The organism is Rhodoblastus sphagnicola (assembly GCF_002937075.1).
In the GTDB taxonomy this organism is placed as follows: Bacteria; Pseudomonadota; Alphaproteobacteria; order Rhizobiales; family Beijerinckiaceae; genus Rhodoblastus; species Rhodoblastus sphagnicola.
In genome coordinates this window covers 1-49,793 of record NZ_NHSJ01000089.1, presented here as the reverse complement: position 1 = coordinate 49,793, position 49,793 = coordinate 1, and the positions used below count along the sequence as shown (strand labels likewise).

45 protein-coding genes and 1 pseudogene are annotated in these 49,793 nt (G+C 64.5%); 17 read left to right on the top strand and 29 right to left on the bottom strand.

Annotated features, from left to right (window positions below; translation table 11 throughout):
- The 4 genes and pseudogenes from CCR94_RS15070 to recN all read left to right on the top strand — a co-directional run.
- Positions 1-540, top strand: a pseudogene (locus CCR94_RS15070) (cell division protein FtsZ); the annotation flags it as partial.
- Positions 541-1,073: 533 nt separating this feature from the next.
- The gene (gene lpxC / locus CCR94_RS15065; protein WP_104508675.1) at positions 1,074-2,039 is read left to right on the top strand and encodes a UDP-3-O-acyl-N-acetylglucosamine deacetylase; all 966 of its coding nucleotides are present in this window, start codon (positions 1,074-1,076) and stop codon (positions 2,037-2,039) included.
- Between the two features lie 223 nt (positions 2,040-2,262).
- Positions 2,263-3,147 carry an outer membrane protein assembly factor BamD gene (locus CCR94_RS15060; protein WP_104508674.1) on the top strand — a complete coding sequence of 295 codons (885 nt, stop codon included), beginning with the start codon at positions 2,263-2,265 and terminating at the stop codon, positions 3,145-3,147.
- A gap of 143 nt (positions 3,148-3,290) precedes the next feature.
- Entirely contained in the window at positions 3,291-4,961 is a 1,671-nt protein-coding gene (gene recN, locus CCR94_RS15055; RefSeq protein ID WP_104508673.1) for a DNA repair protein RecN, read from the top strand.
- Positions 4,962-5,006: 45 nt separating this feature from the next.
- On the opposite strand, the gene CCR94_RS15050 is transcribed toward recN, so the two are convergent.
- A complete protein-coding gene (locus CCR94_RS15050) occupies positions 5,007-5,321 on the bottom strand; it encodes a HigA family addiction module antitoxin (RefSeq protein WP_104508672.1) in 315 nt (104 codons plus the stop codon).
- Positions 5,293-5,577: a type II toxin-antitoxin system RelE/ParE family toxin gene (locus CCR94_RS15045; RefSeq protein ID WP_104508678.1), complete on the bottom strand. Its 285-nt coding sequence runs from the start codon at positions 5,575-5,577 to the stop codon at positions 5,293-5,295. The genes CCR94_RS15050 and CCR94_RS15045 overlap by 29 nt, the downstream gene beginning before the upstream one ends.
- Before the next feature lie 90 nt (positions 5,578-5,667).
- Between CCR94_RS15045 and CCR94_RS15040 the strand changes: the two genes are divergently transcribed.
- From CCR94_RS15040 to CCR94_RS15030, 3 genes are read left to right on the top strand one after another with little or no spacing between them, the layout of a single operon-like run.
- Complete coding sequence (locus tag CCR94_RS15040) at positions 5,668-7,542, top strand: ABC-F family ATP-binding cassette domain-containing protein (protein WP_104508671.1); 1,875 nt, start codon at positions 5,668-5,670, stop codon at positions 7,540-7,542.
- 12 nt (positions 7,543-7,554) lie between these two features.
- A complete protein-coding gene (locus CCR94_RS15035; RefSeq protein ID WP_104508670.1) occupies positions 7,555-8,277 on the top strand; it encodes a cation efflux transmembrane domain-containing protein in 723 nt (240 codons plus the stop codon).
- A 40-nt stretch (positions 8,278-8,317) separates the two neighbouring features.
- Positions 8,318-8,953 (top strand): phosphatase PAP2 family protein, encoded by a 636-nt coding sequence (locus tag CCR94_RS15030; protein WP_104508669.1) that lies wholly within the window; start codon positions 8,318-8,320, stop codon positions 8,951-8,953.
- 37 nt (positions 8,954-8,990) lie between these two features.
- On the opposite strand, the gene hflX is transcribed toward CCR94_RS15030, so the two are convergent.
- The 4 genes from hflX to CCR94_RS15010 form a co-directional block, all read right to left on the bottom strand.
- On the bottom strand, positions 8,991-10,352 hold the full coding sequence (gene hflX / locus CCR94_RS15025) for a GTPase HflX (RefSeq protein WP_104508668.1): 1,362 nt from the start codon (positions 10,350-10,352) through the stop codon (positions 8,991-8,993).
- A 13-nt stretch (positions 10,353-10,365) separates the two neighbouring features.
- On the bottom strand, positions 10,366-10,617 hold the full coding sequence (gene hfq / locus CCR94_RS15020; RefSeq protein WP_104508677.1) for an RNA chaperone Hfq: 252 nt from the start codon (positions 10,615-10,617) through the stop codon (positions 10,366-10,368).
- A gap of 187 nt (positions 10,618-10,804) precedes the next feature.
- Complete coding sequence (locus CCR94_RS15015; protein WP_104508676.1) at positions 10,805-11,665, bottom strand: D-amino-acid transaminase; 861 nt, start codon at positions 11,663-11,665, stop codon at positions 10,805-10,807.
- A gap of 188 nt (positions 11,666-11,853) precedes the next feature.
- Entirely contained in the window at positions 11,854-12,717 is an 864-nt protein-coding gene (locus CCR94_RS15010; protein WP_170068952.1) for a LysR substrate-binding domain-containing protein, read from the bottom strand.
- A gap of 324 nt (positions 12,718-13,041) precedes the next feature.
- Here CCR94_RS15010 and CCR94_RS15005 point away from each other — a divergent pair, with 324 nt between their 5' ends.
- Positions 13,042-13,950, top strand: coding sequence for a DMT family transporter (locus tag CCR94_RS15005; protein WP_104508666.1), 909 nt, complete (start codon positions 13,042-13,044; stop codon positions 13,948-13,950).
- A 165-nt stretch (positions 13,951-14,115) separates the two neighbouring features.
- Here CCR94_RS15005 and CCR94_RS15000 read toward each other — a convergent pair whose 3' ends face one another.
- The 6 genes from CCR94_RS15000 to CCR94_RS14975 all read right to left on the bottom strand — a co-directional run bounded on the left by CCR94_RS15000 (position 14,116) and on the right by CCR94_RS14975 (position 20,681).
- On the bottom strand, positions 14,116-14,928 hold the full coding sequence (locus tag CCR94_RS15000; protein ID WP_104508665.1) for a bestrophin-like domain: 813 nt from the start codon (positions 14,926-14,928) through the stop codon (positions 14,116-14,118).
- Positions 14,929-15,155: 227 nt separating this feature from the next.
- A complete protein-coding gene (ntrX, locus tag CCR94_RS14995; protein WP_104508664.1) occupies positions 15,156-16,523 on the bottom strand; it encodes a nitrogen assimilation response regulator NtrX in 1,368 nt (455 codons plus the stop codon).
- Between the two features lie 7 nt (positions 16,524-16,530).
- Complete coding sequence (locus CCR94_RS14990; protein ID WP_104508663.1) at positions 16,531-18,732, bottom strand: sensor histidine kinase NtrY-like; 2,202 nt, start codon at positions 18,730-18,732, stop codon at positions 16,531-16,533.
- A gap of 111 nt (positions 18,733-18,843) precedes the next feature.
- Positions 18,844-20,052, bottom strand: a complete 1,209-nt coding sequence (locus CCR94_RS14985) for an NAD(P)/FAD-dependent oxidoreductase (RefSeq protein WP_104508662.1) — start codon at positions 20,050-20,052, stop codon at positions 18,844-18,846.
- A gap of 66 nt (positions 20,053-20,118) precedes the next feature.
- Complete coding sequence (locus CCR94_RS14980; RefSeq protein WP_104508661.1) at positions 20,119-20,445, bottom strand: type II toxin-antitoxin system PemK/MazF family toxin; 327 nt, start codon at positions 20,443-20,445, stop codon at positions 20,119-20,121.
- The gene (locus tag CCR94_RS14975; protein WP_104508660.1) at positions 20,442-20,681 is read right to left on the bottom strand and encodes an antitoxin MazE family protein; all 240 of its coding nucleotides are present in this window, start codon (positions 20,679-20,681) and stop codon (positions 20,442-20,444) included. The genes CCR94_RS14980 and CCR94_RS14975 overlap by 4 nt, the downstream gene beginning before the upstream one ends.
- 79 nt (positions 20,682-20,760) lie before the next feature.
- On the opposite strand from CCR94_RS14975, the gene CCR94_RS14970 reads away from it, so the two are divergent.
- The gene (locus CCR94_RS14970; protein WP_104508659.1) at positions 20,761-21,714 is read left to right on the top strand and encodes a D-2-hydroxyacid dehydrogenase; all 954 of its coding nucleotides are present in this window, start codon (positions 20,761-20,763) and stop codon (positions 21,712-21,714) included.
- 93 nt (positions 21,715-21,807) lie between these two features.
- Here CCR94_RS14970 and CCR94_RS14965 read toward each other — a convergent pair whose 3' ends face one another.
- Together CCR94_RS14965 and CCR94_RS14960 are read right to left on the bottom strand one after the other, a co-directional pair.
- Complete coding sequence (locus tag CCR94_RS14965; RefSeq protein WP_104508658.1) at positions 21,808-22,593, bottom strand: hypothetical protein; 786 nt, start codon at positions 22,591-22,593, stop codon at positions 21,808-21,810.
- Positions 22,594-22,675: 82 nt separating this feature from the next.
- Positions 22,676-23,233, bottom strand: a complete 558-nt coding sequence (locus CCR94_RS14960) for an invasion associated locus B family protein (RefSeq protein WP_104508657.1) — start codon at positions 23,231-23,233, stop codon at positions 22,676-22,678.
- Between the two features lie 401 nt (positions 23,234-23,634).
- Here CCR94_RS14960 and CCR94_RS14955 point away from each other — a divergent pair, with 401 nt between their 5' ends.
- Together CCR94_RS14955 and CCR94_RS14950 are read left to right on the top strand one after the other, a co-directional pair.
- Positions 23,635-24,528, top strand: coding sequence for a transporter substrate-binding domain-containing protein (locus CCR94_RS14955; RefSeq protein WP_104508656.1), 894 nt, complete (start codon positions 23,635-23,637; stop codon positions 24,526-24,528).
- A 5-nt stretch (positions 24,529-24,533) separates the two neighbouring features.
- Positions 24,534-27,341, top strand: a complete 2,808-nt coding sequence (locus CCR94_RS14950) for a putative bifunctional diguanylate cyclase/phosphodiesterase (protein ID WP_104508655.1) — start codon at positions 24,534-24,536, stop codon at positions 27,339-27,341.
- A gap of 92 nt (positions 27,342-27,433) precedes the next feature.
- Here the strand turns inward: CCR94_RS14950 and hpnJ are convergent, their stop codons facing one another.
- The 3 genes from hpnJ to recF form a co-directional block, all read right to left on the bottom strand.
- A complete protein-coding gene (hpnJ, locus tag CCR94_RS14945) occupies positions 27,434-28,867 on the bottom strand; it encodes a hopanoid biosynthesis associated radical SAM protein HpnJ (RefSeq protein ID WP_104508654.1) in 1,434 nt (477 codons plus the stop codon).
- A gap of 204 nt (positions 28,868-29,071) precedes the next feature.
- On the bottom strand, positions 29,072-30,892 hold the full coding sequence (gene recQ / locus CCR94_RS14940; RefSeq protein WP_104508653.1) for a DNA helicase RecQ: 1,821 nt from the start codon (positions 30,890-30,892) through the stop codon (positions 29,072-29,074).
- On the bottom strand, positions 30,889-32,070 hold the full coding sequence (gene recF / locus CCR94_RS14935) for a DNA replication/repair protein RecF (protein ID WP_104508652.1): 1,182 nt from the start codon (positions 32,068-32,070) through the stop codon (positions 30,889-30,891). Before recF ends, recQ begins: the two co-directional genes overlap by 4 nt.
- 159 nt (positions 32,071-32,229) lie before the next feature.
- Between recF and CCR94_RS14930 the strand changes: the two genes are divergently transcribed.
- Positions 32,230-32,409: a hypothetical protein gene (locus tag CCR94_RS14930; RefSeq protein WP_104508651.1), complete on the top strand. Its 180-nt coding sequence runs from the start codon at positions 32,230-32,232 to the stop codon at positions 32,407-32,409.
- 81 nt (positions 32,410-32,490) lie between these two features.
- On the opposite strand, the gene CCR94_RS14925 is transcribed toward CCR94_RS14930, so the two are convergent.
- The gene (locus CCR94_RS14925) at positions 32,491-32,871 is read right to left on the bottom strand and encodes a GIY-YIG nuclease family protein (RefSeq protein ID WP_338052994.1); all 381 of its coding nucleotides are present in this window, start codon (positions 32,869-32,871) and stop codon (positions 32,491-32,493) included.
- 6 nt (positions 32,872-32,877) lie between these two features.
- Positions 32,878-33,975 carry a redox-regulated ATPase YchF gene (gene ychF / locus CCR94_RS14920; RefSeq protein WP_104508649.1) on the bottom strand — a complete coding sequence of 366 codons (1,098 nt, stop codon included), beginning with the start codon at positions 33,973-33,975 and terminating at the stop codon, positions 32,878-32,880.
- A 114-nt stretch (positions 33,976-34,089) separates the two neighbouring features.
- Between ychF and CCR94_RS14915 the strand changes: the two genes are divergently transcribed.
- Positions 34,090-34,596, top strand: coding sequence for a hypothetical protein (locus CCR94_RS14915; protein ID WP_158254774.1), 507 nt, complete (start codon positions 34,090-34,092; stop codon positions 34,594-34,596).
- Positions 34,597-34,641: 45 nt separating this feature from the next.
- Entirely contained in the window at positions 34,642-35,148 is a 507-nt protein-coding gene (locus tag CCR94_RS14910; RefSeq protein ID WP_104508647.1) for a YchJ family protein, read from the top strand.
- A gap of 87 nt (positions 35,149-35,235) precedes the next feature.
- On the opposite strand, the gene CCR94_RS14905 is transcribed toward CCR94_RS14910, so the two are convergent.
- The 5 genes from CCR94_RS14905 to CCR94_RS14885 all read right to left on the bottom strand — a co-directional run bounded on the left by CCR94_RS14905 (position 35,236) and on the right by CCR94_RS14885 (position 39,276).
- The gene (locus CCR94_RS14905; RefSeq protein WP_104508646.1) at positions 35,236-36,483 is read right to left on the bottom strand and encodes a response regulator; all 1,248 of its coding nucleotides are present in this window, start codon (positions 36,481-36,483) and stop codon (positions 35,236-35,238) included.
- Between the two features lie 75 nt (positions 36,484-36,558).
- Positions 36,559-37,539 carry an NUDIX hydrolase gene (locus CCR94_RS14900; RefSeq protein WP_104508645.1) on the bottom strand — a complete coding sequence of 327 codons (981 nt, stop codon included), beginning with the start codon at positions 37,537-37,539 and terminating at the stop codon, positions 36,559-36,561.
- Complete coding sequence (locus tag CCR94_RS14895) at positions 37,536-38,045, bottom strand: tyrosine phosphatase family protein (RefSeq protein ID WP_104508644.1); 510 nt, start codon at positions 38,043-38,045, stop codon at positions 37,536-37,538. The genes CCR94_RS14900 and CCR94_RS14895 overlap by 4 nt, the downstream gene beginning before the upstream one ends.
- Positions 38,045-38,611, bottom strand: coding sequence for a YfbR-like 5'-deoxynucleotidase (locus CCR94_RS14890; RefSeq protein ID WP_104508643.1), 567 nt, complete (start codon positions 38,609-38,611; stop codon positions 38,045-38,047). The genes CCR94_RS14895 and CCR94_RS14890 overlap by 1 nt, the downstream gene beginning before the upstream one ends.
- A gap of 35 nt (positions 38,612-38,646) precedes the next feature.
- Positions 38,647-39,276 (bottom strand): DNA-3-methyladenine glycosylase I, encoded by a 630-nt coding sequence (locus tag CCR94_RS14885; protein WP_104508642.1) that lies wholly within the window; start codon positions 39,274-39,276, stop codon positions 38,647-38,649.
- Between the two features lie 136 nt (positions 39,277-39,412).
- Between CCR94_RS14885 and CCR94_RS14880 the strand changes: the two genes are divergently transcribed.
- Together CCR94_RS14880 and CCR94_RS14875 are read left to right on the top strand one after the other, a co-directional pair.
- Entirely contained in the window at positions 39,413-39,835 is a 423-nt protein-coding gene (locus CCR94_RS14880; RefSeq protein ID WP_104508641.1) for a hypothetical protein, read from the top strand.
- A gap of 49 nt (positions 39,836-39,884) precedes the next feature.
- Positions 39,885-40,244: a carboxymuconolactone decarboxylase family protein gene (locus CCR94_RS14875; protein WP_104508640.1), complete on the top strand. Its 360-nt coding sequence runs from the start codon at positions 39,885-39,887 to the stop codon at positions 40,242-40,244.
- Positions 40,245-40,535: 291 nt separating this feature from the next.
- On the opposite strand, the gene CCR94_RS14870 is transcribed toward CCR94_RS14875, so the two are convergent.
- From CCR94_RS14870 to ygfZ, 3 genes are all read right to left on the bottom strand, one after another.
- Entirely contained in the window at positions 40,536-42,230 is a 1,695-nt protein-coding gene (locus tag CCR94_RS14870; protein ID WP_104508639.1) for a methyl-accepting chemotaxis protein, read from the bottom strand.
- Between the two features lie 332 nt (positions 42,231-42,562).
- Complete coding sequence (locus tag CCR94_RS14865; RefSeq protein ID WP_158254773.1) at positions 42,563-43,819, bottom strand: carbohydrate porin; 1,257 nt, start codon at positions 43,817-43,819, stop codon at positions 42,563-42,565.
- A 416-nt stretch (positions 43,820-44,235) separates the two neighbouring features.
- Positions 44,236-45,078 (bottom strand): CAF17-like 4Fe-4S cluster assembly/insertion protein YgfZ, encoded by an 843-nt coding sequence (gene ygfZ, locus CCR94_RS14860; protein WP_104508637.1) that lies wholly within the window; start codon positions 45,076-45,078, stop codon positions 44,236-44,238.
- A 126-nt stretch (positions 45,079-45,204) separates the two neighbouring features.
- Between ygfZ and CCR94_RS14855 the strand changes: the two genes are divergently transcribed.
- On the top strand, positions 45,205-46,527 hold the full coding sequence (locus CCR94_RS14855) for a dihydroorotase (RefSeq protein ID WP_425332337.1): 1,323 nt from the start codon (positions 45,205-45,207) through the stop codon (positions 46,525-46,527).
- A gap of 31 nt (positions 46,528-46,558) precedes the next feature.
- Here CCR94_RS14855 and CCR94_RS14850 read toward each other — a convergent pair whose 3' ends face one another.
- The gene (locus CCR94_RS14850; RefSeq protein WP_244594094.1) at positions 46,559-47,263 is read right to left on the bottom strand and encodes an isochorismatase family protein; all 705 of its coding nucleotides are present in this window, start codon (positions 47,261-47,263) and stop codon (positions 46,559-46,561) included.
- A 144-nt stretch (positions 47,264-47,407) separates the two neighbouring features.
- Entirely contained in the window at positions 47,408-49,669 is a 2,262-nt protein-coding gene (locus CCR94_RS14845; protein WP_104508634.1) for a transglycosylase domain-containing protein, read from the bottom strand.
- Between the last annotated feature and the right edge of the window lie 124 nt (positions 49,670-49,793).

Here is a 49,793-nt window from a genome sequence, read left to right as displayed (position 1 = left end):
GCCTACGCCCCCTCGGCCGAACCGCAGGGCTACGCCCCGCAACACGCCGACGTGCAGATCACGCGCGTGGCGCCGCAGCCCTATCGGGAGCCCGTCGCCGCCCCCCAGCAGCGCCGTGACGCGCAGCCGCAGGCGCCTCAGGTTTACATTCCCCCGGCGGCGGAACAGCCGCAGCAGGCCCGCCGCATGCCCAGCATCGACGACCTGCCGCTGCCCGGCCAGAGCCTTTTGCGCGCGCAAACCCCCAACGAGGGCGAGCCGGAATCGCGCCGCCGCACCCTGCTGGAGCGTCTCGCCAATTTCGGCATGAGCCGCGCCGACGAGTTGCGCGCCCACCAGTCCGAGACCGCGCAGCAGCCGCGGATCGCGTCGCCCTCGAACTATCAGCAGCAGCAGCCCTCCCCCGTTCACGCCGAATACGCCAAGCGCCCGCCGCAGCAGCGGCCCGCCGGCGCCCTCGACGCCCAGGGCCGCCCCTTGCAGCGCTCCGAGGAGGACCAACTGGAGATTCCGGCCTTCCTGCGCCGCCAGAACCGCTGATCGCGCCCCGATCCGGGCAAAGAACGATTCATTCGGAAACCCGCCGCGAGGCGGGTTTTTTCGTGTCGCAGACTTGTCGCAGAGCAAAACGGCGGGCGATCCGATCGGCGCGGCGCCGCCACAATTGATTCGTCCCGGCCGAGGGTTGAATTATGAAGAAATCCTTAATACCAAAGGCTTCTGCTTGCGAATCACTGTCAATATGCTGACGCAAGGTCGTGGCGAAAACACGGTTAAATTTGTAACAGAGCCGTAAGAAAGTTTGATTTGGATTGACCGGCGCTCAAAGTTACCTTCTAGCCGTGGAGCAGCACATCGCGGTTGCGCCGTTGGCGATTCCCTTCTGAAACTCAAGCGTTTCCGAAGGTTTGTCGCGGCCGGCTCCACAACAGGCGCGCCGCGCCCGAGACTTTCGGTTCCCGAGGCTTTCGGTTCAAAGGGAAATTCGGGGTTTTGGGCGAAATGTGGCGAAAGCCGGTCAGAAACGAAACGTTCCCGCGGATGTGGCGGGGCGAGAAAAGATCGGGATGCGAATGAAGTCGACCCAACAGACCACGCTGCGGACTCGCGTCGTCGTCTCCGGAGGCATTGGTGTTCACTCGGGCAAGCCCGTCCGCCTCGTCCTCAATCCCGCCGAAGCTGGAACCGGCCTGGTGTTCCAGCGCACCGGCCTCGCCAATGGGGCCAGCCGCCGCATCGAAGCCCGCCATTCCAAGGTCACCATGACCGACCTGTGCACGGTGATCGGCGAGGACGGCAAGAATCTCGTCGCCACCATCGAGCATCTGGTCGCCGCCCTGCGCGGCCTCAATATCGACAATTGCCTGATCGAGGTCGACGGGCCGGAAACCCCGATCATGGACGGCTCCGCCGCCGCCTTCGTCGAGGCCATCGACCGCGCCGGCGTGAGCCATCTCGACGCGCCGCGCCGCTTCATCAAGATTCTCAAGACGGTGCGCATCGAGCACGGCCGCGGCTATTCCGAACTGCGCCCCGCCGACCGCAACGCCCGGCCCGATTCCTTCCGCCTCGATGTCGAGATCGATTTCGACAATGCGGCGATCGGTCGCCAGCGTAAAATCCTCGACCTTGATCCGCTCGCCTTCCGCCGCGAACTCGCCCGCGCCCGCACCTTCGGCTTCCTGTCCGATGTCGAGAAGCTGACGAAAATGGGTTTCGCGCTCGGCGCGTCGCTGGAAAACTCCGTCGGCATCGACGGCGACCGCATCCTCAATCCCGAGGGCCTGCGCTTTTCCGACGAATTCGTCCGCCACAAGATGCTCGACGCCGTCGGCGATCTGGCGCTGGCCGGCGCGCCGCTGATCGGCGCCTACCAGTCCTATTGCGGCGGCCACAAGATGAATGTCGCCGTGCTCGACGCTTTGTTCGCCGACAAGAAAGCCTGGCGCTTCGTCGAGGCCCCGGTTCCCCATCGCGCCGGCGCGCGCGCCGATCTCGGCCTCGCCGTTAGCCCCGCCTTCATGCCCGAGCGCGGCTGAGTCGCCTTGTTTGCCTGAACCGGCAGGGCGCCGCCGCGAGGCCGGCGCCCTTTGCTTGAGGCAATTGCGCTTATGACTTAAATTCGCCGCAAAAGCTCGGCTTCTGTGAGCGAGCGCCGCGCTAGCGCCGCGACGCGACATCCGTTAAACAAGCGTGGAGACGCGCTCCCGCGCGGTGCGACGCGCAACTTGGCCGTCGCGCAAACCTGTCCAGAGAGCCTTGATGAATCCGAAACGCGAATCTGGCCTGAAACTGCTTGTTGCGCTGGCGGCGCTCGCCCTGCCCGGCGCGCCCATGTCCGTTTCCTCCGCCTGGGCCTTTTCGCTGGACGATCTCAATCCGTTCGGCCCCTCGAAATATGAGCAAAAGGTCGATCCGCAGGTGCCGGCCGACCACTTCTACAATGAGGGCCTGACCAAGCTCGAAAAGGGCGATTACGAGGGGGCGGCGAAGAAATTCGGCGACATGCAGAAGAAGTATCCCTTCTCGCAATGGGCGCGCAAGGCGCTGTTGATGGAGGTTTACGCCAATTACCGCGACGGCAAGGCCACCGACGCCACCACCGCCGCCGACCGCTATCTCTCGCTCTATCCCACCACGCCCGAGGCGGCCTACGCCACCTATCTCGCCGGACAGGCCCTGTTCGAGAACATGCCCGACATCCATCGCGATCAGGCCGGCATGGCCAAGGCGATGCGCTATTTCCAGACCGTTGTGGATAAATATCCCAAGTCGGACTATGCCGCCGACGCCCGCTACAAGCTGCAAGTGGCGCGCGACCAGCTCGCCGCCTATGAGCTGAATGTCGGGCGCTATTACATGAAGAAGGAAAATTACGCGGCGGCGATCAATCGCTTCCGCGAGGTTCTCTTCAAGTACCAGACCACCCGCGAGGCCGAGGAGGCGCTGGAGCGCCTGACCGAATGCTACCTCGCCATCGGCGTGACGCCGGAGGCGCAGACGGCCGCGGCCGTGCTCGGCGCCAATTTCCCCAACTCGCCGTTCTACCAGGACGCCTTCGACCGGCTCAAGGGCCAGGGCCTGGCGCCCAAGGAAAGCCAGGATTCCTGGATCTCCAAGATTTTTCGCAAGGTCGGAATGAGCTGAGCGGCGTGTTGCGTTCGGGCGGCGTTTTTGCGAAAAACCAGGGACAACTTTTTTCGTAGACGCCGCATTGCTTGTCTTGAAGCGGCGTATTTGCGAAAAACAGGGAACCACTTTTTCGTACGCCGCTCGGCGGGAAAGCGTGAATGCTCGTCCAGCTCGCCATCCGCGACATCGTGCTGATTGATCGGCTGGAGCTGGAGTTTTCCGGCGGCATGACCGTGCTCACCGGCGAAACCGGCGCCGGCAAGAGCATTCTGCTCGACGCCTTCTCGCTGGCGCTCGGCGGGCGCGGCGACGGCTCCCTGGTGCGCGCCGGCCAGTCCCAGGGGCAGGTGATCGCGGCTTTCGATGCGCCGCTCGACCATCCGGCGCGGCAGATCGCCGCCGATCAGGAAATTCCCGTCGATGGCGACCTGATCCTGCGCCGCGTGCAAATGGCCGACGGCCGCAGCCGCGGCTATATCAACGACCAGCCCGTCAGCATCCAGATTTTGCGCGCCATCGGCCGGGAGCTTGTGGAAATTCATGGCCAGCACGACGACCGGGCTTTGGCCGATCCCGCTCTGCACCGTACGCTGGTGGACGCCTTCGGCGGGTTGGAGCCGTTGAGCGAAGCGACGCGCTCGGCCCATGTGCGCTGGCGCCATGCGGAACGGTTGCTGCGCGACGAGCAGGAAAAAATCGAACTGGCGCGCAAGGAGGCCGATTATCTCCGGCACTCTTTTGAAGATCTGTCCAAGCTGCGGCCCGAACCGGGCGAGGAGGAGCGCTTGGCCTCCGAGCGCTCCGCCATGCAGCAGGCCGAAAAGGTGTTTGGCGATCTGCGCGACGCCCAGGACTCCGTGTCCGGCGACGGCTCGCCGCTGGCGCTGCTGTCGGGCGTGCTGCGGCGGCTCGACCGCCGCCAGTCGCAGGCGCCCGACCTGATCGACCCCTGCCTGCAAGCGCTTGACGCCGCGCTGAACGCGCTCGACGCCGCGCAGGCCACGCTGGACCAGGCGCTGAAGGACGCGCGCTTCGATCCGCGCGATCTGGAGCGGGTGGAGGAGCGGCTGTTTTCTCTGCGCGCCGCCGCGCGAAAATATGGCGCGCCGGTGGAAAGCCTGTCCGCCCTGGCGCAAAAGATCGCCGGCGAACTCGCCGCGCTCGACGCGAGCGAGAGCCGGCTGAAGGAACTGGAAGCCGAGCGGGCTGCCGCCGAGGCGGAGTTTCGCGCCTGCTGCGCCACCTTGAGCAAGGCGCGAACAAAGGCCGCTGGCGATCTCGACAGCGCCGTCAACGCCGAATTGGCGCCGCTGAAACTGGAGCGGGCGCGGTTCTCGACGCGGATCACGCCCGACGAGGCCGGGGCCAACGCCGATGGCGCGGAAAGAATCGAGTTCTGGGTGCAGACCAACCCCGGCGCCCGGCCCGGTCCGATGATGAAAGTGGCCTCGGGGGGCGAACTGTCGCGCTTCATGCTGGCGCTGAAAGTGGTTTTGGCCGATCGCGGCTCGGCGCCGACGCTGGTGTTCGACGAGATCGATTCGGGCGCGGGCGGCGCGGTCGCCGACGCCATCGGCCAGCGTTTGGCGCGGCTGGCGGAAAAGGTGCAGGTTCTCACCGTGACCCATGCGCCGCAGGTGGCGGCGCGGGCGGAAAAGCATCTGCGTATTTCCAAGGATCTGGCCGACAAGGGGGCGCGGGCCGCGACCAGCGTGGCGCCGCTGGAGGACCGCCACCGGCTCGAGGAAATCGCGCGGATGCTGTCGGGGGCGACCATCACCGACGAGGCGCGCGCGGCGGCGGCGAAGCTGATGGATGGGGCGGAGTAGCGGGGATGGCGCCCATCCGTCTCGCGCCTCAACCCGTCTCCCTTCTCACGCCGCGCGCGGGTTGATTCTCCGCAAATCATCGCCGATCTGGCGGCGGCGCCGCATGAGGTCGTGGTCGGCTTGGAGACCAAGGAAAAAACCTTCCGACAGGCCAAAATAGCGCGCCAGCCGCAAGTCCGTGTCGGCGGTGATGGCGCGTTTGCCAAGCACGATTTCATTGATGCGGCGCGGCGGCACGTTGAGCGCGCGCGCGAGCGCGTTCTGGCTCAGGCCCATCGGCGCCAGAAATTCTTCCAGCAAAATTTCGCCCGGCGTGGGATTGGGCAGAAGCTCATCGGCGGTAATCGACGATTTCGACATTGAAAGCTCCTCCCTCGCTCCAGACAAAACACAAGCGCCACTGATCGTTGATCCGGATGCTGTGCTGGCCGCTTCGGTCGCCCTTCAACGCGTCCAAGCGATTGCCGGGTGGAATGCGCAAATCCTCCAGGACGCGCGCCTGATTCAGCAGACGCAACTTGCGCAGCGCCACCGCTTGCATATCCGCCGGAAGCTTCCGGCTGCGGCGCCCAAGCCAAATCGTTTCCGTTTGGTCGCAGGCAAAGCTTCGGATCATGAACAATCATATCGCATGACGTTATGCGGTACAAGCATGGGCGTCACACGCCCACTCGTCGGCGGCGGCACAACAGTATAAGAAGCCGCTATGCTGCAAATCACCGATCTCACCTATCGCCTCGGTCCCCGCGTTCTGTTCGACTCCGCCAGCGCGGTGCTGCCCGAGCGCGGCAAGGTCGGCTTCGTCGGACGCAACGGCGCCGGCAAGACCACCCTGTTTCGCCTGATTCGCGGCGAGATCGCCGCCGAAGGCGGGACCATGCAGATCCCGCGCGGGGCGCGAATCGGGAGCGTCGAGCAGGAGGCGCCCGGCGGCGAGGGCAAGCTGATCGATTTCGTGCTCGCCGCCGACGTCGAACGCGCCAGTCTGCTGGAGGAGGCGGAGGTTGCGCACGATCCGCACCGGATCGCCGAAATCCATGTGCGGCTCGCCGATATCGAGGCCCATGCGGCCCCGGCGCGGGCGGCGGAAATTCTCGCCGGCCTGGGCTTCGATGAAGAGGCGCAAAATCGGGCGCTGAAAGAGTATTCCGGCGGGTGGCGGATGCGCGTGGCGCTGGCCGCCGTGCTGTTCGCGCGGCCCGACCTGCTGCTGCTCGACGAGCCGACCAATTATCTCGATCTCGAAGGCGCGCTCTGGCTGATCGACTATTTGAAGACCTATCCCGCGACCACCGTGATCATCAGCCATGATCGCGACCTGCTCAACGAGGTCTGCGACCATATCGTCCATCTCGAACAGGCAAAACTCACCGTCTATCGCGGCAATTACGATTCGTTTGCGCGCCAGCGCGCGGAAGCGCGGATGTTGCAGGCGAAATTCTTGAAAAAGCAAGAAGACAAGCGCGCCCATCTCCAGGCTTTCGTCGATCGCTTCCGCGCCAAGGCCACCAAGGCGCGGCAGGCGCAGAGCCGGCTGAAGATGCTGGAGAAGATGGAGGAGGTTTCCGCCGTCGTGGACGAGGAGGTGCTGCCGTTCAACTTCCCCTCGCCGGAACGGCCGCTGTCACCGCCGCTGATCACGCTGGAAGGGGTCTGCGTCGGCTATGACGACCGCGCCGTGCTGTCGAAACTCAACCTCACCCTTTCGGACGATGACCGCATCGGTCTGCTCGGCTCCAACGGCAACGGCAAATCCACCTTCGCCAAGCTGTTGGGCGGGCGGTTGCCGGCGATGTCCGGCGTGATGAAGCGCTCGTCCAAGCTGGAGGCCGGGTTTTTCGCCCAGCATCAGGTGGACGATCTCAACGAGCAGGACACGCCCTATCTCGCCGTGCAACGGCTGATGCCGGAGGCGCCGGAGGCGCGGGTCCGGTCGCGGGCGGCGCAACTGGGCTTTCCCGGCGGCAAGGGCGATACGCGCGTGGCGCAGCTCTCCGGCGGCGAAAAGGCGCGGTTGCTGATGGGGCTTTGCACCTTCGCCGGCCCGCATCTGCTCATCCTCGACGAGCCGACCAACCATCTCGACATTGACAGCCGTTCGGCCTTGGCTGAGGCGATCAATGAATTTTCCGGCGCGGTGATTCTGATCTCGCACGATCAGTATTTGCTGGAGGCCTGCGCCGACCGGCTCTGGCTGGTGGCGGACGGGGGCGTAAAGCCGTTTGACGGCGACATGGCCGATTACCGCAAATTCGTGCTGGAGCAGGCGCGCAAGCCGAAGGAGCGGGACGGGGCTGGCGGCAATGCCGCGCTGGAGGCCCGCCGCAACGCCGCGCAGGCGCGCAAGGACGCCGCGCCGCTGGCGAAAAAGGTGAAGGCGGCCGAGGAGAAGATGGAAAAATTCTCGACTCTGATCGGCAAGGTCGATCTGATGCTGGCCGATCCCCGCGCCTTCGAGCGCAATCCGCAGGAGGCCGCCAAGCTGTCGCAGCAGCGCGCCGAACTGGAACGGGCGCTGTCGCAGGCGGAGGAGGAATGGCTGGAATTGTCGGCCGATTATGAGGCGCTGGTCAACGGTTAGGAGGACATCGCCATGGCCGAGGGATGTTGTGAAAGCAAGACCGGTTGCTGCGGGTCGTCCGCGTCGCCGGAACTTCTCGCTAAACCCGTTGAGGCGGATGCTTGCTGCCCCAGGGGCGTGCCGGCGTTCGACGGGCTGGATCCCCGCTACAAGAGCATCCTGTGGACGGTGATTGGCGTCAACGCCGCCATGTTCCTCGGCGAGACGGCGGCGGGACAGTTTTCGGGATCGCAGGCGCTCAAGGCCGACGCGCTGGATTTTCTCGCCGACACCGTCACCTACGGCCTGTCGCTGGCGGTGATCGGCGCCAATTTGCGCACGCGCGCCACGGCGGCGCTGGCCAAGGGCGTCTCGCTGTCGCTGATGGCGCTGTGGGTGTTCGGCTCGACCGTTTACCAGACCCTCGTCCTTGGTCTGCCCAAGGCCGAGGTCATGGGCGTGGTCGGCGCGCTGGCGCTGGCCGCCAATCTGGCTTCCGTGCTGCTGCTTGCGCCCTACAAGGATGGCGACGCCAATGTCCGGTCGGTGTGGCTGTGCTCGCGCAACGACGCCATCGGCAATGTCATCGTCATGGCGGCCGCGCTTGGGGTCTGGGGCACGGCGCAGGCTTGGCCGGACCTGTTGGTGGCGGCGATCATGGCGGGGGTGTTTCTCACCTCGTCCGTGCAGATCTTGCGGCACGCCTGGACCGAATACCGGCAGGGCGATCTTGCGCTGAAGCGTCCAGCCGTTTGAATTGTCACAAATCCAGGCTAAATCAGCCGCGGAGAATACCATGAACTGGAAAACAGCCGTCATCTGCGGCCTACTCGCCACAATCGTCCTGTCGATCGTTTTCATCGACCAAAATCTGGCGATTTGGGCTTACGAGAATTTTCACGACACCCGCAAGACCTTCCATAACCTCACCCGACTGGTGGACGGCATTGAAATCCTGGTCCTGATCGGCCTGATCTGGGGCGGCGCGCTCTTTTTCGCGCGCGGCGCGGGGCTGGCGGGGCGCGACGCGGCGATCCTGCGCGTCAGCCTTGCGGTGCTCGCGGCCATCGGCGTCAAGGATTTGCTGAAGGTCGTGTTCGGGCGCACCTGGCCGGAAACCTGGACCAACGCCAATCCTTCCTTCATCACCGACCACGTCTTCACCTTCGCGCCCTTCCACGGCGGGCTCGGCTGGTCGTCCTTCCCCTCCGGCCACGAGACGGTGGTGGCGAGTTTTTGCGCCGCGCTGTGGCTTCTGGCGCCGCGCCTGCGTTGGTTGTGCGTCCCGATGATGCTGGTGGTGGCGGTCGGCCTGATCGGCGCCGACGAGCATTGGCTCAGCGACATTATCGCCGGCGGGTTGGTCGGCTGGCTGGTCGGCGTGTTGATGGCGAAGGTGGAGCTGCCGAAAGCGGCCGCGCAGGCTCGATGAAGCCCCTCCCCCCGCTCGCGGGGGGGAGAGAGAAGGCTCAGTTGAGATCGCGCAATTGCGGAAAACGGCGCTCCAGCCGGGCGCGGGTTTCCTCGGGTACGCGGACCTGGAAGGCGGAGCCGTCCTCCGCCGCCTGTCGCTGCAAAACTTCGGTGTGGGCGTAGAGCCAAGCCTGGCCCTCGCCGTCGGCGGCGTCGAGCCGGATTTCGAACAGGACGCGGCCGCGTGCGTATCTCGCCTCGATGCCGGCCAGAAGGTCGTCCACGCCATCGCCGGTCGCCGCCGAAACCACGCAGGGCCTTTCGTCAACAGGTTTGCGCGCAGCGGTTTCGCGCAAGCGGTCGCGTTCCTCAGGCGGCAGCAGGTCGATCTTGTTGAACACTTCGATCAGTCTGGTGTCGTGCGCGTCTATGCCCAGTTCCGCCAGGATTTTTTCGACATCGGCGCCCTGCGCCTCGGCGTCTTCATGGGCGATGTCGCGCACGTGCAGGATGACGTCGGCCTCCAAAACTTCTTCCAGCGTGGCGCGGAAGGCCGAGACCAGCATGTGCGGAAGGTCGGAGATGAAGCCCACCGTATCCGACAGGATGACCTTGCCGCCATGCGGCAGTTTCAGGCCGCGCAGGGTCGGGTCGAGCGTGGCGAACAGCAAATCCTTGGCGAAGACGTCGGCCTTGGTCAGGCGATTGAACAGGCTGGATTTTCCGGCATTGGTGTAGCCGACCAGCGCGACAATGGGGAACGGGACTTCGCGGCGGCTTTTGCGGTGCAGGCCGCGTGTGCGCTTGACATGGTCGAGGTCGCGCTCGATGCGGGTCATGCGCTCCTGGATCAGGCGGCGGTCGGTTTCGATCTGGGTTTCGCCGGGGCCGCCGAGAAAGCCGAAGCCGCCGCGCTGCCGCTCCAGATGGGTCCAACTGCGCACCAGCCGCGATTTCTGATAGGCGAGATGGGCGAGTTCGACCTGCAACGCGCCCTCCTTGGTGCGGGCGCGTTCGCCGAAGATTTCCAGGATCAGGCCGGTGCGGTCGATCACCTTGGCGGCGAAGGCTTTTTCGAGGTTGCGCTGTTGCACCGGCGACAGGGCGCAATCGACCACCACCAAGTCGGCCTCGCGCTCTTTCACCAGCGCGGCGATTTCCTCGACCTTGCCCTTGCCGAGAAAGGTCGCGGGCCGGATCTGCGACAGCAACACCAGTTCGCGGCCGACCAGATCCACGTCAATGGCGAGCGCAAGGCCCTCAGCCTCGTCCAGCCGCGCTTCGGGCGCGCGCAGGGGTTTGGTCCCCTCGGCGTAAGTCGCGGCGCGGTCCGTGAGATAGGGGCCGAGCACGAGCGCGCGCGTCCTGGCGTCTTTTTGGGCCAAGGTCTCGCCGCCAAAAACCTGTGTCGTGCTCAATGAGCCAAATGCCTCACTTGTCCTGAGCTTCTTCCGCCGGGTCGAACATCTGGATAGGATGTCCCGGCATGATGGTTGATATGGCGTGCTTGTACACCAATTGCGAGTGCCCGTCCCGCCGCAACAGCACGCAGAAATTGTCGAACCAGCTGACAACGCCCTGAAGTTTCACGCCATTCACCAGGAAGATGGTCAGCGGGATTTTGTTTTTGCGCACATAATTAAGGAATGTGTCCTGAAGGTTCGGGGTGCGTTCGACCGCCATGTTTTTTTCCATTCACTTTTTTGACGCCCGTTTAGAACGGTTTTGGCGACGGTTTGCAAGAGTCGGTGGTTTGCAAGAGTCGGTATGGCTAGAGTCGCGCCGCCCACAGCGCGATAGCTTATTAGATGCTCAAGCCCGACACTTAGGCAAGATGTTCTTTTACGCTTGGTGTGATTTTGCCGCGCATTCAGCCACTCTTCACGGCGAATTCATGAAACGCCGCCCGCAACCCCAGCGCCACCGGGCCGGGCGCCCCCGCCCCGATCGGGCGACCGTCCAACTTCACCACCGGCATGACCAAAGTGGTCGCGCCGGAGATGAAGGCTTCGGCGGCGTCATGGGCTTGCGCGACGGTGAAGGCGCGCTCGACCAGCGCGAGCCCCTTCGCCTTGGCGATTTCCAGGATGCGGGCGCGGGTTATGCCTGAGAGAATCGCCGAATCGGCCGGATGGGTGATGAGCGCGCCCTGCTTGTCCACGATCCAGGCGTTGCTTGACGCGCCTTCGGTGACGAAACCGTCGGCGTCCACCAGCCAGGCCTCATAGGCGCCGGCTTCCCTGGCCTGCTGCTTGGCAAGAACGTTGGGCAGCAGGCTGACCGTTTTTATGTCCGGGCGCTTCCAGCGGATGTCCGGGACGCTGATGACGGCGATGCCCTTGCGCGCCTTGGCCTCGCCCGCGTCGGGGTCGTGGGCTTGCGCGAAGGCGACCAGCGTCGTCGGGGTTTTGGCGGACGGGAACACATGCTCGCGCCGCGCCGCGCCGCGGGTGATTTGCAGATAGACGTGGCCGTGGCGCACGCGGTTGCGGGCGACGAGTTCGCGCATGACGAATTTCAGCGCGGCTTCGCTCAAGGGTGGGGTCAGCCGCAAGGCGCCCGCCGAACGCGCGAGGCGATCGAGATGGCCGCGTTCGTCGATGAGCGCGCCTTGAAAAACCTCGATGACCTCGTAAATCCCGTCGGAAAACAGGAAGGCGCGGTCGTCGATGGACACGCCGGCCTCGGCGTGTCGGATATAGCGGCCGTTGACGTAAGCGATGCGACTCATGCGCTTGTTCCCATTTAATAAAAAGCCCATGCGTCCGGCGACGACCGTGAGCGGCGCGCCGAAAACCATGGACCACAGCGGGCTGCGCGAGGAATAGACCCAAACCCGGCGCTCGCAAAGGGACGGTCGCGGGCGCGCTGGACTCGGGCCGGATCGAGCGCCATTGGACGCGGAATTCCGCATTCGCCTTATCGAGGATGACCGGTCAAGGCCGATGGCACGGCGGAGGTGAGATATTCAGCGAGCGCCGACATCGCTTCGCCGCGCGACGGGCCTGAGAACAGGGCGATTTCCGTTTCAGGCAGGTCCGGCAGATCGTCCGCCGGCCCGAGGACGGCAAATTCCGGCAGCACCGCGCTTTGCCCGAGGACGCTGATCCCCACCCCCGCCGCGACGGCCGCCTGGACGCCAGACAGGCTCGTGCTCGTGTAAACGATCTCCCATGAACGCGTGCTGGCCCGCATTCGTTTCAGGACTTCGGGGCGATAGGCGCATCCAGCGGGAAACATCACGAGCGGAAGCGGGTCGGACGAGAACCGGCGATTGCGCGCGCCCACCCAAAGCAAAGGCTCACGCCACAGAACGTCGCCGGCGGTCGATCCCTCCTGCCGGCGCGCGACGACAAGATCGAGATGGCCGTCCTCAAGCTCGCGCAGCAGCTCCGCCGTCAGCGTGCTTCTCACATCGAGGCGGGTCGCGGGATAGGCGTCGGTAAAACGCCGGAGCGCGATGGGGAGGACTTGTGTCGCGAAATCTTCCAGGATTCCGAGGCGAACACTGCCGGTCACCACGGGACGGCGCAGTTTGAGCAGGGCCTCGTTGTTCAAACTGACCAGCGCTTCCGCATAGGCGCGCAGCATTTCCCCATGTTCCGTGAGGACAGCCTCGCGTCCCTTGCGCTGAAACAGCGCGTGCCCGACCGTCTCTTCGAGACGACGGATATGCAGGCTGACGGTCGATTGCGTTTTGCAGAGGCGACCGGCCGCCCTGGTGAAACCGCCATGCTGCAAGACGGCGAGAAAGGTGCACAGCAGTTCCAGGTCAAGGTTCACTTCAGCAACCCATCGAGTTTCACGATGCGACATGATCGATTAATATCATTATTCAGATCATAAATCACAATCTATCCTTGAAATCACTGCACTTGAGCACTTTTGTCGGTCATGTCGATATCGCCATGGAGAGTCATCGGCCTTTCCGTTGGGCGCTGGGCGGACATGAGTCTCGCGGCCATTCATACGAAATCCGAATGATCCATTCGGATTTCGTATTCCATTCGCGCGGAATTCCGCCTTCGCGATCCAAGAAATTCCGCGCGAGTTGTTTTCGCGGATTGCGAAGCAATCTCGCGGAAACCTTATCAAACGGGACACACGATGCCTGCCATATCGTTCAACGGACTCATCGCCGGCGTTCTGTTCGCGGCGTTCTGGAGTGGGTCCTTCATCGCGATCAAGTTCGCGCTTCCCCTGGCGCCGCCGCTGTGGTTGGCGGCCGGACGGCTGGTCGCCGCGTCCCTGGTGTTGCTGGCGGTCTTCGCGCGTCCGGCCATGAGGATCATTCGCGACGCCTCGCCTCGGATGCGCTGGAGAATGCTTGCGGCGGCCGTCCTCACCCAAAGTTATTACCTGGGCGCCACGTTCCACGCATTGGTCACATTGCCGGCGGCGCTGGTGTCGATCCTGGGATCGAGCCTGCCTCTCATTTCGATTCCCATGGCGACCGCCATGCTCGGAGAGAAGGCGTCGCCCCGCGAAGTCGTCGCCACTCTTGTCGGCATTGCCGGCATTGTCGTCGCGATTTTGGGAAAACCTGGCGCCGATGGACTGACGGACGCCCTCCTCTCCCCCTCCATTCTCGTGATGCTGTCGGGCGTGCTCGCGCTCGCGTTCGGCAACACGCTGCTGAAGTCGATCGTCTCAAAATCCGATGTCGTCCCCTTGGTCGCAACCCAGATGGCGGGGGGCGGGTTCGTCTTGCTTCTGTTCGCGATTTCCGTTGAAGGCCCGCCTCATTTCGACTGGAAATTCACGGCGTCCTTCGGGTTCGCCTATCTCGTTTTCATGGGATCCATTGCCGCAACATGGATGTGGATCGTGACGCTGCATCGATTCTCGGCCATCGGCGCCAGCGGGTTCTTTTTGCTCATCCCTGTTTTCGGAATCGTGTTTGGGCGCCTGTTCCTCGATGAGGTTGTCACGCCTCTTCAACTGCTGGGAACGGCCGTTCTCTGCGCCATGATCCTGGTGCGAAGCCTGTCAATCTCGAAAAGAGAGACGAGATAAGTCAATCGGCTCGTCAGAGACCCTCCGTCCCGGAAACCGGGGACGGAACGCATTGCGCATCGGCGTGAGCGCATAAGGCCGACTCCGGCCGGCGCGCAATTTGGAAAGCGCAGCGCGCGTAGGGTTATTGGCAATTGATCTTGTGTCGCCGGGCCCCAGCCGATCTCAAGGCGTCCACACCTGCTCGATGATCTCCGGGCCGATGCTGGTTTCACCGCGAAACGGATTGTCCAGAATGATCACCATGCCAACCGCCAGTCCGATCGCGGACATGTGCATCATGTTGATCTGGACGCCGAAGTGTCGCGCGTTATCCCGCCCGCTGAGAACAGAGGCGGCGACGACAAAGAGAACGAGAAGGATCCAGAAGTCGTCCGGGATGTTCATGGTGGCTGCCGATAGTCGCGCCGATCTGGATGTCTCGATCTGCGACGTCAGTTTCGACAGGTCGGCGCGCAAATCGGATCGCAAGGGCGTGGCTCCCTCATTCTGGTCCGGGAGAGCGCGAAGGGCGCTCCAGAGATCGTCCAGATTTTTTTGCGCAAGCGGCGACAGGGAAATGGGCAGCTTCGCCAGGCGCCGCCACTCGTCTTTGGCGACATTTTGCGCGTAGGATACGAGCGCCCGTTTCGCCGCGTCGGCCGAAGGACCGATCGCGTCCAGTTCCCGGCCCAGACGATAGATGGAGGTCGCCTCCGCCCTCACCGCCTTTTCGGTCTGCGACAAGGTCGACAGTCCATTCGAGATCAGCAGCGCGAGAACGAATGCGGTAAATCCGAGCATGCTGGTGTGCGCGGAGTCACCGAGCTTGTTGTCATAGTCGGCGCGTTCGGGCCAGCGGCGAAACCAGAGTCGATTGGCCAGGGCCGCAATCAAGCCGCCTATGACGCCAAAACTCAGCGCCAGCGTCGCCAGGATCGCCCAATCCGAGAGCGAATTGGCCAAGGCGTCCACAATTGATGTCTCACTGGCAAGCATAGGATCTTTTTCCGCGCGGTTGATCTGCCCGGGCAGACGCTCGAGGCGCGGGCGTTATATGCTGATGTGATGAACAAGAATGATCATAAAATTGGATCGGGCTACGATTTCGTCGACGCAGAATTCCGGTGACGTAATACGAATTACAGAATTAACGACGCGCCCACAGGGACGCCCGAACCGTCGGCATCGCCCCGCCGGAGACCTTCCTGACCGCGTTTTGCCTGTCAGTCGATCGCCAGCGATTTCAGTTTTCGGTGCAGCGCCGAGCGCTCCATTCCAATAAACTCCGCCGTGCGGGAAATATTGCCTCCGAAACGGTTGATCTGGGCGACCAGATATTCGCGCTCGAACACTTCGCGCGCCTCGCGCAGCGGCAGGCCCATCAGTTTTTCGCCGCCCGTGCCGGTCGGGGTGGAGGGGACAAGGGCACCGATTTCCTGCGGCAGCATTTCCGCCGTGATTTCCACTTCCGTGTCGCCGCCGGTGAGGATCATCAGACGCTCCACATTGTTGCGGAGCTGGCGGATGTTGCCGGGCCAGTCGTGCGATTGCAGCACGGCCATGGCGTCCTCGGCGATTTTCCGCTTCGGCAGGCCGGAATTGGCCGCGAGCTGGTCCATGAAGAAGGTGATCAGTTCGGGAATGTCCTCGCGCCGCTCGGACAGCGAGGGCACGCGGATCGGCACCACCGACAGGCGATGGAACAGATCCTCGCGGAAGGCGCCCTCGGCGATCAGCCGCGTCAGGTCGCGGGCCGACGAGGAGATCACGCGCACATCGACATGGACGCGGGTCGAGCCCTCGACCCTGGTGAAATTCTGATCGACCAGCACGCGCAGGATTTTGGCTTGCGTGTCGCGCGGCATGTCCGCGACTTCGTCAATGTAGAGCGTGCCGCCGTGGGCCTCTTCCAGCGCGCCGGTTTTCCGGGCGCGACCGTCGCGCGCTTCCACGCCGAACAGCTCGGTCTCCATGGTCTCGGCGGCGATGGCGGCGGCGTTGATGACCACGAACGGTCCGCTGGCGCGGGCGGAGGCCGCGTGAATGGCGCGCGCCGCCAACTCCTTGCCGACGCCCGGCGCGCCGGTGATGAGGATGCGCGAATTGGCCGGGGCCACTTTCTCGATCAGCTGCCGCAATTGCTGCAACGCCGCCGAATGGCCCGACAACGTGGTTCCCGCCGCGCCGCGGGCTTTCAATTCGCTGACCTCCCGGCGCAGCCGCGAGGTTTCCAGCGCCCGCTCCGCCACCAGCACGAGGCGGTCGGCCTTGAACGGCTTTTCGATGAAATCATAGGCGCCCTGGCGGATCGCCGTCACCGCCGTCTCGATATTGCCGTGGCCGGAGATCATCACGATCGGCAAGGTCTGGTGGTGGCGCTTGACGCTTTCCAGCAATTGCAGGCCGTCGAGTTTCGAGCCCTGCATCCAGATGTCGAGGAAGATCATCGAGGGGCGGCGCGCCTCGATGGCCGTCAGGGCCTCGTCGGAATTGCGCGCCGTGCGCGTCGAATAGCCCTCGTCCTCCAGAATGCCGGCGACAAGTTCGCGAATGTCGGCTTCGTCATCGACGATCAATATGTCGTGCGCCATGATCCACCTAGCTCGGCTTTTTCAAAGGGAAATGCAGGCGCACCAGCGCGCCCTGCCCGGAAGTCGCGTCGAGCAGCTCGATGCCGCCGCCGTGGTCCTCGAAAATTTTCTGCACGATGGGCAGGCCGAGGCCGGTGCCCTCCTTGCGGGTCGTCATATACGGCTCCAGCAGCCGCGCCCGGTTTTCTCGGGGAAAACCCTTGCCATTGTCCTCGACGTCGATCAGCGCGGAACCGTTGTCGCAGCGCAAGCTGACCGTGATTTTCGGCGGGCGGTCCTCCATGTCGGTGGCGGCTATGCCCTCGGTGGCGTTTTTCACCACATTGGTGAGCGCCTGCGACAGCAGGCGGCGGTCGAAATGGGCCATGTGCGGACCTTCCGGCAGATCGGCGACGATCTCGATGTCGGGATGGCCCACCCGCATCAGGAACAGAACCTGCTCGATGCAGGCCCTCAAATCGTCCTCGCGCGGCTGCGCCTTGGGCATGCGCGAAAACGAGGAGAATTCGTCGACCATGCGCTTGATGTCGTCCACCTGGCGGATGATCGTGTCGGTGCATTGGTCGAAAATATCCTTGTCGTTGACGATCACCTTGCCGTACTTGCGCTTGAGCCGTTCGGCGGAAAGCTGGATCGGGGTGAGCGGATTCTTGATCTCGTGGGCGATGCGCCGCGCCACATCGGCCCAGGCCGAGGTGCGTTGCGCCGTGACCAGATCGGTCATGTCGTCGAGCGTGGCGACAAAGGTGCGCTCGTTGCGACTGGGCGGCCCCGGCGCGATCCGGACATTGTAGATGCGCTCGCGCCCGTCGCGGGTGATCTGGATCTGTTTTTGCGTGAGGCGGGCGTGGCCGGCGCGGGCGTCGATCAAGATCGGCTCCAGTTCGGGCAGGATGTTCGCCACCGGATTGCCCATGGCCTTGTCCGCCTCGCCGCCGTCCATGCCGATCAGCTCGCGCGCCGACGGGTTGGCCACGGTGAGATCGCCGCGCGCGCCCACCCCGATCACCGCCACCGGCACGCCCGACAGCACGGCTTCTGTGAACAGGCGGCGCTCGTCGAGCATGTGATTGGCGGCGATGAGGCGGTTTTGTTGCAGGCGCAGCTCCGTCGTCATCTTGTTAAAGGTTTCGCCGAGATGGGCGAGGTCGCCTTCCGCCGCGCGCACGGGCACCTGCACGTAGAAATTGCCGGAGGTGACCTGGTCGGTGGCGGCGATCAGGCGGCGGATCGGCGCCACCAGCAGATTGGTGAAGGCGAGGCCGAGCCAGACCGCCGACAGCAGCAGGATGGCGGCGAGCAGCGCGAACATGATGGCGAGCGCGCGTTGCAGCGTGTGGCGCTGCGCCTCGAACGCGCCGAACATCTTGACCAGCGCCTCGGCCTGCTTGGGGAAGGCCACCGTGAAGGGATTTACGGGGCGGCTGGCGTAGAGAAACACATCGGCGAAGGCCGGCATCGGCCGCAGCGCCACGAAGGTGCGGCCCTCGTTGAGGATCAGGCACAGAGGCTCGTTTTTCGCGGCGTCATCAAAGTCCATGTCCTGCGGTTTGACCACGGGATCGGGATGGTTTGTTGCGACGTCGGCCTGCTCCACCACCTTGCCGTCGCGCTGGATCAGGGCGGCGGCGGTGAAGCCTAAGAATTTGGCGCGGCTGGAAAAAAATTCCTTGAACAGGCCCCGGTCGGCGTCGAACATCGGCTTGCCGCGATCGAGGTCGCCGGCGGTGAGTTGCGCCTCCTGCAACAGCGAGCGGCACTGGTCCTCGCGGAACAGATTGGCCGCTTCCGTCGCGCCGGAGATGAAGCCGCGCACGTCGCGCATCACGGCGGGATTGAGGGTCTTGTCCAGCGTCACCGAGCCGACGATGGCCATGGACAAAGCGGGGACGGCGGCGATCACCGCGAACAGGGCGACAATGCGGATGTGCAGGCCGGCGCCGGCCGTTTTCGCCCGCCATGCCCGCACCAGCACCGCCGCCTCGAACGCCACCAGCAGGACCAGTACGGCGCAAATGGCGAAATCGACCAGGAACAGGATGGTGATGGTGTCGTCGGTCGGCGCGATCGGCGTCAGGCCGGCGAAGATCAGGAACGAGCCGAGCGCGCAGAAAATGGCCGCCACGACGACGAACGGGCCAAGACGCGGCAGCAGCCGGCGTTCGCGCCGGCGCGGCTTTCGTGTCTCTGGTTCGCTGGTTCGATTCATGCCGCCCGCTGCGCGCGCCCGTTGCAGCTTCAAGCAATAGCCGAGGCTGGGATGCGTGGCAATAATGCAACGCTGTTGCTCATGTGCGACAGGATGTGGGCGGAAAAAAGATCAGCGCAACAGGGATTTCAGGTCATGGGTGGGATCGGCGGCGGCGTCGGGCGCCGGGCTCAGGCCGGCGTCGAGCAGCTTTCGCGCCAGCAAATGCTCGCCGGGGCGGTTGACCGATTCGACGGAAATCAGTTTTTCGCCGCGATAGTTGAACAGGGAAAAGGCGTTTTCGCCGGACGGGCGCGCCACCTGAAGATCGACGCCCGCGCCCGAAACCGCCATTTGCAGCTTGACGTCATATTGGTCCGACCAGAACCAGGGCGTGGCGACGAAGGGTTTTTCCCGGCCGAGCAGCGCGCTCGCGGCGGCCTTGCCCTGCTCCACCGCGTTCTGCACGCTTTCGAGCCTGATCGCCGCGCCATTTGCGTGAAAAACCGTGCAATCGCCGGCGGCGACCACGTTTGGCGCCGAGGTTCGGGCGCAGGAATCGACGATGACGCCTCGGTCGCAGGCGAGGCCGGCGCGCGCGGCGATGGCGTCATTGGCGCTGGCGCCTATGCCGAACACCACGAGATCGGCGTCGAAACCGCCGCCATCGGCCAGGGCCACGGCGGACACCGCGTCCGAGCCTTCGAGCGCCGCGACTTGCGCGCCGAAATGGATGTCGACGCCGCGCGCGCGGTGCAGGTCGGCGAAAAAGTCCGAGATCTTCGGCGTCACCGCGCGGGCCATCAGGCGATCCTGCGCTTCCAGCACCAGCGCCTCCACGCCCTTTTTGCGCGCGGCGGCCGCCACCTCCAGGCCGATGAAACCGCCGCCAACCACCACGATCCGCTTGGCGGCGGCGAGGCGGGCGGAGATCTCGCGGGCGTCCTTGAGTCCGCGCAGCACGCAGACGCCGGGCAGATCGGCGCCTTCGAGATTGGGGCGGCGGGCGCTGGCGCCGGTGGCGAAGGCGAGGCCGGTCCAGTCGAGCGTCTCGCCATCAGCCAGGGTGATTTCGCGCGCCGCGAGGTTGACCTCGGTCACATGCGCGCCGAGGCGCAGGTCGATGGCCTTGGTGACGAAAAACTCGGGGCCGCGCAGGGTGAGTTTGTCCGTCGCCGTTTCGCCGGCCAGCCAGGCCTTCGACAGCGGCGGGCGCTGGTAGGGGGCGACCCGCTCCTCGCCCAACAGCAGGATTTCGCCTTCGAATTTTTCCGCGCGCAGGCTTTCCGCGATTTGCAGGCCCGCCTGCCCCGCGCCGATGATGATGATCCGCTCGCCCATGCGCGTCCGCCTCCTGTTTTCGCCATTGGATTACAGGAAGCGCGCCGCCAGGGCAAAAAGCCGCGCCTATTTCGCTATGCCGAGAAACACCGTCAGCGCGCGCTCGACGTCCAGCATGATGCCGTCGCCGGCGCTGCCGATGATCTGGCCGACCCGATCCCGATAAAACGTCATGATCTTGTCGATCATGATGTAGGACTGCGTTTTCAGGCCATTTTGCTCGTCGGGCGGCACGGCGATGCGCAGCAGCGGCGCGTCCACGGGCGTGCTCGTCACCAGCAAGGCGGTCACCGTCGCGGTGGCGGAAAAATGGTCCGACTGGATGACGAGGGCGCGACGCGGCTTGCCGAAATCGCCGGGAAGCGCGACAGTGACGACATCGCCACGTTTCAAGGCGCGGTCCTGTCGAGATCGGCCCTGGCCGCGTCGAGGAAGCTGCGCAATTCGGCGTCGTCGCGCTCGGCCGCCGCCACGACGGCGCTCTGGCGGCGGGAGATTTCAGCAAATTCGGGCGACCTCGTGTCGGGCGCCCAGATCTGCACCGGGCGCAGACCGGCGGCGCGCATCCGCCGCCGATAGGCCTCCATCCGCTCGCGCGGCCGGGACGGTTCACGCGTGACCTTGCCCATGACCTCTCCTTTTCGTAACATGTTACGTGACCTTCCCGCCGAAGTCACGTTTTTCGGTTAGCGCCACGATCGGATCGCCATGCACACAATCGTCTTTCTCGACGCGAACACCTTGGCGCCCGGCGTCAAACTGCCCGCGCCGGATTTTCCGCATCGCTGGGTCGATTATCCCGCGACGACGCCGGACCAGGTGGCGGCGCATGCGGGCGAGGCTGATATTCTCATCGTCAACAAGGTCAGGATCGGCGCGCGGGAGCTGGATGCGCTGCCGAAGCTGAAGCTCGTCGCCGTCGCCGCCACCGGCTATGACAATGTCGATGTCGCGGCGGCGCGCGCGAAGGGCGTGGGGGTCGCCAATATTCGCGGCTATTCGGTCGGCTCCGTTCCCGACCATGTGTTCGCGCTGATCCTGGCGCTCAGCCGCAATATCTTCCCCTATGCAGAGGGCGTGCGCGGCGGGCGCTGGCAGGAGGACGGGCAGTTCTGCTTCCACGATTTTCCCATTTCCGACCTGTCGGGCAAGCGACTCGGGCTGATCGGATCGGGGTCGCTGGGGTCGCGCGTGGCGGAAATCGGTCGCGCCTTCGGCATGGATGTGGTTTTCGCCGGACGCAAGGGCCACGCGGCGGGAGAGGGCCGGGTCGGATTTGACGCATTGCTCGCGACCTCCGACGTGGTCTCGCTGCATTGCCCGCTCAACGCGGAGACCGAAAATCTTTTGTCGGACCGCGAATTCGCGCTGATGACGAAAAAGCCGCTGCTGATCAACACCGCGCGCGGCGGCGTGGTGGACGAGGAGGCGCTGGAGCGCGCGCTCGACGCCGGGCTGGTTTCGGGCGCGGGAATCGATGTCACCCGGCCGGAGCCGCCGCCGGCTGACAGCGCCATCATGCGGCTGGCGCGCCGGCCCAATGTGCTGGTCACCCCGCATGTCGGATGGGCCAGCCTGGAGGCGCAGCGGATTCTGGCCGACCAGTTGAAGGCCGTGCTGGAAAGTTTCGCCGCTGGCGGGCGGATCAACCGGCTGGATTGAGGGGGCCGCCCCTCGCCCCCATAGGGCGTCCGCGAGGACGCCCATCCTTCGACGGGCTTTATCGAGAGGGGGCGTTGGCGCCCGCCCGAGGCGTCAGGCGGCGCGCGACAGGGCGTCCGGCATGGCCTGCGCCAAATCGCGAACCGCCGGGGCGCCGGAAAATTCATGCGGGCCGACATGCGTCAGCGCGCCCTGCGTGTCGAGCCAGACTTTTCCGCCCGTGTTGCGCCAGAGACGGCAGAACGTGTAGTCCTCCGAGAGATAGACCCCCGTGTCCGGATCGATCATGCAATCGAAAAAGGCATATTGATTCGGGCTGAAGCTGGGCGCGCCGGTGTGCATGGAGCCCGCGTGGCTCGCGCTGTAGCGCAATTGCGGATAGGCCTCGGCCATGGTCAGCAGCGCCTCGCGCCGGATCATCATGAAGCCGGTGCCGGCATAGGTTCCCGTGACGAAACCATCGCGCGCCTCGGCCTCCCCGCCCTCGCAGGGCGCGCCGACATAGCGCAGCGGCGCGGTCTCCACCGCCTCGCCGGCGACGGCGCGCTGCAAGCCGCTGTTCCAGTCAAGCAGTTTCAGCGGATACATTCCGGCGACGACCTCCTGGTCGAACGCCATCATGCGCGCGACCTGCGCGGGATCGAAGCCGATGTCGGCGTCGATGAAGATGAGATGCGTGGCAGAGGCGTCGTCGAGGAAGCGGCTGACCAGCAGGTTGCGGCCGCGCGTGATCAGCGACTCATTGCCCAGCAGGTTCAGGGAGACCTTGACGCCCAGTTCGCGGCCGAGATTGAGCAGGCCGACGGTGGAATACATGTAACGCTGTGTCACCATGCCGCCATAGCACGGCGTGGCGATGAAGAGATGCTGTTCGGGCATTGGAGGCTCCGGCGAGGATTACGCTGGCATTGCAGCGCATCGGCCTTGCCTGGAGCTTGTCGTGGTTAACGCGCCTTTAAGCTTATTCCTTGGCCAGCGCGTCCGCCGCCTGGGCGAAGCCCCGGAAGGAAATGGGGAGTTTGACCGGGCGGCCGACGCCGTCGGTGAAGTCCAGCGCGCCGTTTTCGGTCTGCGCGCGATAATATTTCCATTGCGCGTCGGTCGCGGAGGCGTCGGCGAAACAGCCCACCGGGACACAGCGCCGCCACGACAGCTCCGTCGGCTTGGCGTCCTTTTCGCCGGTGGTGAACCGGACCACGCTCGGCAGCAGGATGTTGTTGGGCAGGTGCGCCGTGATCCGCCAGGGGTCGGAGGATTTGACCCGGCCGAAGGCGAGTTGCGCGATGGGCTGCTGCTGCTGGCCCTGCGGTCCCGCCTGAATGGTCTGGACGATTTCACAGACTTTTTGCGCCTTGTCGGCCTCGCCGAGGCGCTGGCAGCGCATCAGCCAGTCGCCAAAGGTCGCGGTGGTCGTGGCGGGGTCGGGGCTGACCGGCGCGGGCTTGGCGTCCTCGGCGAGGGCCGGGACAGCCAACGAAATCACGAGCAGGGCGAGGGGGGCGAGGGGAAGACGGGACATGCGCGGCTCCTGTTTTATCCGCTATAGCCGGGCGCGCGCGACAGTTCAATGACGTTCAGTCACGCCGCCGCCGCGCCGCCCGCCACGGTCCCTTCACATCGGCGGACATTCCGAGAGCGAAATGAACGCGCGCTCATGACCCGGTCGGGACGACCGGAAAAGCCTTCCCTGAATTGCGTGATCGAGTCGGCTCGGCCAAACGCTGCGGCGGCCGAATGATTGACGGCAACGGCAACGAACTTGCAATGAATTCAACTTACGGTTGTTAAGGCCGCGCTCCATGAACTGACCGCATGTGGCTTGGCCGCATGCACGCCGAACGAGACTTTCCCGCGCGCGGCAAGCGGCGCGGGTCAGATCACTCCGGATGCGTTGCCGTTGGAAACTCGTGGGGTGAGCGAATGATCCGCTTTCGAAAATCGAAATTGCTCCTGGGTGTCTTGATCGGCATGTTCGCCACGACGGCGGCGTTGGCGGCTGACCTTGATCAGATCAAGGCGCGTGGAGAATTGCGCCATCTCGGAATTCGCTATGCCAACTTCGTGACCGGCTCCGGCGACGGCCTCGATGTCGAGATCATGCGCGGTTTCGCACAGCGCCTCGGCGTCGGATACAAGCTCGTCTATTCGGACTTCTACACCGTCATCCGCGACCTCCTGGGCAAGGACGTCATGCGTCAGGCCGGGCATGTCGCGCTGACGGGCGATTTCCCGATCAAGGGCGACGTCATCGCCACGGGCTTTACGGTCCTGCCATGGCGCCAGGAGATTCTGACCTATTCGGCGCCGACGTTTCCCTCGCAGGTCCTTCTCATTGCGCCCTCGGCGTCATCGGCCCAACCCATCAAGGAAGGGGCCACGCTTTCGGACGAAATCAAGGACACAAAGCAGTTGATTGGGAGCCGAAGCCTCCTGGTCATGGAACGCACCTGCCTGGATCCGGCGAACTACGGACTGACAGGCGTGGGCGTGGACCTCAAAATGTACGCAAGGAGTACAAATCTCAATGAGATGGTTCCAGCGCTTCTCAACGGAGACGCGCAACTCACCCTGCTTGACGTTCCGGACGCCGTGCTGGATTTGCGAAAATGGGCGGGACAAATCAAGGTGCTGGGGCCGGTTTCGGAACGCCAGACTCTCGCCGCGGCCTTTCCGCGAGACGCGGTGAAGCTGCGCGACGCCTTCAACGTCTACCTGCGCGACATAAGGGCCGACGGAACCTATGACCGGCTGGTCGACAAATATTATCCGGGCATCAGACGCTTCTTCCCCGATTTCTTCGACAAGAAGGTGTGATCCTTATGCCGGGCCGACTGCGCCTCCTGCTCTATTGGCCGCTGGCCATGGCGAGCGGCTTCCTGCTGTTCGTCCTGGTTCTCGCCTGGAGCCTGTATTCGACCCAGGTCGAGTTGCGTTCCGCGACCGACGCGCGACTGCTCGCGGACAGCGCGCGTCGCGCGGCCGTCGTCGAAGACTTCCTGTCGGAGCAGGCTCAACTCGCGACGCAGCTTGCGGGCGTTCATGAGATTGAAGACTATTTGATCAACCAAGCGCTGGGCATGTCGCCGCGCTATGGGTTGAACGCCGCCTTGGGCTTTATCGAACAGAACTTCCAGCGCGCCATCGAACGCACATCCTTGCGCGGCGAAAGCTTTCTGCGTCGCATCAGCTTCGTGAACATAGACAAGGTCGAAGTCGCCCGCGCGGGCGACGGCCCGACGCCCGCGATCGGAGATATTCCCGGCGACGTCACGCCGCCGCAAATCAATGCGCGCGACTGGACGATCGAGGTCACGGCGCCCGTTTACTTCAAGAACGCTCTGGTCGGCGCCATCACGACCACCGCCGACTTGAAGGTGCTCTCGCAACTTCTGATCGAGTCGGACGATTCCGAAGGCGGCTATCACGAATTCCTCTTGGTCGGAGACGGCAGTCACGCCCTTTCTCCCGGTCGCTCAAGCGCGAATTTCGATCTGGTCGAACCGCGACTGGCGACTCTGCCGGTAAACCGGCTGACGCCGACGGACGATGTTTCCGATCGCCCGGACTTCGGGCGCATGCTCGCCCTGCGCACGCCGATCAAGGGCGCGCCCCTTTCGCTGATGACGCTCACCTCGGAAGCGGAGGCTTACGGTCGCGTGGCGCGGCCGGCCTATGCGCTTTATCTGGCCGCATTCCCCGCGGCGCTGTTCATGATGGCGATCGGGTTTGAGCGGCAGCGCCGGCGAGCCGTCCAATTGCAGAATGACTTCGCCGAATCCGATCGCCGCCGCAACGAACTTTCGCGCGATAACACGGCGCTTTCCGAAGAGATCGCGCTGCGCAAGGCGCTTGAGGACGATCTGCGCCGCAAGACCAAGGCGCTCAAGGAAACCAACGCGGATCTGCGAATCGCCGCGACGGCCTTCGAGTCCCAGGAGGGCATGATCGTCACGGATTCCAATCACAAGATTTTAAGGATCAACAAGACATTCAGCGAGATGTCCGGCTACCAGGCCGATGAGCTTGTCGGCAAATCGGGGACGATATTTCAATCAGAAATGGATGACATAAATCTCTATGCGGAGATGGGCGCGACCGTAGAGCTGTCTGGTCGCTGGCAAGGCGAAATATGGTTGCGCACCAAGAGTGGAGCGGCGATCGAGCGATGGGTGACGATTTCGGCTGTCCAGGACGAGAACGGCGCGCATTCGCACTATATCACGACGTCCTATGACCTGTCCGAACGAAAGAAAGCCGAAGCGAAGATCAGGGAATTGGCGTTCTATGACGAGTTGACCGGTTTGCCAAATCGCAAGGTCTTGATCGAACGCGCGCACCAAACCATGCTGAACTGCCATAAGCTTCAGACCTATGCGGCGCTGATGTTCGTCGATCTCGATCGTTTCAAGCGGCTGAACGACACGCTCGGCCATCATAAGGGCGACCTGCTCCTGAAGCAGTCGGCGTCCCGTCTGAAACACTGTATTCGCGCTTCCGACACGGTCTCGCGTTTCGGCGGCGACGAGTTCGTGGTCTTGCTCACCGACCTCGGCGTGTCCGACGTCAGAAATGCGGCGCTTCGCGCGGAAACAATCGCTGAAGACATCATCACCCGTCTCGCCGAACCGCAAGATCTCGATGGCCACAGCTTCCGATGCACGGCGAGCGTCGGCGTCACCCTGTTTTGCGATGAAGGGCAAAGCGTGGACGATCTTCTGAAATGGGCTGACATGGCCATGTACGAGGCCAAGACCTCCGGACGAAACGCCGTGCGCTTCTTCGACCCCGCCATGCAGACGCTGATCGAGTCGCGCGCCGTGATTGAGGCGGACCTGCGCGAAGACATCGCCCAGAAGAATTTCCTGCTGTACTACCAGCCGCAGGTGGACGACGACGGCCGCCTTATCGGCGCCGAGGCGCTGACGCGTTGGCCGCGGGCGGTTCAAAAGCCGCCGTCGCCTGACGAGTTCATATCGGTGGCTGAAAACTCGGGGCTGATCATCCCGCTTGGGGAGGGCGTGCTCGAAACGGCGTGCAGCCAGATGGCCGTTTGGGCGAACGATCCCGCGCTGGCCGGCTTGACGATCGCCGTGAACGTGAGCGGGCTGCAATTGCATCACCCCAGCTTTGTCGACCGCGTCAGGGAAACAATCGAAGCCACAGGCGCCAATCCGAACCTCTTGAAGCTGGAGGTCACCGAGAGTTTTGAAATCTCGAACATCGAAGAGGTCATCGCCAAGATGACCGCGCTGCGAAAGCTTGGCATTCGCTTTTCGCTCGATGACTTTGGCACCGGCTATTCTTCGCTGTCCTATCTGAAACGGCTGCCCATCGACCAACTCAAGATCGACAAGAGCTTTGTCAGGGACGTCATGTCCAACCCCAACGACGCCGCCATCGCCGAGACGATCATTGCGCTCGGCGACACCCTTGGCCTGTCGGTCATTGCGGAGGGAGTCGAAACCGAGGCGCAGCGCGCCTTCCTGGCGGCGCGCGGGTGTCGCGTCTATCAAGGGTATTTGTTCGCTCGACCGATGCCGGCGAAGCAGTTTGCCCAATTCGCGACCCTGTTTTCCCGCACGAAGCCCGCCAACGAAACGCCCCGGCTATCGCGCCGGGAAGCGTGATCGCCGATCGCGGATCACGGCCGCGCGCGGCCGCCAGCGCCCTTCGAGACGCCCGCAAGCGGGCTCCTCGGGGTGAGGGCTACTGGAAAAGTTCAGCAGTTGGCCGCGCCTTGCTTGCGTTCGCGCAAGAACTGGAAGAATTCCACGCCCTCGCGCAGGCGGCGCTTCAGCATGTCCATGTCGCGGACCATTTCCCAGACGATGGAGCCGATCTTGCTCGGGCGGAAGTAGAACTCCCGGTAAAAGGTCTCGACGGAGTCGAAGATTTCCTTGTGGCTGAGGTTGGGGTAGTGCAGCGGCGCGATCTGCACGCCGTTCTCGTCCACCAGTTCGGCGTTGGCGCTGTCGAGCCAGCCTTGTTCCATCGCCTGCTTGTAGAGGAAGGTGCCGGGATAGGGCGCCGCCAGCGACACTTGCAGCGTGTGCGGGTTGACCTTTTTGGCGAATTTGATGGTTTCGCGGATGGTGTCGCGGGTTTCGCCGGGCAGGCCCATGACGAAGGTGCCGTGGATGGCGATGCCGAGCTTGCGGCAGTCTTTTGAGAACTTTTCCGCGACCTCGATGCGCATGCCCTTCTTGATGTTGTGCAGGATTTGCTGGTTGCCGGATTCGTAGCCGACCAGCAGCAGGCGCAGGCCGCCTTCCTTGAGCTTTTTCAGCGAGTCATAGGGCACGTTGGCCTTGGCGTTGCAGCTCCAGGTGATCCCGAGCTTGCCCAGCTCTTTTGCGATCGCTTCGGCGCGCGGCAGGTCGTCCGTGAAGGTATCGTCGTCGAAGAAGAATTCCTTCACCTGCGGGAACGCCTTTTGCGCCCATTTGATCTCTTCGATGACATGGCCGACGCTGCGGGTGCGGTAGCGGTGGCCGCCCACCGTCTGCGGCCACAGGCAGAAGGTGCAATGCGACTTGCAGCCCCGCCCGGTGTAAATCGAAAGATACGGGTGTTTCAGATAGCCGATGAAATAGTTCTCGATCTTCAGGTCGCGCTGGTAGATCGGCGAAACGAAGGGCAGTTCGTCCATGTTTTCGAGGATGGGACGGTCCTCGTTGTGCTGGATGGCGCCGTTGGCGTCGCGCCAGCTCAGGCCCTTGATGCTGGCGAAATCCTTGCCGTCGGCGACGTCCTTGATGGTGAAGTCGAATTCGTTGCGGGCGACGAAATCCACCACCGGCGCGCTTTTGAGCGAGCCGTCGGCGTCCACCGCCACCTTGGCGCCGATCAGGCCGGCTTTCAGCGCGGGATTTTCGGCCTTGAGCGCCTCGATGCATTTCACGTCGGAGGCGAAGGACGGGATCGAGGTGTGGACCACCACAAGGTCGAAATCTTTCGCCTGCGCCACCACTTCGGCGAGCTTGATGTTGTGCGGGGGGGCGTCGATCAGCTTTGAATTTTCCACCAGCGCCGCCGGCTGCGCCAGCCAGGTCGGATACCAGTACGAGGCGATTTCGCGGCGCGCCTGATAGCGCGAGCCGGCGCCGCCGTCGAAACCGTCGAAGGAAGGGGCTTGCAGGAACAAGGTGCGCATAGGTTTTCGCTCCGAAGGACGACGGTGCAATCATACTGGCGATGGTAGCTGGGTTTTGACGAATTTTTGACGGCGCGTCCAGAGTTAACTGGAGGCGCGGGCGCGCGCGGCGTCCGGCGGCGCGGTGAGCCATGACGCCATGACGCTGTCGTCCAGCCCAAACCGCTGCTATTCTGACGACATCGAGGCCAATGCGCCAGCCCCTCACCCCGACGCTTGCGCGATCGCTTCCAGAAAAATATCGCCGTAGAGGACGAGCTTGCGCTCGCCGACGCCGTGGATGGCGCGCAAGTCGTCGATTGTCGCCGGGCGGCGTTCCGCCATTTCCAGAAGGGTGCGGTCGGCAAACACCATGAAGGCGGCGATTCCGGCGTCCTTGGCCAGTTCGCGGCGCAGTTTGCGCAGCGCTTCGAAAATCTTGCCGTCGCCGGTGGCGGCGTCTTCGAAATCGCGGGCCTTGCCGCGCTGGTGCGGTTTGGCCTCGAATTTCTTTTCGCGCGGCGGGTCGGCGCGCAGCACGAAATTTTCGCGTCCGCGCAGGATGGCGTCGCCCTTTTCGGTCAGGGCGAAGCCGCCGTGTTCGGCGCTGGCCGTGCGCAGCGCGCCGGATGCGAACAATTGGCGGAAGGTCGAGGCCCAGTCCGCCTTGGTGCGGTCGGCGCCGACGCCGAAAGTCTTGATCTGATCGTGATGGTTGCGGCGCAGGGCTTCGCTGTCGGCGCCCAGCAGCAGGTCGGACAGGTAGTTCAGGCCAAAACGCTGTCCGGTGCGATAGACGGCGGCCAGCGCCTTTTGCGCCTCGACCGTGCCGTCGCGGGTTTTGATTTCGCCCCGGCAGAAATCGCAGGCGCCGCAGGGTTCGGATTTCTCGTTGAAATGGGCGAGCAGGAGCTGGCGGCGGCAGGCCACCGCCTCGCATAGCGCGGCGAGCGCGGAAAAACGCTGGTGCTCGAAGCGGCGACGCTCGTCGGACAGATCCTTTTCGTCGATCTGGCGGCGGCGCAGCGCCATATCGTCGAGGCCGTAGAGGGTGTAGGCGCTGGCGGGCAGGCCGTCGCGGCCGGCGCGGCCGATCTCCTGGTAATAGCTCTCGATGCTCTGGGGCATGTCGGCATGGGCGACGAAGCGCACGTCCGGCTTGTTCACCCCCATCCCAAACGCGACGGTGGCGAAGGCGATCACGCCGTCGTCGCGCAGAAAACGGTCCTGGTTGGCGTTGCGCTGAGTCTGCTCGATGCCGGCGTGGTAGCACAAAGTGTCAAAGCCCTGTTCGGCGAAGGTTTGGGCGAGACGCTCGGTTCCCGCGCGCGAGGAACAATAGACGATGCCGCTTTGGCCCCGGCGGGCGTTGAGGAAGCGCTGCAACTGCCTTTTGGGCTGGTCCTTCGCCGCGAAGGCCAGCGAAATGTTGGGGCGGTCGAAACTGTGCAGGAAGACTTTTGGCGGCTTGTCGAACAGGCGTTCGGCGATTTCCGCGCGCATCGCGTTGTCGGCGGTCGCCGTGAAGGCGATGGCCTGGATTGCGCCGAGTTTTTGCACGCTTTGGCGGATCAGGCGGTATTCCGGGCGGAAATCATGGCCCCATTCGCAGATGCAATGGGCTTCGTCCACGGCGATCCGGGCGATTTTCGTGCGCGACAGGGCTTCGGTGAGGCCGTCCATGGCGAGGCGTTCGGGCGAGACGAACAGCAGTTTTAGCGAGCCGTCGCGGATTTGGCGCCAGGTTTCGGCGGACTCGCTCTCGCTGCTTTGCGAGTTGAGCGTGGCGGCGGGCAGGCCCAGCGCCTGCATCTGGCCGACTTGGTCGCGCATCAGGGCGATCAGCGGGGAGACGACGAGAGTCAGGCCGTCGCTCATCAGCGCCGGGAGCTGGTAGCAGAGACTCTTGCCCGAGCCGGTGGGCATGACCGCGAGGACCGGGTCGCCGGAGAGGACGGCTTCGACGATCTGGCCCTGCCCCGGACGAAAATCGTCGAAGCCGAACACTTTTTTCAGGAATTTACGGGCCGTCGCGAGATCGCTCATGCGTCCTCCACGCGAGACAGGGGGGAAATTTGGCCGTGCGCCACCGCGAAAAGGTCGGCGCGGCCGGCGAGGTCGTCGAACAGAGCGGGGTCGGCGCCGGTCATCCAGATTTGGCCGCCGAGCGCGTCGAGCGCGTCGAACAAGGCGCGGCGGCGGACGGGATCGAAATGGGCGGCGATTTCGTCGAGAAGAACGAGGGGCGCAAGGCCGCTCATCGCCGCCACCAGCCTGGCGTGCGCCAGCACCAAGCCGACGAGAAGGGCTTTTTGCTCTCCAGTTGAGGCGCGGCGGGCTTCGCAGGTCTTGGGGCCATGGCGCACGGCGAGATCGCTGGCCTGCGGTCCGATCAAGGTTCGCCCGGCGCTCGCGTCGCGGGCGCGGTTGTCGCGCAGCAGCGCGCGGTAGGAATCTTCGGCCGATAGCGCAGGGTTTTCGGCGACGAGGCGGTCGATTTCGCCTTCCAGCGCGATGTCGGCCCAGGGGAAGGGAGAGGTCTCGTCGCGAGTCGTGGCGATCAGGGCGGCCAGGCGCTGCACCGTCTCGCGACGGGCGCTGGCCACGGCTATGGCGAGTTCGGCGATCTCGCGCTCGGCGGCGTCGAGCCAGATTCTTTCGGAAAAGCGCTCCTCCAGCAGGCGGTTGCGGCTACGCAACGCCCGCTCCAGGCCGTTGACGCGCGCGCCGTGCTCGCTGTCCACCGCCAGCACGAGGCGGTCGAGGAATCGGCGGCGGTCGCCGGCGGGGCCGGTGAACAGGCCGTCCATGGCGGGGGTGAGCCAGACGATTCTGATGTAGTCGGCGAAAATTTTGGCGGAGGGAATGGGTTCGCGGTCGAGGCGGAATTTGCGTTGCGCGGCGCCGTCGATTCGCTCCAGGCCGGCGCCCATCTGGACCGGACCGCCAGCTTCGCCTTCAAGCTCCAGCGAGACGGCGAAGCCGCCGGCGCCGTTTTCGCGCGCCATGTCGGACATTTCCGCGCGGCGCAGGCCCCGCCCCTGCGCGAACAGCGACAGGGCTTCGAGCAGGTTGGTCTTGCCGGCGCCGTTGTCGCCGGAGAGGGCGACGAGTTTGGCTCTCGTTTTCAGGTCGAGCGCGGCGTAGCCGCGGAAATCGGCCAGCACGAGGCGGCGCGCTTTTGGCGCGCGTGGGAGAGAATCGCCGGCTGGGGATGAAGTCATGGCGCGTTGTAGCGGCTCTCACCCTTTGGGAAAACCATGCGCTTGCGACATCGCGTCGCGCTGCGGAACATTTGGAGAGGGGTATATATAGGCCCGGCTAAAATAGCGTCGCGCCTCACGGTTGAGCAGGGCGTTTACTAGCCCCTGCCGGAGGTGTGCATGACTCTGCCCAAAATTCAACCCGCCAAAGACAAAGCCGAAGACAAGGCCAAACCGAAATATCCGCCGGCCGGGCCGCACGCCCGCCCCGAGCTGACCAATTTCGACGCCTGCCCCGGCGCCGGCGCCCTGCCGGACGAAATGGAGTTTGGCTTCGAGACCGATCCCGGCGCGGGTTGAGCGGGGGCGGAAAACTCGGGCCGTCATGGCCGGATGTCGTTCCAGCCATCCACGCCGGCCCGCACGCGAACGGCCAATCAATTAAGCGAGGTCTTCGTAAAGGTCTCGCCAGGACTCGTTGAATTCGACGATCATCCGCGCCTTCCAGGCCCGAGACCAGTGCTTGATGTTCTTTTCGCACTGGACGGCGGCGACGATGTCGTCATGGAACTCGTAGTGGACGAAGCGCTTCAGCCCGTATTGTTTTGTGAAGCCTTCATGCACGCCTGTGCGATGCTGATGGATGCGGCGCGCCAAGTCCGCCGTCACGCCCGTATAGGGTATGCCGTTCGGCTTGTTGGTGACGATGTAGACCCATCCGCCCTTCATGCTTGCATGTTCGACGGCGTGGATGGCCGGGGCAAGCCCGGCCATGACGGTAGAAAGATCGCGGCCCGCGCTGCCCGGAGGCGGGCGTGACATTCAGCGTCAGTTGGCGAATCTGAAGTGCAGCACGTCGCCGTCGGCGACGACGTATTCCTTGCCTTCCAGCCGGAATTTGCCCGCTTCCCTTGCGCCCGCTTCGCCTTTGTGGGCGACGTAGTCGTCGTAAGCGATGGTTTCCGCGCGTATAAAGCCTTTTTCGAAGTCGGTGTGGATCACGCCCGCCGCCGCCGGGCCTTTGGTGCCCTTTTCGATGGTCCAGGCGCGGGCCTCCTTGGGGCCGACGGTGAAATAGGTGATGAGGTGCAGCAGGCCGTAGCCGGCGCGGATCACCCGGTTGAGGCCGGGTTCCTCGAGGCCGACGGCTTCGAGATAATCCTTCTGGTCGGCGGCGGGCATGACCGCGATTTCGCTTTCGATCTGGGCGGAGACGACGACGGCGACCTCGCCCTCCTCGGCGGCGCGGGCGAACACTTTTTGCGAATGGTCATTGCCCTTGTCGGCGGAGGCTTCCTCGACATTGCAGACGTAAAGCACGGGTTTTGACGACAGCAGGCCGAGCTGGGAAAACACCTTGCGCTCGTCCGGGGCGCGCTCGACCAGACGCGCCGGCTTGCCCTCGCGCAGCAGCACGAGGCAGCGGTTGACCAGATCGAGCAACTCCTTGGAGTCCTTGTCGCCGCCCTTGGCCTTCTTTTCCAGATTGTTGACGCGCTTCTCCAGCGAGTCGAGATCGGCCAGCATCAGTTCGGTCTCGATCGTGTCGATATCCCTGATCGGATCGACCTCGCCATCGACATGGGTGATGTCGCCATCGACGAAGCAGCGCACGACATGGGCGATGGCGTCGCATTCGCGGATGTTGGCCAGAAACTGGTTGCCGAGGCCCTCGCCCTTGGAGGCGCCGCGCACGAGACCGGCGATATCGACGAAGGTCAGGCGGGTCGGGATGATTTCCTTGGAGCCGGCGATTTTGGTCAGCACGTCAAGGCGCGGGTCGGGCACGGCGACGTCGCCGACGTTCGGCTCGATGGTGCAGAACGGGTAATTGGCCGCCTGCGCCGCCGCCGTCTGCGTCAGAGCGTTGAAAAGCGTGGACTTGCCGACATTCGGCAGGCCGACGATGCCGCATTTGAAACCCATTTTTGCGCTCGCGTGTCGGAAGATGAACCTGCCTATGCGGCCCAGCCGCGCAAAAGGCAAGGGGGGCGATTTTTTTGCTGAAACATTGCCGCAATCATGATGTATCCGTTCGGGATGAAGACAACGCTCGCCCTCATCTCCCTCGCCGCATTGGCCGGCGCGACCGGCGTCGCGATGGCGGGGAATTGCCCGCGCGGTCAGATTTACCGCGTGTCGAAACATGTCTGCGTGGATCATGACGAAGCGGTCAAGCTCGGCATCGCCCATGGCTTGGCGCGCGACGCCGCCAAACCCGAAGCCGACAAGCCCGAAGCCGCGCCGCAGGCCGATACGGCGCCGGCGGCGGCCGAACCGGCGGTCGAACCGGCGCCCGCGCCGGAAGCCGTAGCCACGCCGCCGGTCGAGCCCGAACCCGAGGCCAGGCCGGTTCGCGTCAAATCCGTGCGCACGGTCAAGATCCCGCCCAAATCGGCTCCGGACACGGCCGCGCCCGCCAGCCCGCCAGCGACGGAGGCGCCAAAGGCGGCGGCGCCCGCTCCGGTCGAGGCGGAGGCGGCGCCGGCCAAGAACCCTTTCGGCGCGCTCGACCCCAGCGGCGTCCCCATGTCGCAGGCGCGATGAGTTCGCCCGCTTGCGCGGCGCGCGGAATCCGTTAGTTATGCCGGCATGACTCAAGATATCTGCCCCTGCCGCGTCCGCGAGGACGACAAACGCGAATTCGCCGCCTGCTGCGGCCCCTATCTGGCCCGGACGACCGCGCCGCCAACGGCGGAAGCGCTGATGCGCTCGCGCTACAGCGCCTTCGTCAAGGCCGATATCGATTATCTCGACGAGACGCTTACGGCGGAGCAGCGCAAGACCTTCGACCGTGAATCGACCACGAACTGGGCCAATTCGGAATGGCTCGGCATCGACATCCACGAGTGCGAGAACGGTCTTGAAGCCGACGAGATGGGAACGGTGACCTTCACCGCCCATTTCATCCACAAGGGCAAACCGCTGCCGCACAAGGAAAAGTCGCTGTTCAAGCGCGAGGGCGGCGCCTGGCGTTTCGCCGGCGAGATCAGCATCAAGAACGCGCCGGTGGTGCTGGGCCATCAGGCCGGCCGCAACGACCCCTGCCCCTGCGGCTCCGGCAAGAAATTCAAGAAATGCTGCGGAGCGGCGGCCTGAGGGCGCCGACAGGCGCGTGAACCGCCCTCGTCCTTCGAGACAGCCGCTTCGCGGCTTCCTCAGGATGAGGGCTACTCTTGCAAGTGTTCAGGTCTTGGCTTCCTTCGCCGCGCGCAGGGCGGCGACGATCTTGTCGATCTTGTAGGGTTTGCCCACGATCGGCTTGCCGGCGAAGGCGTGCGGCAGGTCGAGGTCGTCGCCATGGCCGCTGGCGAACACAAAGGGTTTGCCGCGCGCCTCCAGTTCTTCCGCAACCGGGATGACGTTTTCCGAGCCAAGCGTGAAATCGAGCAGCGCCGCGTCGAAATGATCGTCGAGCGCGTCCAGCGCCGAACGCACCGTGCCGCAGATCCGCACCACCTTGGCGCCGGCCTCGCCCAGCGCGGCGGCGAGTTGCGTCGCCACCATGTGCTGGTCCTCGACGATGAGGATGCTGAGCGGCTCCATCTGCGCGTCCGGCGCCCAGACGTCGTGATGAGCCGGCAGCACCAGCCGCAGGCGCAGGGCCAGCGCCTCCGCGAACAGCTCCAGCGCCGCGCGCAGGCCGAGGCCGGGAAAGCGCGGCTGGCGGCCCAGCCCGACGATCAGCGCGAGCCGCAGGCCGTCGGAGGTCACCGGCAGGAAAGCCGCCGAACGGAAGCCCGCCGCGCGCAGCCATTGCCGTAACGGCTCGCCCGCCGCGCGCAGCGCCGTCATGCCGGCGTCGAGCGGCAGCAGGTCCGGCTCCGAGCGGATGGGAATCTCCGGCGCGTCAACATCGCCGAGCGCGAACAGCCGGCGGCCCGGCCAGAAGGCGTTCAGGGTTTCCGGCGCGGGCGGCGGCGCGCCGAGGCGGCGGTAGGCGCCGACGACGCGGGCGCTTTCGGCCTCCAGCAGCAGGAAAAACGTGTGTTCGGCGTCGAGCGCGGCGCCCGCCAGCATGGCGGCGCGCTGGCCGATTTCGTCGGGGGCGCCGAGGTCTTCGAGCCGGTCGATCAGGGCGGCGGCGCGATCGAGCGCGGTCAGGCCGCTGTGGGCGTCGCTGGACTCCAGCTCCAGCACCATGTCCTCGCCGTTGAAATGCACGGCGGCGTCAAAGACGCCCTCGACGCCGGGAAAGCGGCAACCGGACACCAGCGCGGGGCGCGCCGGCGCCGAAAAGCGCGACAGCAGATTGCGCAGGCGATGCGATTCCTCGGAGCCGAGCAGGTCGCGCAGACGGGCGCCGAGGAAGGGGCCGCTCCAGTGTGGGAAAATATCGGTCAGATTTTCGGAATGGCGACGCACCACGCGCGCCTGGTCGTCGCATGCGATCAGCCAGCCATGAGTCTGGATCGCCTCGCCCGGCTCCGCCATGCTCAGCCCTTCAGGTTGCCGAGGCGCTACTATAGCGTGAAATGCGGCGGCGACCAGAGCCGAGTTTCGCCGATCTTAACCACGTATGCCCACCCGCAGCCCCGGCGCCGGGCGCTCCTGCAACACCTCGCGGCGGAAACGGAACACGGCGGCGGGCCGCCCGCCGGTTGCATGGGACATTTGCCCCGTCGCCTCCACCACGGCCGAGGCCTCGACCAGGCGTCGGAAATTCTGCTTGTGCAAATGGCGCCCGGAAATGGCTTCGACCGTGGTCTGCAATTCCGTCAGGGTGAAATTTTCCGGCATCAGCTCGAAAATCACCGGGCGGTATTTCAGCTTGGCGCGCAACCGGCCCATGGCGGTGGCCAGGATGCGGCGGTGGTCGGCCTGCATGCTTTCGCCGGGCTTGGGGTTTTGAAAGAAACCGGGCGCGGGCGCGCGGCCGTCACGCACGCTTTCCTCGACCAGACCGGCCTCGTAGAGCAGTTCGTAGCGGTCGAGCACGTTTTCCTCGTCGAACCGCTCGCCCTCGTCGCCGAACAGGGCGCGGACGCGCTCGGCGCGGGTCAGGCCGCGCTTCAAATCGCCCGCCTCGCCGCGCGCGAAGGCGCGCAGCCCCGGCATGATCACGCTGTCCAGCAGGCTTGGGCGGCCCTGGCGCCAGTCCTCCCAGGGGAAGAAGCGATACCATTCGGCAAAGCCCGCGCCGGGCGCGATGGCTTGCCCGGTTCCGCTCACCCGGGTCAGCGCGAGATAGCCGACCGAGACGACATGGGGGTCGCGGCTCTCGGCGCGGCTGTGGCGGCCGCGATCGCCGAACGTGTAGAGTTGCTCGACATAGCCGACCGGCGCGCCGGTCTGTTCCGCCACCCAGGCGCGCAGGCCGATCTCGAAGGTGCGGTGGTTGACCGGGTCGAACGGGCCGGACGGCAGCGCCGCCGCCGACGCGCCGGTCGCCGCGCGCGCCACCAGGATCAGCGGCGAGTCGCCGCGCAGCGCCACAATGGCCGCCGTGAGGCCGATTTCGACGGGAATGGAGGGGCGCGCCTCGTTCATGCCGTCTCCATGCAGAAAATCTCGCCCTCGAAGCAATCCGCGCCGCGCCCGATGCCGTCGAGCGCCGCGACCATCCGTCCTTGGCGCGACAAAAGTGTGTCGGCGAGCGCCGCCATGTGACGGTTGGGCGTGGCCGAGGGCGACAGCCGGCGAAGTTTTGACGCGATGGCGCGTTCGTCGTGATTTGTCAGCGCGCACAGCGCGATGAAGGCGGCGGCGGGCGAGCGGCTGACGCCCGCATAACAATGGATCAGCAGCGGCGCGGTCCGGTCCCAGCGGGCGAGGAAGGTCAGGAACTCCGCCATCTGACGTTCGCTCGCCGGCATCAGGCCGTCGCGCGGCGCGGTGAGATCGGCGAAGGACAGGGCAAGGTGGTTTTCCGGCGCGATGGTTGCGGGGCGCGGCGCGACGGCCGGAGGGGTGAGCAGCGAGACCAGCGTTCGCGCCCCGGAGTCCCGCGCCACGCGCGCGACATGAGCCAGCGGACAGACGTGGATGCGACCCATTAAAGCCGCCCCTCGATTTCGGCGAATTTGCGCAAAAACTCGGCGTGCGCCGCCTCCGGCTTTCGCGGCGCGAACAAGGGCGCGACCCGCTCGAACGCAAAATCCGGCTGTTCGAACAGACTTTTCGCCTCGCCCTCGTCAAAGCCGGCGTAGAGCGTGGCCTCGAAATAGGCGGAGATGCGGTCGGCGCGCTTGGTGAGTTTCGTCAGCGCGGCCGGCGGTTCGGGTTTGAGCGAGAAGCGTTGCAGGATCGCCTGCTCCAGCCGCGATTCCACCTCCTTGTAAACGCCGCCCAGCGCCGCCTTGAACGGCGTGATCATGTCGCCGATGACATATTCCGGCGCGTCGTGCAGCAGCGCGAACATGAGCCAGCGCGCGGGGGCGCCGGGGTCGAGGACGGCCAGGATTTCCGCCACCGCCACCGAATGCTGGGCGACGGAGAAAATCTCCCCGCCGCGGGTCTGGCCGTTCCAGCGCGCGACGCGGGCGAGGCCGTGGGCGATGTCCTCGATTTCGACGTCGAGCGGCGAGGGATTCAAAATGTCGAGGCGGCGACCCGACAACATGCGCTGCCAGGCCCTTGGCTGTCCCTGCTTGCCGTTCACGCGCGCCCCTCTTGTTGCCGCGCGGCCGCCGCGCAGTCCGCGTGGCGCCAGCAGTCCACCAGATGATCGTTGACCATGCCCACCGCCTGCATGAAGGCGTAGATGATGGTGGGGCCGCAGAATTTGAAGCCGCGCCGCTTGAGGTCGCGCGAGATTTTTTCCGACAGCGGCGTCGCCGCCGGAACCTCCGCCATGGTCGCGAAGGCGTTGACGATGGGGCGGCCGTCGACGAAATCCCAGAGATAGCTGGAAAAGCCCCTGTCGGCCTCGATCTCCAGGTAAGCGCGCGCGGAGGCGACGGCGCCGGTGATTTTGGCGCGGTTGCGCACGATGCCGGCGTCCTGCATCAGGGCGGCGATTTTTTGCTCGTCATAGGCGGCGATTTTCAGTGGGTCGAAATTTTCGAAGGCGGCGCGGAAATTGTCGCGCTTGCGCAGGATGGCGATCCACGACAGGCCCGCCTGAAAGCCGTCGAGCACCAGCTTTTCGTAAAGCGCGCGCGAATCGCGCTCAGGCGCGCCCCATTCGCTGTCGTGATAGGCGAGATAGGCGGGGTCCTGGCCCGGCCAGGGACAGCGGAGCCGGCCGTCATCGTGAGGGATTGCGCGTCTTAAAACTTCGTTCATGGGACAAGATTTAGATCATGTCGTCCCTGGAGGAAACCGTTCGGCGCGTCGCCCCGGCAACAGGGGGCGGACGCATGTTTCCTTGAACGCAGGCGCGGGCATGTCCTTTCCGCGTCGGGGTTGCGGAGCCTTCGCCATGTCGCGGAAAATCTTTCTTGTCGTTTTGGCCGCGCTGGCCGTGCTGTTCGGCCTCGCTTTCGTGTTCGGGCCGACGAAGTTCGGCGAAGCGATCGGGCTGGACCTGTCTCGCTCCGGCGCCGCCGCCGCGCAATTGATGGGCGCGGCTATGCTGGCCTGGGGCATGATCCTTTGGGCGGCGCGCCGTTTCGATGAACAGGCCCAGGACTCGATCCTGTTCGCCACCGGCCTTGCCGACGCGGTAGCGGCGGCAGTGGTCTCGGTGGCGACCGTGTCGGAGGCGATGAACGGCTTCGGCTGGGGCCTCGCGCTGATCTTCCTGTTCGGGGCGATGGGCTGCATGGCGGTTTTTACGCGCGCGCCGCAGCAGGAGGCGATGGCGCGCGGGGCGGGCAGCCTGTTCGAATGGCCGATTGCGTAATTGCGAATAATCGAATATTTAGTCAGCCACGAGACGAACGAGGTTGGCGATGATTTCCGATTGGCCGCAAGCAACCAAAAACCTGTCCGCGATGCTGCGCGATCTGCGCGGCGGCGCGGGTTCGGCCGAGGCGATGAAGAGTTTCTCGGCTTTGGCGTCGAGCGCGACCAAGGCGGGCGCGCTCGACGCCAGGACCAAGGAGTTGATCGCGCTGGCCATTGGCGTCGCCGTGCGCTGCGACGATTGCATCGCCTTTCACGCCAAGGCCGCCGCGCAACTCGGCGCGACGCGGGCGGAGGTCGAGGAGACCTTGTCCATGGCGATCTACATGGGCGCCGGGCCGTCGGTGATGTATTCCAGCCATGCGTTGCAGGCGTTCAACCAGTTTTCCGAGACCAAGGCGGAGTGAAGCGGAGCTTTCTTGGACCGCCCTCGTCGGGACGGGGCAGCTTCAAACGGCGCCGGCGGCCTTGGTCAGGCCGTCCGCGCCGTCGGTAATGTCCTGCGAACGGAAGAGATCGACGACTTCGAAGACTCGGAAGCTGGACGACATGCAACGATTGCGCGCGGCGACTCATACGGTTTCCGCTGGATAGCTTCGCGATTCGCGGAAACAAAATCGCGCGGAATTCCTTGAAGTGGAAGCGGAATTCCGCGCGAACGGAATACGAAATCAAAAATGAATCATTCGGATTTCGTATCAGGCGGCGCGAACCTTGGTCAGGAAGTTCGAGACTTCCGCACGCAATCGGGCGCTTTCGCTGGCCAGAGTCTGGGCCGAAGCCAAGACCTGGTCGGAGGCCTCGCCCGTGTGATGGGCGCCGCGACTCACTTCCTGGATGCTCGACGCCACGACCTCGGACTCCCGGGCGGTGTCGTGAATGCTGCGGGAGATCTCGGTCGTCGTGGCCCCCTGCTCTTCCACCGCCGCCGCGATGGCGCTCGCAATCTCCGACATTTTCGCGATGGTTGTCCCGATCGCCTGGATCGCATCGATGGCCTCGGCCGTGGCGTTCTGAATCCCGGCGATTTGTTCCCCGATGTCTTCGGTGGCCTTGGCCGTCTGGGAAGCGAGCATCTTGACCTCGGTCGCCACGACCGCGAAGCCGCGGCCAGCTTCGCCGGCGCGCGCCGCTTCGATTGTGGCGTTCAGAGCCAGCAGATTGGTCTGCTGGGCAATGTCCGCGATGATTTTCACCGCCTCGCCGATCTGCCCGGACGCCTTGGACAGTTCATGAATCTTTGTGTCCGTCGCATTCGCCTCTTGAACCGCGCTCTCGGCGATTTCCTTGGCCTGGAAAGCCTGACTGGCGATTTCGTTGACCGAACTCGAAAGCTCCTCCGTGGCGGCCGCCACCGACTGGACGTTTCTCGACGCCTGTTTCGACGCCGACGCGGCGGATTCCGATATCTGATCGGTTGAGCTTGCCGTTTTGGTCAAGCCGGTCGATGCGCTCTCAAGCTTTGAAACCGCATTGCTGACGGACTCGATCACGCTTCCCACGGCGCCTTCGAATTCGGACGCAAGCCGTTCGACCGCAGTCTGTCGCGCCATGGCTTTTTCGGTCCGGTCTCGCGCCTCGCCGCTCTCCGTTTGACGTTTCGTCTTTGCGTTCCGCCGGAACGTCTCCACCGCATTGGCGATCGAGCCGATCTCGTCGAACCGGTCGCGGCCGACGATCTCGACGGCGTCATCGCCGCCGGCGAGCCGGTCCATACATGCCGTCAATGTGGTCAGTGGCTTGGTGATGGTCTTGAAGACTGACAAAGAGAGGAGAAGCAGGACGAGCGCCGACCCTCCCAGGACGAGGCCATAGGTGCTGTGAATGGTCGCGTTGGTGACGGCCAACGCGGCTTCGGAGGCTTCGTCGCTGATCTTGAGAATACGGTTTGTGAGGGCGCTGATGCTCAGCATGACCTCGTTCATCGCGGGATCGCACCGGTCTCGCATCGCGGCCGTTGCGGCTTTCTTGTTCGCCGTTTCCGCCGATTTCGCCAGCGCGAGCGTGTCAGCGCAGCTCTTTTGCATGGCGGCGTCGAACAATGTGGCGATCTGTTCAATTTCCGCCGCCTTGGCCGGCATGCCCGACATGGCGGCCTTGACCTGCTTGTGGAAAAACGCGCTGGAATCGGCAATCTCGGTCACGGCCTGCTGGATGCCGTCTTCGCTCTCCTCGGCTATCAGCCGGTAGATGGAGCGATCGACATGGACGAGATTGCGATTGGCGCGCGCGATCGCGAGATTGGCCTTGCCGGAGCCATCGATCAGATCGCCATAGGTGTCGTCGATCAAGCGCATTTTCTGGGTGGAGAACACGGTCCCGGCCAGCGAGACCAGCGCAAGCATGCTCAGAAGCAGCAGGATTTTTGGCAGGATTTTGAGGCGCAGGCGCATTTTGTGTTCTCTCAATCATTTTACTAGAGTATTTTCACGTTTCGCGGAAACATGAAAATACTCTAGATTCTTGTTTTAACGCATTTTCTTCACGCGAACCGGTGTCCACTTCGCTTGAAAATGCTCTAGGGCTGCGGAGCGGCTGCGGCGCAGCCCGTATCGCTGGCTGGACCGGCTATTTGCAGTCCGGATCCTTGGAGCTGGCCGGACAATCGTCGCTCGATCGTCCGCCGCGCGCGTCGGCGGTCGTTGTGCTGAAGATAAACATCAGCATGAGAAAAGCAGTTAGAAACTTGCGCATGGGGGGCCCTTCATGGCTCGCGACGACAGCGTCAAAGGTTGAAGAGATGACCGAGCTCGAAATGCAAACCAAAGAGGTAGCTGTCCCTCTTGGTCACGGACGTGATGATCGTCGGATTATGGATGTACTGAATGTTCGGCTGGACGGTCAGCCAGTCCGTCAGTTGCGCGCGATAGGTCAACTCGATTGGAAGTTCGTAGTCGCCATTGAAGGGTCGTTTTGCGAAGAACGAATCTCGGCTGATATGCAAATAACCGATGGCGAGACCAAGCCTGTCATGAGCCCGCGATTCGAACAGACCTGTCACTGTCACGCCCCCGCTCGCAGAGTGATCGACAGGATTCACGTCGGCGTTGGCGAAACCATAGTTGGCGAACACATCGACGCCGCGACCGCCATCGATCGTATAGACACGGGTTGCGGCCCCGACATATCCGCCGCTGGTGCCGTAATATTGATGCGGCGTTCCATTGGCATTGAAGCGGTCCGCGCTTGTGAACTTGCCGGTCAACGTCCAATAACCGGCGATGATCTTGGTGCGCGCGATCGGCGTATAATCGAGTTCGCCGATCGCAAGGGCGCCGGTTTTGCTGTTGAACTGGACATCCGTGTTCCACGGCGCCGTAGGATTGTCCGCCATGGCGTTGAGCACACCAACTTTGGCGGTCAGCTGTTCGGTGATCTCGTGCTTGATGCGCACACCGAGCTCCGAATTGGGATAGAGGGGCAAATTCAATCCCCCCTGCATCCCCGAGAAGGTCATAGGTGTGCTCCAGGCGAAGGCGCGGTTGAAAAACAGATCCATGGGACGCGTCGACGCAAACTGGGTCTGCGGGTCGTAAATTCCGAGCAGCACATCCGTGTGAAAGATCCGCTGCTCGTAATAGGCCTGGTAAAGTCGGAACGTATTTATCGCCGCCAACCCGTCGATCGCGCTGGGCGCCGAGAGCGCGCCCGCATCATTGGTCAGCGGTTTTCCATTGATGCCCAATGCGTCGAAATAGAAATGGGCGCCGCGCCAGCCGAGCTTGTCGGCGTCAATGGACAGACTGGCGTCCAATGAGTGCATATAATCCGTGTAATTCTTCGTCCGGGTCCCGCCGGAAAGGTCCCACGCCTCGCCGGTATATTGCAGCCTGAGCTGGACAGCGGAAGATTCACTGTCGGCTTGCGGCGCTTTGAGGACCGCAGCCGGCGCCGTAAATGCGTTGTCCGCCAGGGCGGGCAGTCCGCTTGCCCCCAGGAGCGACAGCATCAGGCTGCCGGTGATTGAAAGGTCGTGCGCCATGCTGTTCCTCGTTTTTATCGATGAAATCAGCATGGAAGCTCAGTTATTATCGTTAATGAATTACTACCTTAAGTTGTATTAAGTTAATAAATCGCGTTTAGATTGTACTTCCGCCACAAACGCGCGCCTTGAGCGTGGCGCTGACGCCTTGCGACGGCGCGTCGATATCCAACATCGGCTCGCCGCCAAAGATTTATCCGGGAGACTCCGCAGCCCAGTTCAAGGACCGACGGCAAGGCGAGTGGCGGTTTTGTGATGAAAGGGGTTCGCCGACGACCAATAGTCCGGCGCATGCGCCTTTGTGCTGTTTGATAAACCGCCGGGCGGGTTCGGCAACGACCAGGTTCGGGTCATGAAGAGACCGTCGCGGGCGTCCGCGCCCCCATTTGGGGAGCCGGCTCGTCGTGAACGCGCGCTTACGGCAGCCGCAGCGCCGTTTCGCCGCTTTTCAGCGGCAGGCCGGCCTGCGCCGCCTCTTCCACGCGGTCGAGGCGCAGCAGGGCGAGGCCGCAATTGCCGGCGCTGGAGCCCATGGTTCCCGCCTGTTTCTCGCCGGCGGTGATGACGGCGCCTGGCGGCGGGGCCACGCCTTCCAGCAGAACCTTGGTCACGCGGGTGCGAACTGTGGCGCGGTAGTGCATGCGCGCCACCACTTCCTGGCCGACGAAACAGCCTTTTTTGAAATCCACCCCGTTGAACAGGTCCATGTCGGCTTCGGCGGGGAAGGCGTCGCCATAGGGGAAATCGACGCCGCCCTCCGGGACGCCCAGGGCGATGCGGTGCGCGGCATAGTCGTCGAGGCCATGATCGCCGCCGAGCGTCAGCAAGGTCGAGTCCAGCGCCGCCGCCGGGACGATCAGGCGCGCGCCCATGTCGGAATGGCGCGAATCCTTCGCCCCTTCCGCGACCGCGCCGCCATAGAGCGCGATGACCGCGAATTTGCCGGTCTCATTGAGAACTTCGACCTTGGCGCGCAGCTTGTACATGGTCAGGCGCTTGGCCAGATCGGCGGCCTTGTCGGCCCTGACGTCGAGCAGGATCGACTCCTCGGCGCCGCCCCCTTGCGAGGCGCCCGCTTGCGGGGAGCTCATGAGAAAATCGAACAGGATTTTCCCCTGCGGCGACAGCAGCGCGGCCCACCGGGCCTCGCCCGGCTCCAGCGTCAAGACATTGCCGGTCACCAGCCCCTGGAGGAAGCCGCGCGCATCCGGGCCGCTGACGCGAACCAGAGCGCGGTCGGAGAGTTTCGCTGCTTTCATCTGTTTCCCCGCAATGGATTCGCCAGCATTTTTGTTGCGCCCCCGCGCCGACGCGCTTAAGCCGACACGGATAACGCACCGATGCAAAGTTTGGTCCGAAACAGGCAAGAAATTCGGAGAGCGCCCGTGACGAGCTACGATATCATCCTGCGTGGCGGGACATTGGTCAACCAGGATGGAGTCGGCGCCCGCGATGTCGGCGTTTCCGGCGGGAAAATCGCCCGCATTGGCGATCTCTCGGCCGCCTCGGCCGGCGAAGTCGTGGACTGCCGGGGCCTGCATATTCTGCCCGGCGTGATCGACAGCCAGGTGCATTTCCGCGAGCCCGGCCCTGTCCACAAGGAAGATTTGCAGACGGGGTCGGCGGCCGCCGTGCTCGGCGGCGTGACCGCCGTGTTCGAAATGCCCAACACCAACCCGCTGACCACCACGCCCGAGGCGCTCGCCGACAAGGTTTTACGGGCGACGGCGCGGATGCATTGCGATTTCGCCTTTTGGGTCGGGGGCACGCATGAGAACGCGAAAAATGCCGCCGAGTTGGAGCGGCTGCCGGGGGCGGCCGGCATAAAAGTGTTCATGGGCTCGTCCACCGGCTCGCTGCTGATCGCCGACGACGACGGCGTCGGCGAGGTTTTGAAGCACATCCGCCGCCGCGCCGCCTTCCACAGCGAGGACGAGGCGCGGCTGAACGCGCGCAAAGGCGAGCGCGTCGCCGGCGATCCCGCCTCGCATCCGGTCTGGCGCGACGAACTGACCGCGCTGACCAGCACCAAGCGGTTGATCGCGCTGGCGGAAAAACACCGGGCGCGCGTGCATGTGCTCCATGTCACCACCGCTGAAGAGATTGAATTTCTGGCCGGACACAAGGATGTGGCCAGCGTCGAGGTGACGCCGCACCACCTCACCCTGACCGCCGACGATTATGCGCGGCTCGGCACTTTGATCCAGATGAACCCGCCGGTGCGCGCGCCCCGCCATCGCGACGCGTTGTGGGACGGTCTGGTTCAGGGCGTGGTGGACGTGCTCGGCTCCGACCATGCGCCGCATACGCTGGAAGAGAAGGCCAAGCCCTATCCGGACAGCCCGTCCGGCATGACCGGGGTGCAGACGCTTGTCCCGACTTTGCTCGACCATGTCAATTCGGGACGCCTGACCCTGCAACGCCTGGTCGATTTGACCAGCGCGGGACCGGCGCGGCTGTTCCAGATCGCCGGCAAGGGGCGGATCGCGCGCGGCTATGACGCCGATTTTACCGTGGTGGACCTGAACCGGGTCGAGACCATCAGCAATTCCTGGATCGCCTCGCGCTGCGGCTGGACGCCCTATGACGGCAAGACGGTCAAGGGCTGGCCGGTCGGGACTTTTGTACGCGGCGCCCGCGTGATGTGGGAGGGCGAGATTTTGACGCCCGCCACGGGGCGGGCGGTGCGGTTTTTGGAGGCGCTCTGACCCGTTCCGTCGGCGCCGCCGGCGATTGGCTTTAACACACGTCGAAGGCATGGCTTTCCGGCGCTGTGCGGCGGTGTCTCGGCGCGAGGGCTTCGAGCGCTTGCGCGCTCGTGACCACACGAGCGCAGGTTCTGGCGGCGGCGGACAGACCCGCGGCGTGTTCGGCCTCGTCGAGGTCGGCCACGCCATCGGCGACGAGAAACGCCCTGATGTCGCGCGCGAACGCATCCACCGCCGAATAGTGGCAGCCGATCGAGGTGTAGACGCCGACGATCAGGAGCGCGTCGCGACCGAGACGGCGCAGCATCGGTTCGAAATCGCTGCCGTAGAAGGCGCTGTAGCTTCGCTTGACCAGCGGCCGGACATGATGCGCGTCAAAACCAAGAGCCGGGTCGAGACCGCTGCCCGCCATCGACGGGCCTGGACCCCACATGTCCGCCATCAGCCCGCGTTCGTCGAGGCGCCGCGCCCGCGGCACCTGCGACGCGAAAATCGGCACGCCCCGCCTGACGCAGACCTCGCCGATCCCGCGCGCGGTGGCGACGATGCGGGCGCGGCTGTCGGCGGGGAGCGCGTCGAGAAAATGCGGCTGCATGTCATGCACGAGCAGCGCGCACCGCTCCGGATCGATCGCCCAATCCACCTTGTTTGAGACTATCACTGACTTGCCTCCTTGGAGGCCGCCGAATCGTGACGCGATATGCAAATGACCAACGCCTGCCGAAACGGCGGCCATGGTCACAGATGACGCCATGGCCCCTCCTTAAAAGGAGCGCCAATACCCTGCAAAAAATGGGATGCGGACGTGCGTCATGGCGGCATTAGCGCCCACTCCCCCCGCGATGTCAATCTGTCCAAATTGTCGCGGGGCGGGCAAGGCTCACTCGTCGCTGAACAGCCGGTCCAGAAAATTGCGGTCGTCGCGCGCCTGACGCGGCAGCGGGCCGTCGGGGATGTCGGCGGGCGGGATCGGCTCCTCGTCGCGGTCGAACTGCGGCTGGCGGTCGAACCGCGGCGCGCGGTCCACCTGCTGCTCGCGCGGCGCGGACGCCCCGCGTCCCGCGCCGGAAAACACCACGGGGGCGCCGGGATTGCTGGTGTCGAGATGCTGGACCGGCTGCTCCGGTTGCGCTTGTTGTTGCGGCGCCTCCGGCTGCGGCCACAGCGATGACGGCAGGCCGCCAAGGTTTTCGCTGCGCCAGCCGCCGGTCGGCAGGCCCGCCACCACCTGCCCCTTCAACGCCTCGCGCATGAAACGGCTCCAGATGTCCACCGGGAGATTGGCGCCCGAGGCCTTCTTGGTTGGCGAATTGTCGTCGTTGCCGAGCCAGACGCCGGTGGTGAGCTGGCTGGTGTAGCCGACGAACCAGGCGTCGCGGTAATCCTGGCTGGTGCCGGTCTTGCCGGCGGCCTCCCAGCCCGGCAGGTCGGCCTTGCGCGCCGTGCCGATGATCAGGGTCTGCTCCAGCATGGAATTCATCATGGCGACATAGGTCGGGTCGATCACCCGTCCATTGCTGGAGCCTCTGCGCGCGTAGAGCAGCTTGCCGTCGGCTGTGCGGACTTTTGTGATGATGTGGTTCTGCACGCCGATGCCGCCGTTGGCCAGCGGGACATAGGCCGTGACCAGCTCCAGCGGCGACACCACCGACGTGCCCAGCGCGATGGAGGCGTTGGGGTCGAGTTTTGACGTGACGCCGAGCCGATGCGCGGTGTCGATCACGGCGCGCGGGCCGACTTCGAGGCCGAGCCGCACCGCCACCGTGTTGAGCGACAAAGCCAGCGCCGTGGTGAGATTGACCTCGCCCATATATCTGTGGCTGGAGTTTTCCGGCTGCCAGCCCTTCACATTGATGGGGGCGTCCTCGCGGGTCGAATCCGGCGTGAGGCCTTTTTCCAGCGCGGTGAGATAGACGAAGGGCTTGAACGAGGAGCCGGGCTGGCGGCGCGCGGAGACGGCGCGGTTGAACTGGCTTTCCTCGTAATTGCGGCCGCCGATCAGGGCGCGGATGGCGCCGCTCGAATCCAGCGACACCAGCGCGCCCTGGGTCACGCCGAATTTGCCGCCGTCGCGCGCCAGCACGCCGTTCAGCGCGCGCTCGCCCGACGCCTGCATGGCCGGGTTGATGGTGGATGTGACGACAATGTCCTCGTCGATGGCGCCAATGGTTTCGTCGAGCACGTCCATCACGTAATCGGCGGCGTAATTGAGCGTGCTGGAATCCTTGCCTTTGACGGCGTGGGCGGGTTTCGCCAGCGCCAGTTTGGCCATGGCCTCGGTGATGTGGCCCTCCTGCGCCATGGCGGCGACGACCTGATCGGCGCGCTCAATGGCCGCTTTTTCGTAATGATTGGGCGCGAGCTTTGACGGCGACTTCATCAGGCCGGCGAGCATGGCGGCTTCCGCCAGCGTGACATCCTTGGCCGGATGGCCGAAATATTTCAGCGCCGCCGCGTCCACCCCGTAAGCGCCGCTGCCGAAATAGACGCGGTTGAGATAGAGTTCGAGAATCTGGTCCTTGGAATATTTGCGCTCCAGCCAGAGCGCCAGGATCGCTTCCTGGATTTTGCGCGAGACGGTGCGCTCCTGCGTCAGGAACAGGTTTTTGGCGAGCTGCTGGGTCAGCGTCGAGCCGCCCTGCATCCCGCCGCGCCCGGTGATATTGCGCGCGACGGCGCGAGCGATTCCGATCGGATCGACGCCGTAATGGCTGTAGAAGCGACGGTCCTCGATGGCGACGAAGGCTTTGGGCAGGTAGGGCGGCAGGTCTTGCAGCCGCACCGCCGCGCCGCCGGTGTCGCCGCGATTGGCGAGCAGGGTTCCGTCCACGGCAAGAATGGCGATGTTGGGCGGGCGCTTGGGCACGGCGAGTTGGTCGATGGCCGGCAATTGCGAGCCGTAATAGACGGCGAGGCCGCCAGCGCCGATCACGCCCCAGACGCCGAGCACGAAAATCCAGTAGACGAGGCCGCCCAGCAGCGAACGGCTGCGCTTCTTCGGCTTGGCGGCGGCTTTCGTGGCTTTCTTTCTTGTCGGCTTCGGCTCGGCTTCGGGCTGGGCGCGCGCCTCCGGCTCGACGTTCGGCGCGGAGGCGTCGAAGGTCGGCTCGATCCGCTCGCCGCCCGATTTCTTCCGCGCCATGAGTGAAAAGTCCGAAGTTGCATTGAAGAGCGCGTTTTCCAGCGTAAGTGAGGCGAATTAAGGGCCGGTTAAGGATGGGGGGGCGGAGGCGCGTTCGGGGGGAGCAGGCCCTCTCCCCGCAAGC

Excerpts from the sequence above, each read along its gene's own strand:
- lpxC (WP_104508675.1), top strand. The coding sequence starts at position 1,074 with ATGAAGTCGACCCAACAGACCACGCTGCGGACTCGCGTCGTCGTCTCC.
- hpnJ (WP_104508654.1), bottom strand. The coding sequence starts at position 28,867 with ATGCGCACCTTGTTCCTGCAAGCCCCTTCCTTCGACGGTTTCGACGGC.
- recN (WP_104508673.1), top strand. The coding sequence starts at position 3,291 with ATGCTCGTCCAGCTCGCCATCCGCGACATCGTGCTGATTGATCGGCTG.
- CCR94_RS14970 (WP_104508659.1), top strand. The coding sequence starts at position 20,761 with ATGCACACAATCGTCTTTCTCGACGCGAACACCTTGGCGCCCGGCGTC.
- CCR94_RS14965 (WP_104508658.1), bottom strand. The coding sequence starts at position 22,593 with ATGCCCGAACAGCATCTCTTCATCGCCACGCCGTGCTATGGCGGCATG.
- CCR94_RS15035 (WP_104508670.1), top strand. The coding sequence starts at position 7,555 with ATGGCCGAGGGATGTTGTGAAAGCAAGACCGGTTGCTGCGGGTCGTCC.
- CCR94_RS14850 (WP_244594094.1), bottom strand. The coding sequence starts at position 47,263 with ATGGCCGCCGTTTCGGCAGGCGTTGGTCATTTGCATATCGCGTCACGA.
- CCR94_RS15030 (WP_104508669.1), top strand. The coding sequence starts at position 8,318 with ATGAACTGGAAAACAGCCGTCATCTGCGGCCTACTCGCCACAATCGTC.
- CCR94_RS14885 (WP_104508642.1), bottom strand. The coding sequence starts at position 39,276 with ATGAACGAAGTTTTAAGACGCGCAATCCCTCACGATGACGGCCGGCTC.
- recF (WP_104508652.1), bottom strand. The coding sequence starts at position 32,070 with ATGACTTCATCCCCAGCCGGCGATTCTCTCCCACGCGCGCCAAAAGCG.
- CCR94_RS14895 (WP_104508644.1), bottom strand. The coding sequence starts at position 38,045 with ATGGGTCGCATCCACGTCTGTCCGCTGGCTCATGTCGCGCGCGTGGCG.
- ntrX (WP_104508664.1), bottom strand. The coding sequence starts at position 16,523 with ATGGCGCACGACATATTGATCGTCGATGACGAAGCCGACATTCGCGAA.
- CCR94_RS14915 (WP_158254774.1), top strand. The coding sequence starts at position 34,090 with ATGAAGACAACGCTCGCCCTCATCTCCCTCGCCGCATTGGCCGGCGCG.
- CCR94_RS15060 (WP_104508674.1), top strand. The coding sequence starts at position 2,263 with ATGAATCCGAAACGCGAATCTGGCCTGAAACTGCTTGTTGCGCTGGCG.
- CCR94_RS14870 (WP_104508639.1), bottom strand. The coding sequence starts at position 42,230 with ATGCGCCTGCGCCTCAAAATCCTGCCAAAAATCCTGCTGCTTCTGAGC.
- hfq (WP_104508677.1), bottom strand. The coding sequence starts at position 10,617 with ATGGCGGTCGAACGCACCCCGAACCTTCAGGACACATTCCTTAATTAT.
- CCR94_RS15000 (WP_104508665.1), bottom strand. The coding sequence starts at position 14,928 with ATGCTTGCCAGTGAGACATCAATTGTGGACGCCTTGGCCAATTCGCTC.
- CCR94_RS14975 (WP_104508660.1), bottom strand. The coding sequence starts at position 20,681 with ATGGGCAAGGTCACGCGTGAACCGTCCCGGCCGCGCGAGCGGATGGAG.
- CCR94_RS14950 (WP_104508655.1), top strand. The coding sequence starts at position 24,534 with ATGCCGGGCCGACTGCGCCTCCTGCTCTATTGGCCGCTGGCCATGGCG.
- CCR94_RS15005 (WP_104508666.1), top strand. The coding sequence starts at position 13,042 with ATGCCTGCCATATCGTTCAACGGACTCATCGCCGGCGTTCTGTTCGCG.
- recQ (WP_104508653.1), bottom strand. The coding sequence starts at position 30,892 with ATGAGCGATCTCGCGACGGCCCGTAAATTCCTGAAAAAAGTGTTCGGC.
- CCR94_RS14960 (WP_104508657.1), bottom strand. The coding sequence starts at position 23,233 with ATGTCCCGTCTTCCCCTCGCCCCCCTCGCCCTGCTCGTGATTTCGTTG.
- CCR94_RS14910 (WP_104508647.1), top strand. The coding sequence starts at position 34,642 with ATGACTCAAGATATCTGCCCCTGCCGCGTCCGCGAGGACGACAAACGC.
- CCR94_RS14930 (WP_104508651.1), top strand. The coding sequence starts at position 32,230 with ATGACTCTGCCCAAAATTCAACCCGCCAAAGACAAAGCCGAAGACAAG.
- CCR94_RS15015 (WP_104508676.1), bottom strand. The coding sequence starts at position 11,665 with ATGAGTCGCATCGCTTACGTCAACGGCCGCTATATCCGACACGCCGAG.
- CCR94_RS14955 (WP_104508656.1), top strand. The coding sequence starts at position 23,635 with ATGATCCGCTTTCGAAAATCGAAATTGCTCCTGGGTGTCTTGATCGGC.
- CCR94_RS14905 (WP_104508646.1), bottom strand. The coding sequence starts at position 36,483 with ATGGCGGAGCCGGGCGAGGCGATCCAGACTCATGGCTGGCTGATCGCA.
- CCR94_RS14990 (WP_104508663.1), bottom strand. The coding sequence starts at position 18,732 with ATGAATCGAACCAGCGAACCAGAGACACGAAAGCCGCGCCGGCGCGAA.
- CCR94_RS14845 (WP_104508634.1), bottom strand. The coding sequence starts at position 49,669 with ATGGCGCGGAAGAAATCGGGCGGCGAGCGGATCGAGCCGACCTTCGAC.
- ychF (WP_104508649.1), bottom strand. The coding sequence starts at position 33,975 with ATGGGTTTCAAATGCGGCATCGTCGGCCTGCCGAATGTCGGCAAGTCC.
- CCR94_RS14900 (WP_104508645.1), bottom strand. The coding sequence starts at position 37,539 with ATGAACGAGGCGCGCCCCTCCATTCCCGTCGAAATCGGCCTCACGGCG.
- CCR94_RS14890 (WP_104508643.1), bottom strand. The coding sequence starts at position 38,611 with ATGTTGTCGGGTCGCCGCCTCGACATTTTGAATCCCTCGCCGCTCGAC.
- CCR94_RS15040 (WP_104508671.1), top strand. The coding sequence starts at position 5,668 with ATGCTGCAAATCACCGATCTCACCTATCGCCTCGGTCCCCGCGTTCTG.
- CCR94_RS14985 (WP_104508662.1), bottom strand. The coding sequence starts at position 20,052 with ATGGGCGAGCGGATCATCATCATCGGCGCGGGGCAGGCGGGCCTGCAA.
- CCR94_RS14865 (WP_158254773.1), bottom strand. The coding sequence starts at position 43,819 with ATGGCGCACGACCTTTCAATCACCGGCAGCCTGATGCTGTCGCTCCTG.
- CCR94_RS14880 (WP_104508641.1), top strand. The coding sequence starts at position 39,413 with ATGTCGCGGAAAATCTTTCTTGTCGTTTTGGCCGCGCTGGCCGTGCTG.
- CCR94_RS14875 (WP_104508640.1), top strand. The coding sequence starts at position 39,885 with ATGATTTCCGATTGGCCGCAAGCAACCAAAAACCTGTCCGCGATGCTG.
- CCR94_RS15045 (WP_104508678.1), bottom strand. The coding sequence starts at position 5,577 with ATGATCCGAAGCTTTGCCTGCGACCAAACGGAAACGATTTGGCTTGGG.
- CCR94_RS14925 (WP_338052994.1), bottom strand. The coding sequence starts at position 32,871 with ATGTCACGCCCGCCTCCGGGCAGCGCGGGCCGCGATCTTTCTACCGTC.
- CCR94_RS15050 (WP_104508672.1), bottom strand. The coding sequence starts at position 5,321 with ATGTCGAAATCGTCGATTACCGCCGATGAGCTTCTGCCCAATCCCACG.
- ygfZ (WP_104508637.1), bottom strand. The coding sequence starts at position 45,078 with ATGAAAGCAGCGAAACTCTCCGACCGCGCTCTGGTTCGCGTCAGCGGC.